This window comes from Clostridium manihotivorum (assembly GCF_004015185.1).
In the GTDB taxonomy this organism is placed as follows: Bacteria; Bacillota; Clostridia; order Clostridiales; family Clostridiaceae; genus Clostridium_AR; species Clostridium_AR manihotivorum.
The window spans coordinates 6285779-6343449 of sequence record NZ_CP025746.1 but is presented as its reverse complement, the minus strand read 5'-3'; the positions used below and the strand labels follow the sequence as shown (position 1 = coordinate 6343449).

Below are 57671 nucleotides of genomic sequence, written 5' to 3'. Positions count from 1 at the left end.
CCCTAAATGTGGACAAGCTGGGATGACGATTAAAATATTAGGACGAGTAAAAGGTGCTGAAGCAAAAGGCTGTGGGGCTACATTAGATGTAAAGGAGAAAGAGGTAGTATGAAAATAGAATACTCATGCGGAAGTGAAGTTTACTTAGAAAAGCAAATCAATAATATGAAGGTTAATCTTCAAATATCAGAAAAAGAAGATGTTCAAAAAGAAATCTGTAGGTTAAAAGAAAATAAATTAAAAGTTCATGATATATCATCAGAAGAAACTATTGAGATATTAGATAGATGCGCAAGGCTGTGGCTTGATAGAGATTATAGTAAGCAGCATATTGAAGTAATAGCTAACTTAACAAATCAAAGCCCTCAGCTTGTGACTTACGAATTAGAAGGTTGTATGCAGGCTTTATTAAAGGAAAATATATATACTACTATAAAGGAAGAATTGGGACATTTAGATATATTGGATAATTGGGTAAAAACAAGCTATGGTTACGTACATAGGCAACCGAGAGGCTTGGCTTTCCATAATATATCGGGAAATGCATTTGTGGTAATACCAGTAAGTATATCTATGGGGCTTTTATCTAAGAATTGTAACTTGATAAAGGTTTCTGGAGATGAGCCGTATTTTGCTAATGCATTCTATAAAAGTCTTTGTGAAATTGATGAGAATATAAAAGAAAGACTATCCATAGTATACTTCGACAGTAGTAAGTCAGATATATATGAGGAAGTAGTTAAAGAAAGTGATTGTGTCATACATTGGGGAGGAGAATATTCCGGCAGGATAATGAAAGAGTTGTGTGCAAGATACGATACTCATATAGTGATGCATGGAGCAAAAATAAGCTTTGAAGTTATAGAAAGTATACTTGATATGGAGTATAATGCTAACCTTGTTGCAAGAGATATAATAGCCTGGGAACAAAAAGCCTGTCTTTCACCAAGAATAGTATTTATAAATAGGGATGTAGACTATGAAAAGTTTTCCAAAAGTTTAGCTGACTCTCTTAATACTCTAAGTAAAGAGTTTCCCAAATCATATTTAAATACTTGGAATTCAGTTAAAGCTATACAAGATAGGCAATTTTGCACTTTAAAGTACGGATTAAATAAAGGTATAAAGGTATATTGCTCTGAAAATGCAGATTACACTGTCCTACTAAATGAAGATATGCCAGACAAAGTAGATCTTGATAGATGTTTTTATAGATTTATATTTGTATGTCCGTATAGTGATAAAATGCAGGTATATAGTTATGTAGAAAAAAACCTAAAAGACTATCTGCAAACTATGGGATATCTAGGGGATGATCAGGCTTTCATAGAAAAGATGACTTTGCTAGGAGTAAGCATAGTTACGAAGCCTGGTGAAATGTCTCTTCATCAACCAGGCACATCCCATGATGGACTTCATAACCTTGATGAAATGACCTTTATAGTGAGCAGGCAGCTTTAATATTAAGAAGTCCTATAGTACAACTATAGGGCTTCTGCATTTACTGTCAGGAAAGTATAAAGTTTTTGAATATATAAACCTAGTAATATAAAGGATTTGGAGTAGCTATTTAGGGTAAACAGTAAAAAGAAATCTGTTCCTCTTGTAAGGTTTTCCTAATATACATTGGGAAAGGCAGATATGCAAAAAATTGCTGAAAAATTGGTCGTCAGCAATTTTTTGTAATATTATACAAATTGTAATTAATTGAAGTTGCTTGGATATTCTTATATTTGGACTAGCCCTTGTATGTCAACATCGGGATTAATATCCGTATCATAATCTATCTGTTGATGACCAAAGCCAAATAGTTTAAAGAATTCTTTTCTAAAGCCTTCTATATCAGTTAACTGTCTTATGTTATCTGAATTTATTTCATCCCATTGAAGAATTACTTCTCTTTGGATATCATCTCTTAATTCTAAGTCATCTAATCTAATTATTTGGCTCTCGTCAAGAGGTTCTTCGGAATATAGTTTTGTACTCATAAGCCTATAGATCTGCTCTATACAAGACTCATCCAAATTCTTATCCTTCATAAGTTTAAGCAGCAATGCTATATAAAGTGGTACTACAGGTATAGCGGCGCTTGATTGTGTCACTAAAGCTTTATTTGAGGATATATAGGCTTTTCCATTTATAGGCTTTAGCTTGTCGTTTAGTATTTTAGCGGTTTGTTCTAAATGCTTCTTTGCTTCTCCTATTGTTCCGTTTCTATATATAGGATAAGTAAGCTCAGAACCTATATATGTATAAGCTACAGTTTTAACATTAGGCGATAGTACTTTGGCATTTGACAAAGCTTCAATCCAAAGCTGCCAATCTTCTCCCCCCATTACCTTTCTTGTACTTTCAACTTCTTCTTCTGATGCTGGAGATATTGTTACTTCTTGGATTATATCAGTGTGGAAGTTTACAGCCTTGTTAGTATAGGCTTCTCCTATTGGTTTAAGGGATGATTGATAGGTTTCTCCAGTAATAGGGTCAGTTCTTCTTGGAGAAGCAATGCTATAAATTATAAGATCTATTTGCCCTAGATCATTTTTTATCAATTCAACAACCTTTTCTTTAACTTCATTTGAGAAAGCATCTCCATTTATTGTTTTTGAGTAAAGGCCTTCTTCTTTTGCTAATCTTTCAAACTCAGCTGTGTTATACCAGCCTGCACTTGCAGTTCTAGATTTTGCTGCAGGTCTTTCAAAAGCAACGCCTATTGTATTTGCCCCTGCTCCAAAAGCCATAGCTATTCTTGAAGCTAAGCCGTATCCAGTAGATGATCCGATAACGAGAACATTTTTAGGACTATCTATATGTTTCTGTTTTTTTATAAATTCTACCTGCTCACGAACATTTATAGCGCAACCTTCAGGATGAGCTGTTAAACATATATAATCTCTAAATTTAGGTTTAATTATCATACTTAACTCCTTACGCGATATTTTATTATAAAAATAATAATCTTTAGTTAAGTTTATCATAAATTAATTTGATATTCAAAGTAATTTATTCTACAAAATATGTGAATAGGTGTATACTTAAATAAAAAAATGTATTTATGGATTTATAGTTTAGAAATAAAATATTTGATTAAAGAATAGTGACTAATTTAAAAGAAACTGGAAAAAGGCTAACACTACAGAATGTTAGAAATTGTACGAAAATACAAATAAGACTAGTATAATATAAATACAGGAGGATATAATGCTGAAAAATTGTATGGAAGATATAGTTGATGACATCTTACCTCTAGTTTTAGAAGACTATAAGGGAGCTTGCACTTGTTATAAATGCATAAATGATGTTAAAGCTATTGCTCTTAATAATCTTCCCCCACTTTATGCTGTTACAGAAAGTGGACGATTATATCTAAAAATGAATGAGATGAAAGCTCAAGTGAAGATTGATGTTATTAATGAACTGACTAAAGCACTTCAAAAAGTAACACAAAATCCACTTCATGAAATATCAGCAGATGTATAATATTAAAAGAACTACTATCTTTAAGGTGGTAGTTTTTTTACTGTCTAGGAATCAGAAAAAGTGCTAGGTAAACCTAGTAATGTTAAGGTTTTAGAACATTTGTTTAGGGAAAATAGTTAAAAAGAAATCTTATTCGACTGCCAGATTTTCCTCATGTACATTCTGAAAGGCAGATTTACAAAATAGCTCAGTAAATAAGGGTGCTTTAGCGAATTTTTTATTCTTTAGGAAATTATGTTTTAGAGAAGTCTTTTGATAAGGTTGTTTAGAGATTTTTGAGCCTAGATAAGTTTCAATTAATGGATGGTAGAAAATTAATTGATATTAATCATAAGTAAAATTATAATTTAAGGTATGTAAATAAAGTTAAATTAGTAAGATGTAAAGCTATATATAGGATGGTTCTAATAAGTATAGCATTAGGATACTAACATAAAAGTATATGTATGTTTAGATTTTATTAAGATAGTTAAATAAATTATATTATTGTAGAACATGAGGAAATACTTGCTATTATATGAGTATAAAGTTTTTGTGCTTTATTTAAGGAATTATTCAGAATTCATTAAGAAATTTTTAATTTAATACAGTTATAGTAATAAGTGAGTTATTACTGAGGACGTATGGCTTGAAATATTAAAGATATTTTAAAACATAAGTTTTATAAATAAGAGAATTTTAAGATTTATTATTTTAATATAATAGCTAATATATATGGTTTGACTTTAATATATTCAACCCTAAGTTGAATATTAAAAGGAGTGGTATTTATGAACGGAAAGATATTAATTATAACTGCATCTACTGGTCAGGGGCATAACTCTGTTGCAGATTCACTAAAGAATGAATTGAAGAATAAGGGGTATGAGGTTAAGTGTATTGAACCTATAAGAGAGAGTGCTAGGATGCTGGATAAAGTAGTATCTGGAGGTTACGAAATCTTAGCCACAAAAACTCCAGCTTTGTTTGGGATGTTATATAGGGTTAGTGATCATAGAGTAACCAGCGTTGGGATAAATAAATTAGTTGGTGGGTCCATAAAGGAAGCAACCTATAAGATAATAAGTCAATATAACCCGAGTCTAATAATATCAACTCATCCCCTACTGGTAAGTGTTATTTCAAGTTTAAAAATTGAAGAAAAAATAAATATACCATTTATATCTGTGGTAACGGATTATAAAGCACACAGTTCTTATGTTAATTCAAAAGTGGATGGTTATATAGTAGGAAGCAATTATACAAAGAATAGTCTTATAGAAAAAGGAGTAGATGAAGATAAGGTACATACATACGGGATACCTATTAAGAGGGATTTCTTAAATGTGAATAACTCTTTGAAACAGGATGAGGTTTTCACTATACTTCTAATGGGAGGAAGTATGGGTGTTAAGGCTATGAAAAAGGCTCTAATGAAAATAATGAATTTAGATATTCCCATTAGGATTATAGTGGTTTGTGGAAACAATATGGAGTTAAAGGAACATTTAGAGAGTGTTTATGAAAGGGTTCCTTTGGATAAGCAATTAATAATATTGGGCTTTACTCAGAAGGTATCAGAGCTTATGGATGTATCAGATTTAATAATAACCAAGGCAGGTGGGCTTACTATAACCGAAGCTTTGAATAAAAAACTTCCAATAGTAGTACCTTATTATATTCCAGGTCAAGAAGCTGAAAATGTTAGGTTTTTGGTTGGAGAAGAGGTTGCTATGTCCACTAGCGTAGACGAACTTGATGGTGTTATAAAGGATCTCTTTTATAACCAAGCTAAACTACAAGAGATGAGGGTAAATATAGAGAATTTAATTAAGGGTACATCTTTAGATAGTACTGTTGATTTGTTAGCTTCATTAGTAGCTATATAAATATTTTGTTAAAGCGAGAATCATAGGTTAATGAATCTCGCTTTATTATTTAAAAGTTATTTTATTCCATACTAATAATTAACTATGTAACCAAAACAATTCTATTACATTAGAAGTATATTCGCGATAATATATAGAAGTGATGAGATTTCAAATGACTTCATGAGTGAAGTGTATATCTTTTAAAAGTTACTACTTTAAATTTTAAGTTTTTAAAATTTAATTGGGTGGTTAATCTTTTTAGTTAATATTTTTAAGGGGTGCTTGGATGAAGATAAAATTAACTATTTCATTAGATGGAAAACTTATATTACCTTTGAATTACAATCATGTACTAAAGGATGCTATCGATAAATGGTTTGACGATCCTAGTTATGGATTGTTAATGGGAAAGGTAATAGGACAAGATAAAACAGATGCTAAGAAGAGATTTTCTTTTTCTGAAATTAAAGGAATTAGAAAAATTAATGAATCAGAGAACTATACTACATTTTATAATGAATTTGAGCTAGAATTAGAGAGCTATGATGAGTGGTTTATGATGTACTTGGCAAACAATTTAGCAATGGGACATTGGTTCCTATTAGCTGGACAACCTGTTTTTGTTAGTGATGTTCAGTTGCTTAGTATGGATGCAGCATTTAATCACTAATTACATAAGAAGAGCCTATATCTTGCAGCTAAGATATAGGCTTATAGTATAGTTATATGTTTTATTTTTTTATTAGATTTTACGGCAGATTCAAATCTAATAAGGAGTGCGCAATTTTAGTTTTTTATTTAATATTTTCTTAGAACTTCAGAGGCAGATTGAGATTCTAATTAATTAAATAACTGAGGTGTAAAATTATTTTTTAGTGATATAACATTCTCTCCCTGTATGATGCAATCTGCTACTAAGTTTTTGGATTTATCATATAGGTCAAAAAGTCTCTTTGCATAATCTGTATCTGAGTAGACCTTCCAGTAGCCAGATAGCAGGCATGGTTTATTGCAGCTAATAAACCCTTCTACATCATGAATGGGTATTCCAAGAAAGATTCCCGCTTCGTGAGGAAATCTATTCTCTTTTAACCTGTTATATAAATGATTTAGAACAGCATTTGTGTCATCTAAATCAGTATAACCATAATTGGTTAATAATGATCTTACCTTTGGACAACTTAATACATCAGTAATAGAGTTTTTGTTATATATAAGTATTGTTTCTTTATTATTTATGTGATCAATAGATATATAATCTAGTTTTAAATTGGACAGGAAATCATCACCTAGGGTGTTCCATAAACTTAAAAGATTTCTATTAGTATTAAGTATATTGATTATAGAAGAAGGTTTAACCCCTGTTATCACAGGTGAAATTAGATAAGAAATAAAACATCTAAAATACTCCTCATCCTTCATATTATCTAACTGTTTAAAAAACACTAGATTATCCAAATTAAACCCTCCTAAGTATAATTTATATTATTGATTTACCAAATTCTATGCAGCGGTTTTCTTCCTCGTCTTCAGGATAGCCATTAACTATAAGTCCGTCTCCTATTAAGACAGCTCCGTATTCAGACATTCTATCTTGCCAGTTTCTCATCCATTCTCCATCGCCCCAGCCATATGAACCGAAGAGGGCAACTTTTTTGCCTGAAATAATATCTTTCAGTGATTCAACAAAAGGTTCCATTTCAGATTCTTCTATTACTTCATTTCCCATAGATGGTGATCCTAAGACTACTATATCTGAATCAGCTATATCATCTAATGTTGCAGAGGATACTTGTAATAGTTTAACCTGCGATTCTTTTTGAGATACGCCAGAACTTATAAGTTCTGCCATTTTTTCTGTATTGCCTGTACCACTATAGTATATAATACTTACCTTTGACATTATTCTAACCACCTTTTTATAAAATATTAGCAATGAAAATCATTATCAATTACATGATAATGTTTTATCAATAACTTGTCAATACATGGATTGAAAAATGTTTATAATTTAACAATTGTTTTTATATAATGGCCATATGAAGTAAAATCATACACATGTAAGTATCGTTACGCAGTTAATAAAAATCCCAGTAGGAAAATAGATTTAATAATCTGTTTTCCTACTGGGATTATTGATTGGCAGTGTCATGAATGTTTTCTGAGTTTAATTATTGGATATTCTCAATAATATTGTTGAAATTAAGTGGTTATGAATGCAATGCTATATGAGAGAGCAATAATTATATTTCTTTTGTAAAAGAGCCTATCATATGAACTACAAGTTTACGTGGCAAAAATTTTGAGGTGTATGCCATAGCTTTATTAAGGATGCCTGGAATAACAACTCTTGATCCTTTGTGCATTGCTCTGTATCCTATTTTCACAACAGAACTTGCCGACATTGGATTTTTGAACATTCTAGTATTTTCAACACTTGCAACTTTACCAAAGTTAGTCTTAGATGCTCCTGGACATAAAGTTGTAACTGTTATACCACTACCTTTAAGTTCTTTTGCTAAAGCTTCAGAAAATGATAATACATATGCCTTGGTTGCACAGTATACTGCCATCATTGGAGCTGGCTGAAAAGATCCTAAGGAAGCAATATTTATAATTTTTCCGCGATTTTTTAGCTTCATTTCTTGTATAGCATGGTGGCTTAGCTCTGTCAACACTGAGATATTAAGTGTTATCATGTTAGATTGTGCCTCAGCTGATAGCTTATCGAATTGTCCGAATAGTCCAAAGCCAGCGTTATTTACTAGGATATCTACAGATAAGTTCTTATTCTTTATTTCTGAGAATAGTTCTTTTACAGCATTTGGTTTAGTTAAATCTTTTTGTATAACTGTGATGTTAACATTTTTAAACTCATTTTTTATCTCTATTAATCTATCAATGTTTCTTGCAACTAGGATCATATCATACTGATCTTGAGCAAATAATTTTACGAATTCGTATCCAAAACCGCTAGAAGCACCTGTTATTAATGCTATTTCTCTCATAAACTCTCCTTTATTATATAAATTAATTGAATTATATTTTGTGTTAATTATAATAAATAGTCTGTTTTTCATCAAGAAAATCAAAATTAATTTTTCATATAGTATATGTTATTAATATATCATTTAATTAATGTAGTATATTATAAATTTGTTAAATTATTAAACAATAAGTGTTTATTATAGTTTATATAAGTGATATAATATAAAACGTATTTTTGCATAAAGAAGGGATAAAATGGATAGGATTCTTAATAAATTTACCCCGTTTATAATTTCTCTAAATGTAATAATATTGCACATTCTAGGATATGTATTAGATTTATATGCTCCTAGAAAGTATATATTTATTATATGGACAAGCATAGCATTTATAGACGCTGTATTTGCTTTTAGATGTGGAATGATGATGAAGGATCTACGCATTCTTGCGTATACAGATAAACTTACTGAATTGTACAATAGAAGGTTTTTTGTAGGTAAAATGGTAGATGAGATGAAAAAGTTAAAGGACAACGACCTAGGTATATCCTTATTGATGATTGATGTGGATAATTTTAAGATAATTAATGATACCTATGGACATAGTTCAGGAGATTTAGTTCTTAAGGAATTAGCTAATATAATAAAGCCCAATATAAGAGCCAGAGATACTATAACTAGATTCGGTGGTGAAGAGTTTGCAATAATTCTTCCGGAAACAAATAAAGAAAAGGCTATAATAGTAGCCGAAAAGATTAGAAATCTAGTAGCAAGTCATGTGTTTAGGTTTAAAGAAGATGAAAGAAACGTGACTATAAGTATAGGGGTAGTTTCAGTTAGAGACCAAGTAGATACTCAGTTACTTATTGACTTGGCTGATAGAGCGCTTTATAAGGCTAAGGAAAGAAGAAATACAGTTGTTTTTTCCGAATTAGGAGATTTAGTTGTATAAAGTATCAATTTTAATTATGTGAAATTTTATAATCACCATTACCAGTTGTTATACCTAGAAAGAGATTTTTAATTAAGTAAAATATATGTATGTAAAAGTATAATGTTTCTGTTAACCCTTTTTTTTAATAGGTTTATTCGCTCGTCTTGATATAAATATATTTATAAAGAAATATATAAATGTATATCCTAAACCTAGTGTTATTATAAATACCCCTTTTGCGTTTTGCATTAGAGATATATCTGATGGATGATTTAAATAACTTTTATAGTAATCATATGTATAAAAAAGTGAGTATAATGAAGAAAAAAAGAATAGTATAGTAAGTTTAATTAAGTCTTTAGTATCATTGCTGGAGAATTTCTCGATATCATTTAATCCCAAAAAAGCATTTAATTTTTTCATAAAAAACACCACCTAACTTCATAATCTTTAAGATTATTGACATTAAGGTGGTAGAGTATACCAGAGTAGGGGTGTTAATTTTTATTTAACATAAGAAACATGGTGATATGACTAGCACCAATAAAGATAATTTATCACCTAATTATAATCTTTCGACTATAAAAAAGCACATCACTACCAATATTAATGGTTCGTTCGACCTTATAAGATATTTACATAACTATATATAACCTTTCGGCTACATATAACCATTACAACACCATACAACATCTTATCTCGACCCAATATGATAAGTTGGGACCTCAGTATAATCAAAATCTATGACTACAATAAAGCCTTTCCTAACCATATAGAATCTTATTTACATAACAACAGCTATTGCTATCACTATATAAATTCCTCTTATAAAGATAGTATAAACTATATTATAAGGATTGACTTATCACCATGTTCCTTATGATATTAATATAACCTCTATCTCTTTAATAATACGTGGAATATTTTGTTATAAGGTTATTGATTATAAAGTAGTTTTACTAAAAAACTATATTCTTTTTTTCGCCATTTATCCAAGAGTACACGTTATCGAAAACTATATCTGCTCTCTTTACCATAGATTCATCAGTTGCAAAAGCTATATGAGGTGTAACAAGGGTATTTTTTGAATTAAATAAAGGATGACAAGCTTTAACAGGTGGTTCAACCTCAAAGACATCTATTCCAGCGCCAGCGATAGTTCCATTGTTCAAGGCTTCTGCTAAGGCATCACTATCAACAACAGGACCTCTTGCCATGTTTATTAGTATTGCATTTCTTTTCATTAAATGTAGGTTGTCTTTATTTATAAGCTTATTTGTACTATCTGTAAGAGGTACATGAAGCGATACTATATCACTATTTTTTAATAAATCTTCTAGGCTCACATAATTAATTCCTAAGTCTTTACCTTCAATTCTTTCAGTTCTGCTGTAGCCTAATAGTTTGCAATTAAAGGCTTTAAGAATTTCAGCAGTTCTTATGCCTATATCCCCAGTTCCAACTATACCTACAGTTTTTCCATTTAGCTCTGTTCCTACTAGGCCTAATTTAGTTCCTTCTTTTCGAGCAACGTCATCACATTGTTTTACATTTCTAAGCAAAGATATTATCATTCCTATAGTTAGCTCTGCTACAGCTTCTGTGGCATAACCTTTAGCATTTGATACTGTTATTCCTCTTTCTTCACAGGCTGCCTTATCTACATGGTCTACCCCTGTAAAGGCAACGGCTATATATTTTAAATTTTCTACACTTCTTATAACCTCGCCGCATAAAGGGCTATTTGCAATCATAAGAATATCTGCACCGCTAGCTCTATTTTTTAACATTTCAGTATCTTTTTCCACTGTATCATAAGCTATGAACTCATGACCTTTATCAATAAGATCTGAAGCTAATTTAGTTAAGGTGTCTTTACTTATACCTAATGGTTCCAATAATACTATTTTCATAATGATTCCCCCTAAATAAATAAAAATATAAGTATTTACTAATATTATAACTGTTTTATTCATAACTAGGATAAAAAATATACGGTAGCCAGTGATTTCTTTATATGCCACTGATTAATCGTTGAATGAACTGACTGTAAAGTATAATATTTAATTAAGTTAAATATTTTATTTAATTAGATTAAAAATATTATTATAAATATTAGGGGGAATAGAATATGTTTAAATTTTTTAAAAAGGCTAGGATATCTACTATGGTCGTTTTGATAGCTTTTTTATCCATTATTTTCACAGTCACGATAGGAGGACTAGCTATAAGGAATATGGATAAGCTAAATGACAACTTAGGCAATATGTATAAAGGTGATTTGCAGACCACTTATTATGTATCTCAAATAAGAGCTAACTTTCTTAATGTAAGATTAACAGCTACCTCGGTAAGTTCTAAGTTTAATGAACAAGACAATAGTGCAATAAAGACTTATGACAAAATAGTTCAAGATAATCTAGCTCTATATGAAAAGAATGCAACTAACGGACAAGAGGTAAATAATGCAGCAGCATTTAAGAAGGACTATACAGAATACATAAGTTTGTGGAATAAAAATGAAGATAACTTAAGAGCAGGGGGTAAACTTTCGAGTTCTGATGCTTCAAGATTTGGACAGCTAGGAGATGAGATTGCATCAATTCTTGAAAATACAATGGAATTACACCAAAAAGTAGCTTCCAATGTATATGATCAAAGCAATTTATTATATTCAGGCAGTTATACAACATTTTGTATTATTTTAATTATCATATTTATCATATTAAGCTCAATTTCATTGTTGATAATTCACAATATAAGAACAGCATCAAAGGATATGATTGAAAAAATAGAAAAGGTAGCTCTAGGAGATTTTACTGTAGATATAACCTACGACGGGGATAATGAGTTTGATATAATAAAGAGATCTCTAAATAAGATGCTTACGGATATATCTGAAACTCTTAAAGGCTTCGTTGATCATTCCAAGACCATTAATGTTCAGACTGAGAGTTTGTCTGCTGTAGCAGAGGAAATGTCTGCAACAACTAGTGATATAACAACAAGTATAACTGAAATAGCTTCAAGTACAAATGATCAAGCAAGCGGTTTATCAGATATAGATAGGAGCATAAATAAATTTAATGAAGATTTAAATAGTATATTAGCGTCTATAGGTGAAGTGGACAATAATTCTAGAGAAGTCGTGGTTCTAGCAAACGAAAGTAACGATAGTATGAATGGAATGGTGAGCTCCATTAATAAGGTATCCACATCTTTAGCTAACTTTATATCAAAGTTATCTAGCTTAGGCGATAATATCGAGCATATCAATGAGATTACAGGATTGATAAATGCAATTGCTGATCAGACCAATCTGTTGGCGCTTAATGCTGCCATTGAGGCTGCAAGAGCTGGAGAAGCAGGTAAAGGCTTTGCAGTAGTGGCAGAAGAAATAAGGAAGCTTGCTGAGCAGTCTAAGAAGTCTTCAGGAGAGATAAACTTGATAGTGAATAGTGTTTCAAGTGACACTAAGAACCTTATTTCTAGTTCAGATGTGATGAGCAGTGAGTTGTCTAATCAGTTAACAGGAATAAATGCGTCTGCGGATTCTTTTAAGAAGATATTAGAAGAAATAAATAATGTTATACCTCAAATAGAATCTATAGCTAAATCGGCTGAAAATGTTAAAGCAGAGAAGAATGCTATAGTAAGCAGCATAGGGGAGTCTACTTCAGCGGCTGAAGAGATAGCGTCATCATCTGAGGTTATAGCAGCGTCATCAGAAGAAATAAATGCATCATCAGAAGAAATTGCAGCAGCAGCTCAAACTCTATCTTCCATGACAAAAGGGATGGTTGAAGCTGTAAATAAATTCAGACTTAAGTAAGATCACTCCAGAAGATGTATATGATTTAGAAGGTTTTTCTTTAATATTAATAAAAGCATGTTCAAATAGGATATATAATCTTATTTGAACATGCTTTTTGTTTTAGTTTCGTAGATATCTTAAAGGACTTACTCCATCTTGAGCATTTAAAAGATCACCTTTTACAGCCATGATGTAATAACCTAGAATAAACAATATTACAAATGGTCCCATTAGATTACCTATGAAGATAGCTATTAGTAGTGTATGGGTAGCATAGTTATATATTGAACCAAAGTTTATAGTGTTAATACGTTTAAATTTATTGTAGCCAAGAAATAGGAAACTTAAGAATAGTGCAGTTATAGCAGTTCCTATAGTTGAATAAAGTATAATTCCGAGGACTGTAGCTACATCAAAAGTGATATAGTAGTTAATTACAGAGGTAAAGTTACCATAGATTACTCCCTTTATAGCCTTCATAAACATAAAAAATATAAATCCTGTTATAGCCACTAAAAAATCAAATTTTAATAACTTACCAAAGGGTTGATCTTTAAACCTATGATATAGATGTGGCTTAAACATGCTTATTTTTAGTTCATATAAAAGATTCAAAATAAAGTCTCCCTTCCCATTAGGTTGTGATTATTGCTTCGATATTCTAAATATAGAGATATAGATGGTTACAACTTGTAACCATCTATATTCTTTATATAATATACTATTTTCTATACAGTTAAGTTTGCATCAGCAGATTCATAAGCTTTTTCTTCAGCAAGATATTGCTTGTCAACCATCCTTATGAATGGGAAATAGATTATGAAGGAAACAGCAATTTCTACTACTTGAAGTAATGCTCCTTTAACTCCTGACACTAGGAAGCCACCAAATATTGCTGGAGTAGTCCAAGGAATAAGAACTCCTGAAGGACGAGGAACCAATCCTGTAGATACTGCAAAGTAACATACAACTGCTAGTGCTATTGGAGTTATTATAAATGGTATCATCATTATTGGGTTAAGAACTATTGGAAGACCAAAAGTTATTGGTTCATTTATATTGAATAAACCAGGAAGGAAAGCTAGTCTACCAAGTTTTTTACAGATTTGAGATCTACATAGGAACATCATTGTTATACATAATGCAAGTGTACAACCAGAACCACCTAATTGTAAGAAAATTTCTTGGAATTGTTGAGTGATAACATGTGGAAGTGCTGAGCCAGTCACACCAGTTTTAAATGCAGCTAAGTTTTCAGCTGACAATGAAAGCCAGATTGGTGACATAACAGAACCAACTATATTAGCACCATGAATACCAAATACCCAGAATAAACCAATGAATAAGTTTGCAATTACTGTTGCACCTAAACTATCACCTAAGTGAGTTAATGGAGCTTGAAGTACTTTGTAAATGAAGCCATGTACTGTTCCATATGAAGTCCAAGTGAATAGAAGTCTAATAACGTCAAAGCTTAATATTACTAAAGCTGCTGGAATAAGTGCTGAGAATGCTTTTGATACTGTTGGAGGAACTCCTTCAGGCATCTTAATAACCCAGCCTCTTTTTACTACCATTCTTATAATTTCTGTAGTTAGTATAGCAGTAAGCATACCAACGAATAATCCCTTTGATCCAAGCCAGTCCATAGGAATAACATTTGTTATGTCATAAACTGTCTTTGAATTTGCTGGAGTAAAAGTTGTTGCAAATGGAGTAAGCATAAAGAATGCTACTAAAGATATAGCACCTGTGCTTATGCCTTCTAATTCGTAGTGAAGTGCTAAGCTGTTTGATATACCATATACTACGAAGATTGTCATTATAGACATTGTTATGTCATTAGGTCTTGAGAAAAATACTGTCCAGTTCTTTCCAAATACACTAGCCATAAAGTCTAAGAAGCCTTGAATTGGGAAGTTTGCCACAAGAAGTGACATAGCACCGATTATAAGTAATGGCATAGCTAGCATAAAGCCATCACGAATTGCTAACAAGTATCTGTTTGCAGATATTTTGGCAGCTACGGGCATTAGTTTACTTTCTAATAAGTCCATAGGTTTTGACATGATTTTTATCTCCTTTCATTTTAAGAAATATATAATAAAAAATTTCTAACAATGAATATAGGTGTTATTTGTTTATTGGTAGGTTCTATTTTTTTATTAAGGTTAATGCTTTTTCAAGAACCTTTTGGCCATTCATCATACCGTAATCTTGAGGAGCTATAACATCTATTGGTACATTATGTTCATCACATATCTGTTTAGCTCTTGCAAGTGCAAATCTTATTTGAGGCCCAAGCAATACTAAATCAGCTTCAGGAATATATTTTTTCATTTGAGCTTCTGGGTAAGCATTTATATTTACTTCTAACCCTTTTGCTTTTGCGGCTGCTTCCATCTTAGTTACCAATAAACTAGTAGACATACCTGCTGAACAGAATAAAACGATATTAATCATAATAAGTTCCTCCTATAAATATAATTTTATTAATGGAATTCTAATGCTAAATACTTATTGCAGAGTTTTATGATGTTTTAGACAAACCCTTATTTATGTTTTTATGAATTTGGTAATTTATCTAACAAAGGCTGAAGCTGTTTTCTAAGTTCAATAATCTGAACTATTAAGTTTTTTTCTGATATAGCAGTCATCAAGTGATCTTGGCTGTGAACGAATAAAGCTGTTATTTCCAGTTTTTCACCTGAAGCTTCTCTGTGTAATAGTGAAGTTTGAGAGTCGTGAGCGCGGCCTATTGCTTCGTCTGCAAGTTCCATAGAGGTAGAGGCTCCTTGGAAATCTCCACTATTGGCTTTAGTGAGTGCTTCGTGAGCATAAGCCCTAGCATCACCTGCGTTGATGATAATACCCATTATTACTTCTTCCATGTTCATTGTCCTGTCCCCCTTTAGGTGAGTATTTTAGTTTAAATTATTTCTTATGCCATATCTTATAGCAAGTATCGTGCCAAAACTCTAATAGGCTTACAATTAAAAGCATTACAGTAAATGTTTACAGTGTGTTTTTATACAAAACTGTAGTGTTTTAATAAAAAGTGGCTAGTGTTTTGATATGAGAAATAGTGTTTTTTTTACTTTAAACAGTGTTTCTGTTAATTAAAATTACAGAGATAATTTTTTGGAAAGTTTATAGTATTGGGTATATTTACTTTTATAATGAAAATGTTTTAATATATAGTTAATTACTGCAATGTATTTTTTTGAGAGTATTTGTGGAAAGGAGATGAATTATGAAAAGAATTGATTTAGTTTATAATAAGTTGCTAGAACTTTCGTGCCCAGATGGAATAAGTGCTTCTGAGCTTGCTGAAATAACAAATATATCAAGAGCAAATATTAGTTTTGATTTAAATAGGCTGTGGGAAGAAGGAAAGGTTAAAAAATCTTCTGGAAGACCAGTAAAGTATTCAGTTTCTATAAAGGGACATAATAGCTCCGATGGAAAAACATCCTTAGATGATTTATTGAGAAAAAATGAAAGTTTACTAGAGGCTATTGAGGGGGCTAAGGCCGCTATACTTTATCCTCCTAGAGGAATGCATTGTTTGATACTAGGAGAAACTGGTGTTGGAAAATCAATGTTTGCTGACTATATGCATGAATATGCTGTTGAAATGGGGGTGAAGAAAAAGGATTCTCCATTCATAATATTTAACTGTGCTGACTATTCCAATAATCCTCAGCTTTTAAATGCTCAATTATTTGGAGTTAAAAAGGGAGCATATACTGGAGCTGAGTTTGATAAAGAGGGGTTAATAGAGAAAGCAGATGGGGGAATTTTATTTTTAGATGAAGTTCATAGATTGCCACCAGAAGGGCAAGAGGCCTTTTTTACATTTATGGATAAGGGATGTTTTAGAAGAATAGGTGAATCTGATATGAGAAGGGCAGATGTACTTATAATATCTGCAACCACAGAAGAACCGGCTTCTGTTCTTTTAAAAACTTTTACTAGAAGAATTCCTATGACTATACATTTACCTTCTCTTAGAGAAAGGTCTGCTAAAGAGAGACTTGGACTTATCAAAGGTTTTTTTGATGCTGAAAGGGTAAGACTTGATAGGGAGATTGCAGCGTCTCTAAATACCATGAGAGCATTGTTATCTTATGATTGTCCTAACAATGTTGGACAACTAAAAGCAGATATACAGCTTTTATGTGCAAAAGCCTATTCAGATTTTCTAACTGGAAAGAAGAATGAGGTTAAAATAACTAGTACAGACCTTCCTCCGCACATAAAAGAAGGGCTTTATAATGAGAAAGGAAATAGAATACTTTGGAACGAAACCTTGGGGGAGAAAATAAATTTCTTTAAGTTCTCAAAGGGAGAAGACGACATTGTAAAGCAGCATAAAGAAGGAAGCATATACGACATTATAGATAATAAAGTAAAAGAACTTAGATTAAAGGGTGTATCCAGTCTTGATATTGAAACAATACTGGAGAATGATATAACAAAATATTTCAAACTGTATATAAAGGGAGCAGAAAACGCTATAAGCAGAAAAAATTTAATAAACATATTGGGTGAAGATACACTGCTTTTAATTGATAAGATGTTCTATTATGCCACAACGTCCTTAGGAAGAAATTTTGATTCTAATACTTTTTCTGCCCTTTCACTACATGTGAATACATTGATAGAGCGACTAAATAATAATAAGACTATAATAAATCCTCAGTTGAATTATATAATAAAAAAATACCCTAAAGAATTTGAAGTGGCAAAAGAATGCGTAAAGATATTAGAAGAACATTTGAACATAAAGGTTCCTGAAGATGAGGCTGGCTTTATAACTTTATTTTGGATTTTAGACAAGGAAAATAAAGAAAAAGATAAGGTTAAGGTTATATTGATAGCACATGGTGAAAGTACAGCCAGCTCTATGGCTGATGTTGCCAATAAGCTTCTAGGAGAAGATGATGTTGTTGCAATTAATGCGCCAATTGAAGTTAGTCCTCTTGAAGTATTGGCAGCACTTAGAGCCTATGTTAAAAATCACTTGAACCCAGTTGGATATTTAATATTAGTAGATATGGGATCGCTAACAACCTTTGGAGAAACTATAGAAAAGGAGTATGGAATACCTGTTAGAGTAGTGCCTCTTGTTTCAACTCTACATGTATTAGAGGCTGCAAGAAAAGCAAGGTTAGGTAATGGAATTGAAGAAATATATAGGGATGTTATTGCCGTCAATTCATATATGTTTGAACATAGCTACAATAATAAAACTCTAGATAAATCTAAGAAGATGGCAATTGTAACAGTTTGCTTAACTGGAGAAGGCACTGCTATAGCTATGAAGAGTTTCTTATCTCATAATTTGAGGTACGATAAAGATTTATTAGAGATTATTCCAATAAACTTTATTGAAAGAAATTTAATAAAATCTAAACTTCAGGAAATTGAGAGAGATAAAGAAATAATTTTTATTGTATCCTCATTTCCTTTAGATACAGAGATAAAGCAATACAATATCCACGATGTTATAAGTCTTAGAGTAATAAATGAAATACAAGAGATAGTTGATATAAAAACTACCCTTGCAAAGATGGAGGATGTCATTACTGAAAATATAGAGGGAGTAGACGGGAAAGAGCTATATAATGACATTGTAGATACTCTGGATAATGCAAAGTTTATACTTAGAATGGAACTACCGGATTCAACCATACCAGGGATAGTTCTTCATATAGCATTTATGGTGAAAAGAATAAGCAATGGTCAGAGTGCCAGTGCATATGAAGGGAGAGAGAGTTTCATAGAAGAAAATTTGAATATTTATGAAGCCGTGAAGAAGTCCTTAGTTAACTTAGAAGAAAAATATTCTATACAGGTTTCAGAGGATGAAATATGTTATATAATGAACTTCTTTCGTTAAGTGAATAACAGGTTTCTATTAATAGTTATATAGATACAACTATTATGGATAAAGTGAAGAATTATGAATATATTTATACTAAGGAGGTGTGAAAATGGAAAAGATTAACTCTAATGGGTTGTCGAAATCAGCCTTACTATTGGCTATAGCTATAGCTTTTCAACTTATAGGGAGAACTATACCAGAAATAAATCAGTTTTTAGTAGGACCTATTATTAATGCAGTATTGCTTCTGTCAGTTTATATTTGTGGAGTTAAATGGGGAGTTCTTACAGCTGCTCTTACTCCAATTTTGGCTTGGGTAGTTGGACAACTTGCTGCGCCTATGGCACCATTCATACCGTTTATAATTATAGGGAATATAATATATGTGATATTGTTTGGATCGGTTAGAGAAAAGATATATGGAATTTATATAGGAATAATATTAGGTTCATTTGTTAAGTTTTTATTTTTATCACTTTCTGCATCGCACTTAGTTAAGCTTCTTAAGCTTGGAATACCAACAAAGGTTTTAGATAAATTAGTACTATCCATGGGAGTACCTCAGCTTATAACTGCATTAGCAGGAGGAATAATTGCCATGGTGCTGATACAAATACTTTCTAAAAGAAAAGTTATATAAAAAATCCATAATTAAGACTAAGGCTTCCACAAATTATAATTAAAAAATTTATTAGCTTATGATTGTTATCTTTTATAGAGGTACTAAGGTTAAGAATTCGCTATACCAGATATTTACAAAAAAATATTAATCTGTATAAAGATAAATATAGATTAATATTGATATTAATGGTAAAATATAGATAAATTTATAATGAAAGCTTAATTATAAATAATATTTTTCTTAAAATTGAATCTCGAATTATGTGGAGGACACAAGATGTTAAGTGAGCAACTCTCTCATAGTATAGAATATGGTGCATATTTCACAACTATTAATTCTATGGTGGTTAATGCAAATAATGAATTTTTTTATTTATCTGGTTATTCAAGAGATGAGACTGTAGGTAAAAGTGTCTCTGAATTATACAGAATGATAAGGCTTGATATAGATTCCTTAGAGCTAAATGAAAACAGAAGTTATTATATATTTGATTCTAAATTAGATCCAATAGAAGTAGATATCTTGATTGAAAATAATAATTATAGCAATGAGATAACTTATTTCCTTATCAGAAAAGAAACTCAAAGCTTGGGAGAAAAGCTTCCGGTATTTGAAAGGCTATACTTAGACAACAGATTTGGGGTGGCTGTTTTTGCTATGCCAGATAGGATCTTATTGAAGGCTAACCAAACTTATTTGGATTTTTTTGATAAGCCCTTCAATTCGAGAGAGACTACTTATGGCAAAAAGGTTAATGAGTTTGTAACAGGTTGGGATATTAGCCCTTCTAAGGAGTTTTGGGATCAAGTAACAAAGACAAAGCAATCTTTATATATAGATGAATATTCTTTTCCTCATTTTGAAAGGGGAATAACTTATTGGGATGGATCTCTTATTCCTATTGTATATAATAAACAGTTAAAATATGTTGTTGAAATTACCAATGATATTACTGATAAAGTAACATATAGAAACCTAATAGAACAGCAGAGTAAAATAATAAAAGAGGAAAAGCAGAAAGCGGAAAAAGCATTAAAAATGCAGGAAGAGTTTTTTTCGTTTATATCACATGAGTTCAAAACTCCTCTAACCGTAGCTATGTCGGCTACTCAATTTTTAGAATTAACATGTAAGGATAGCTTATCTGACATAGGTAGGAAATATTTGAGGAAGATTCATCAGAGTTCATTGCAACAGCTTAGACTAGTAAATAACCTATTAGATATTACTAGAGCCGATACTGGATATCTAAAGTTCCATAATAGAAATGTAGATATAGTAACTGTGACAAAAGCAATAGTTGACTCCATAGCGCTTCTTGCAAAAGAAAAGAAGATTGATGTTAAGTTTTCTTCAAGTATTTCAAAGTTAACCATGGCTATTGATGATGAAAAGTATGAAAGGATAATATTGAATCTTCTTTCCAATGCTATAAAGTTCACTGATGTTAAAGGCAACATTTATGTTAAGTTATCAAAGAGAAAAGGTAAGTTTTGCATAAGGGTAATAGATGAAGGTGTAGGTATACCTAAGGATAAACAAAATATAATATTTGAGAGATTTGGACAAGTGAATAATAGTCTTACTAGATCTTCTGAAGGAACAGGTATAGGGTTATGTTTAGTTAAGCTTTTAGTAAATTCTTTAGGTGGTAGTATAGAATTGAACAGCCAGGTTGGAAAAGGGAGTGTGTTTACTATTCTTCTGCCAATAACTATTGCTGACGATGTTGAAGAAAGTAATAATGATTTGATGAATGATAGATTGGCTAGAGCTGTTAATATTGAATTTTCTAATGTATATCTAAATTATCAATAAGTTTGATGTATATATAGTTGTTATAAAGATATATTTGCCTAGGATATTATTAAAAATAAACTTTGAAGGATATTTATGAGTAAGATTATTGATACTAAGATAGATGAGTTTAAACTAAGGTTTGCATAAGAAGAAAAAACTTAGCTGATAAATTTTAAACTTGATTTTATATAAGTTATTAAAGCTATAGAAGTTAAATTATTATTGATTTAGCATCTATAGCTTTAATAATTTATACCACATGTGTATTATAATGTAAGTTTATGATTAAGTATGGATAATGGCAGTTCCATACCATACCACTTAGTATTAAATATATATATAATATGGATATTTAATTCCTACCACTTAATTGCTACAATGAATATATAAGTTATTTAGGAGATGATTGATTTGAAAATGCTGCATCCAGTTTGGGTAGAGATAAATCTTGATAATTTGGAGTTTAATATAAATCATATAAAAAGTAGGATAGGAAATAGCGAGATAATAAGTGTTATAAAGGCTAATGCATATGGGCATGGTGCTTTAGAATGTGCAAAGCTTTTATCAAGTATAGGTATAAATAGATTTGGTGTTGCAAATATAATGGAAGCCATTGAGTTAAGAAAAGGTGGAATAGAAGATTCTATAATGGTACTTGGGATTTCCGGTGAAGATATTATAGAAGAACTGATAAAATATGATATAGAAGCAACTGTATCAAATTATGAGTTTGCTAAGAAGTTATCGGAAGCTTCCAAGGAGTTTAGAAAGATAAGTAGCATTCATATAAAACTAGACACTGGTATGGGGAGAATAGGCTTTTTGCCCAAAGATGAGGAATTAAAGATAGTAGAAGATATTTGTATGTTAGAAAACATAAAAGTTGAAAGTATATTTTCTCACTTTGCATCTGCAGATAAAAAAGATAAGAGTTATACCTTAGAGCAATTAAATACTTATAATAATGAGATTAAAGAAATTTCTTGTATTTATAAAGATAAAATAAGAAGAAATATTGCAAATAGCGCAGGGATAATAGACATACCTGAAAGTTGTTATGACTATGTGAGGCCAGGAATTGTTCAGTACGGCTACTATCCATCAGAGGATGTTATAAAAGATAATTTAGAACTTAAGCCTGTATTAACTTGGAAGAGTAGAGTAGTTTATTTGAAATCTTTAGACGAAAATAAATTTATAGGATATGGGCAAAACTTTAAGACTGCCAGAAAGAGCAAGATAGCAACTATACCAGTTGGATATGCGGATGGATATTCAAGGATATTGTCAGGAAAAGCTAAGGTTATAATAAATGGAAAGTTAGCGCCTGTAGTTGGAAATATATGCATGGATCAGATTATGGTAGATGTAACTGAAATTCCTGAAGTCAAGGTTAATGATGAGGTTATACTTTTAGGGAGTGACGGAGATATAAAGTTTGATGCAGACGATATGGCTAGTATAATGGGTACTATTAATTATGAAATACTGTGTAATATAGGTAGAAGAGTTACTAGAGTATATAAGAGATGTGGACAAGATACAGATGTGGTTAATTATGTATTCTAGCCCATTAAAACACCAATAAGATATGATGATAACACGCTTCAGAATGAAACTGATACCAACGATATTAATATTAAAATTGTATAACTAGCTTATACTTTTTTAGTCAAAAGATAAAGGGGGAGGTTCTTCTGAAGCTTAATAAAAAAGTGGGTATTTTCTTTCTTATTATGCTGATAACGCTTGCATTTCAAAATGTAAAAGCTTATGCTATCAGCATTGGTGTAACAAGTCTTACTACGGATAGACAGTCAGCAAAAGTTGGGGAAATTGTAAAGATAAATGCTAGTGCAACAGGAACAAAAAATTTGCTCTATAAGTTTTCTATTTATGATGGTGCAAGATGGTACACTTTACAAGATTATTCCTCAAAGACCAGTACGCAATGGCAGCCTTACAGGCCTGCAACACAAAAGATAAAGGTTGAAGTAAAGGATAGGTATAGTAAAACTATTTCTACTGCTTATAAACAAATAAACTTTGAAGTATACAGCACAGTAAAAGCTGAAAGTATATCTAGTAGTATCAGTTCTCCGGTTACTGTAAACACTTCTGTGAAGTTTACTGCTAATATTAACTTACCTAATGGAGTACTTTATAGATATTATATCTATGATGGACAAAATTGGAGTATGGTTAGAGACTATACTTACGATAAGACATATACCTGGATACCATCAAAGGAAGGTAAGTATAGGGTAAAGGTAGATATAAAACAAGCCAATTCCTTAAGGAATCCAGATACTTCAATTGAGACATCTTACGAAGTTAAGAGTTCCACTGCAACAATAAGTAATATAGCTTTTGATAAAGCAACGCCAGCTCTTGTAAATACACCGATTACAATTACAGCGATGGGTGGCGGGACAAGCAGTATCTTGTATAAGTTTATGGTGAACAATGGAACTGGATGGGTTACATTAAGAGATTATTCTGCTGATAATAAATTTATTTGGAATCCTACAGAAGGTTCTAGCTATACTGTAAGGGTTCAAGTAAAAGCACAAGGGTCTACAAGTGAATTTGAAAACTTTTTAGAGAAGACCTTTGTAATAGCGAGGCTTCCACAAGTTCAGCAGATCTCAACAAACTTAGCATCTCCAAGAAGACTTGGTAATACAATAATAATAAGTTCTAAGGCTGTTGATGGAATTTCAAGCTTATATAGATACTTGATTAATGATGGTAGTCAGTGGGTTTTAGTTAACGACTACTCAGCTAATTCTACATATACTTGGATACCTTCAAAAGAGGGTAAGTATAAGATTAAAGTTGATGTTAAGGATATTTCATCTAAGAATATTTATGATGGATCAAAAGAAATAGATTTTGAAATTTTGAGATACGGTAGTATTAGCTATACTAACACTAATATTACACTAGATAGTTTTGTTAACAGTCAAATGGGACTAGCATCTAAGGCTCAGACCTGGAGCAGCGGTAACTGGATTGATGCAACAAGGGATCAAGTTAAGTATTATGCTGACCCTAATAACTTTATAACAGATTATGGGGTATATCAATTCTTAAAGCTTAACTACGTAGATGGAATAACTGTTGAGGATTTAAATAATGTACTTTTAGGAAAAGGTGTTCTAGAAGGAAAAGGTGCTTCTTTTATACAGGCAGGGAAAACCTATAATGTTAACCCAGTATATTTAGTAGCACACTCTTTATTAGAGACAGGCAACGGAACATCAGCTTTAGCTACAGGAATAACAGTTAGTCAGGTTCATGAGATTTTTGGGAATATCGGTTCTAAGTTAATTCCGGTTAGTACTCCTATGAAGGTATATAATGTTTATGGTGTAGGAGCTTATGATTCTAATCCAGATCTTTGGGGATCAGAAAATGCGTATGAACAGGGATGGTTCACAGTTGATCAAGCAATTGTAGGTGGTGCAAAGTTTATATCTCAAAGCTACATAAATAGTACAACTTACAATCAAAATACTCTTTATAAGATGAGATGGGATATTGGTACCATATACAGATCACCTAATACATTGTATGCTCACCAATATGCTACAGATGTGGGTTGGGCTTATAAACAATCTCAAATTATGAAAAACATAATATTAAAAATGAAAAATTCTATGTTTTACTACGAGATTCCTAAGTTCAATTAGTTAAATTCAATTATAAATATTGAGCTTAAGCTCTGTTTAATAGCTATAGGTATTAAGAAATTAGAAAAGACTTAGATTAATTTTAATATAATTAGTCTAAGTCTTTTAGTTTTTTACTGTATAGGAATCCTACATGGAGGCTAAAGACCTCACAAAGGTATAATGAAAAACGCTTTCTTTTTCGTAGGAAAGTATAAAAACGTTTCCTAGCTAAATCTACTAGTATCCAGGGGTTGTAATAGCTGTTTAAGGTAAGCCATAAAAAAGAAAGTCTTATTTGTCTGCCAGATTTTCCTCATATACATTACTATTGAGTTGACTCAAAGGTTCTTAGAAGCTTTAAATAGTAATTTGCTTCTCTTAGAACGTGGTCGCTTAATAGTGGAGGTATTATAGAACGTATTTTACAAGAAAGTATTCCTTCTACGGATTGTGTTTTAAAGTCTCTTAAGCTGGTAACTTGAGTTATAGTTTCTCTTGTAACTCTTGCAAGTTCTTCTGGACTATCTTCAAGTGCTAAGGTTGAAGCAAGTAGCTTATCAAATTCATTAGAGAATCCGTTAGCTGTATCAAAAAGTGCTGGTTGAGATGGATCTAGATACCCTCTTATAAATTTTGAATGCTCATCCATAAGCCTAGTCCAATTAATTTCAAAGTTTATTATTTCATTTATTGTATCTATAGTATCTTTCATTTGCAACTTCCTTAAAGTCATTACAGCAAACTGAGCCTCTCTAGTGACATGTTCTAGCATTAAAGGATAAGTATAAGAAAAGGCTCTGCAGTTTAAAACATCATTTAATAATTTTGTTTGAAAGTCTATGACTATATTTGTAAGACGAATAGCTTCTTCATTTAATCCTGATATTTGAGCTATTAGGTTGTCTTGTCTGGAGCTTGGGAAACTAGACTTAAACATCTTTATTTCTTGACTTGTAATATTTGTTTCTATGGGAATTCCAGTTAATTGAGATGTTATTGTTTCAGCAGCTAAGGTGTATTCTGTTACAAATTCTCCTGAGTTTGTTATAGAGCCGCTAACTTGCTCGTTTGTACTAAGCAATATGACTCTGGAAAGAAGATCTTCATATGCTCTCTTAAAGATGTTAGCCTGTTTTATAATGTTTAAGTTCTTTATTGGTAGCGAAGCTGCCGCAAAAATTGTATGTTCCTTTGCAATTCTTAAAAAGAATAGGTTAAACTCTAATGAGTGAATGATATAGTCTCTATCACTGAGCATAATGTATCCTTCCTTAATATTATTTATGTAGCTTTGTAAACCTTACAATGACTATTATATGAGCCTATGATATAAAAGGTTACTTTTACTTATTAAAATTATTATTTATACTTAGTAGCTTTCTATAACTGGTTTACAAGGCTGTTTTAAGTATTATAATTATTTTATTAATAAAATTTTGACTATTATAAGTTGAAACAATTTAGTATAATAAAGTAAATATAAAGAGTAGAAGGTGATATGATGAAGGATATAGGATTAGTACTTGAAGGTGGAGGTCTAAGGGGAGTTTATACTGCTGGTGTGCTTGACTTCTTTCTTGAAAAATCTTTACACTTCCCATATGTAATAGGAGTTTCAGCAGGTGCATGTAATGCAGCATCATATATTTCTAAACAGTTCGAGAGAAACAAAAGAATTAACATAGGGTATATAGGAGATCATAGGTACTTAAGTTATAGGAACTTTTTAAAGGAAAAGAGTTTGTTTGGAATAGATTTTGTATATAACAAAATACCGAATGAATTAGATCCTTTTGATTATGATACGTTTTTTGATTCTGATCAAAGATTTGTCATCGGAACTACAGATTGTATAACAGGGGAACCTTTTTATGTAGAAAAAAATCAGTGCTTTAAAGATAATGACAAGATAATAACTGTTATACGAGCATCTAGTAGTCTTCCTTTTGCAGCGCCTATAGTTGATTATGATAAGTATCATCTGCTTGATGGAGGGATATCAGCTCCTATACCATTAAATAAGTCAATAAGTGATGGTAATAAAAAACACGTAGTTATACTAACAAGGCCAGAAGGCTATAGAAAAGAAGCGTTTAAGAGAAGATGGATTGTAGATAGAGTTTACTCTAAATATAAAGGTCTAGCTGAGGCTATGGTAAACAGACATTCCGTTTATAATAAAACTTTAGATTTAATAGAGCAGATGAATAGAGACGGAGATATATTTGTTTTAAGGCCAAGCGAAGATTTACAGGTTGATAGATTGGAAAAGAAGCCTGAGAAGCTTTATAAACTATATGACTTAGGCTATGAAGATGCAAAGAAGAATTATGAAAAGTTAAAGGCTTGGTTATAAAAAGCCTTTAGCTTTTTTCCTGTTTACTATAATTAAAAAAGTAGTTTAGTATAGTTAGCGGACTATATACTAACCGAGGAGATTGTATATGAGAGTAAGTGAAACAAAAATTAAAGTGAGATATGTGGAAACTGACCAGATGGGTATCGTGCATCATTCAAATTATTATGCATGGTTTGAAGTGGGAAGAACTGAATTCATAAAAGAATCAGGAATGACTTATAAGCAGATGGAAGAGGAAAACATTATGATTCCTTTGGTTGAGAGCAGATGTAAGTATATTGTAGGAGCAAAATATGAGGACGAACTTACAGTGAAAACTAAAATAGAAGAATTAAATGGAGCTAAAGTCATATTTTCTTATGAGGTTGTAAGAGATGAAGATAATGTTGTTTTAGCTAAGGGAAATACAGTTCATGCTTTTGTTAATAAGAGCTTCAAGATAATAAATATAAAAAAGAGTAATCCTGATGTATGGCAAAGGATTCAACAGCTTTTATAATATAACAGAATTAGGCGTATAAATTATCTATATACATAAACCTCATATCATAAGTAAAAGCTATATGGAGATAAGAAACCTTTTTGATATAAAGGTGCATATCAACTGACCTTAAAGTAGGAGGAGAAAATATGATTATTGATTTTTATACTGCTATTAAAAGTAGGAGATCAATTTATGCTATTAGTAATGAATCAACTATACCTGATGAAAGGATAGTGGATATAGTTAAAGAGGCTGTAAAGTATTCTCCGACCTCATTTAATTCGCAGAGTGGAAGAGTTTTATTGCTACTAGGCAAGCACCACACGAAGCTTTGGGAGATAACTAAGGAAGCCTTAAGAAAAGTAGTACCTGAATCTAGCTTTTCTCAAACCGAAGAGAAAATAGATGCCTTTGCTAGGGGACATGGTACAATACTTTATTTCGAAGATCAGAATGTAATAAAGAGTCTTCAAGAGGGATTTGCGCTGTATAAAGATAATTTTCCAGTTTGGTCTCAACAGTCTTCTGGTATGCTTCAATATATAGTATGGACTGCTTTAGAGATAGAAGGTCTTGGAGCATCGCTTCAGCACTATAATCCATTAATTGATGAGGAAGTTAAAAGTAATTGGCATATACCAGAACAGTGGAAGCTTATTGCACAAATGCCATTTGGAAAGCCACTCCAATTGGCTGGAGAAAAAGATTATCAGTCTATAGATGAGAAATTTAGATTATTTCAATAGAAACGTATTTCAAACACCTGGAAGTAAGTACAGTTTAAAAATTAGTTTATGCTAACTAATTGATGGAAGTGCTTAAATTATGGGTGTTTTTTTGTTTTATAGAAAAATATAAGATTTTTTGTTGGTTAAGTTAAGTGATTCCGGAGGTCTATAGTTTTGGGAATATACTTAAAAAGAAGGTTTATTCGACTTGTGGATTTTATTTATATGAATTTGTAATGATAGAGGTACAAAAAGAGTTGCTAAGATAAAACTTTACTTATTGTAATGAAGAGGAGATGTTGCTTATACATAAATAGAGGAACTCATTCAAATAATAAAACATAAGCCATATATGAAAGGAGTCTTTATATGATCAAAGAGCTTTTTATAAATCTCTCTATTCTAATAAGTTCTATCAGTTTATTCACTCAGTGGAAAAAAGAATATGATCATATAAAAATAAATCCTTATACTAAGAAATTGATTATAGGAGTTCTCAATGGGATTTTAGGTGTTGGTCTTATCTACTTTGGATGCCCTGTTTATACAAATTCAATAATAGACTTTAGAAATATGGCGATAATAATAGCTGCAATTTATGGTGGTGGTCTATCGATATACGTATGTAGCATCATGATAGTATTTTTTAGAATAGCTTATTTTGGAGTGAATATTTCATCTGTTTATGGAGTTATTTTAATTATAGTTTCTGGCTCAGCCAATTGGGTAATTTGTAATAAAAAACTTAGGCTTTGGCAAAAGTGGGCGTACTGCACTTCATTTAACACAGTTGCAGCTAGTATTGCGCTTATAATAAATTATTACAATGCTGCTGAGTTTAAATCCATACTAGCTATGTATATAATGTCATCGATAATTGTATCTTCAATTACCTATAAGTATCTTGAATATTGTTTTTCTTCAAATAGACTTTATGTAAAGCTTGTTAAAGAGTCATCTCAAGACTTTTTAACAGGGTTAAACAACTTAAGACAATTTAATATAATGATGAAAAGGTTAGCTTCTAATGCTCTAGATAAAGAGGAGAGACTTTCGCTTTTAGTTATAGATGTAGACCATTTTAAACATATAAATGATACATATGGTCATGCTAATGGTGATATAGTATTGAAGGAAATGGCAAATATATTCGTTAACAGTAGCAGGTCTTTTGATGTAATATCAAGGAATGGAGGAGAAGAGTTTACTGTTATCTTACTTGACTGCGATAGGGAAAGTGCTATTAGGATAGGAGAAAAAATAAGAAAAAATGTAGAACAATATAGGTTCATATTATCTGATGAAAATGAAGTGTGCTTAACTGTGTCAATTGGAGTAGCAAGCTTTCCAGAGAGTACAAAAGATATAAAAAGGCTTTATGAATTAGCAGATAATGCTCTTTATAAATCTAAAAGAGATGGAAGGAATAAGGTGTCTTATATTTAATTCTAATAGTTTCTCTTAAATAGCCTGTTAATTAGTTGGTTAATTTTGATAGTATTGTTAAACATAATATTGCTATAAAAATGTCTAAAGATGGAGGTTTCTTTATGGAACATAGAGATAAAAAGGATAGAAAAAGTTATTCTAATACAATTAAAAACCCTGTAGAAGCATTTAAGGGGCATCTGAAAGGTATTAAAACTATGGATGAACCTTTTGCAGAAGCTATAATTATGGCTAAGAAATTTTAAATTTGGCTCTGTTAAAATACTATGTTGAAATTCAGCAACCAGTGATCCGATGTTTTAATTTTTAATATTATGAAAAGAAGTCATTAATAAAGTTTTATTGGTGGCTTCTTTTTTATTCATTAAGGATGAAACTTTTTGTTATATGGATTCGTTCCTATTATGTAATGATATAGCAATAATTTGAGGAGGGTATTTTGAGGTATATGTATAAATAAGTATTTAGAATCTTAAATTCGAAAAAGCGAATAGTTAAGATAAACTGCTTTTTATTGTGTATGGACGCCCTATGGATGGTAAAGCTTCCACAGGGTACAATGAAAAGTTTGTTTTATTAGTAGGAGACCACAAAGATATATAAAGAATGACTATAAATTTGGGTAGTTTGATAATTTAAGGGGAGAGGAAGATTATGTCGGATGAACAGTTAATAAACGCTGTTATTGATGGAGATAGAAGTTCAGTTGATTTATTAGTTAGTAGATATTATAAGACAGTGTATGCCTACATATATAAGCTTACTGAAGACTACCATATGTCTTATGATTTAACGCAGGAAGTATTTATTAAAGGCATAAGGGCCATAAAAAAATACAAGCATGAGGATAAGCTGAAAAGCTGGTTGTTAACTATAGCATCAAATTTAGTTAAAGACTATTTTAGAAGAGTAAAAAGACAAAAACTAGACTGGTGTAATAACTATATAGATATAAAAGAGGAAAACAGTATTGATACTTCAATGGAGGCTCTATTACAACAAGAGGATAGCAAATATATAAGATCACTTATAGATACCTTGAGTTTTGAAATGAAAGAAGTTATCATTTTAAGATATTTTTATGATATGAAGATTAGTGAAATAGCAAAGATAACTTCTACTAAGGAAGCGACGGTAAAGACTAGATTGAGACGCGCTTTAAAGAACTTGAATAAAAAGCTTTTAGGAGGAAATATCAATGAAAAAGAAGTTAGTACACTCAAATAAGGACTTTGATGAAGAATATAAAAATGTTGTAGATGATATTAAGAATTTAGATTATTTTGAAGATATTCAGTTTCCAACTTTGGATATGATTGAAGAGACGAAAAAGATTTTGATTAGTGAGGTTGAAAAGGTAGAACCTCAGAAAAATAGAAAAGATAAAAGAAATTTAACCAACTTATTGGTTGCAAGTGTCCTCTTTGTTGCTATTTTAGGAGAATTAGCGGTATTAAGGCCGTCTTTATTTAACTTGTTTAATAGAGAAAGCAATGTCTCAGCAAAGAATAGTAATAATGCTGATGATACCTATGCTAAGATAGATGATGGATATAGTAAAGTTTCTAAAGCTGAGATGGCCAATGAAAGTATATTGTCTGTATACGGTAAAAACGTAGAAGAATTTGCAATGAGAAAAGGCTATGTAATAGTAAAGAACAGCGTTATAAATATGCATATTAGAATACCTAATTTTGAGGAGCGTGCTGGAGATATACCAATAGGAGATATATTCAAACAAAGAAATGAACTATCTAAAAAAAATGGATACAACTTTGAAGCTTATAAAGGAAAAAGGGTAGTTTTGTATGCTGCAAATGTTAAGAAGAATAATAAACTTGAAGGGCTACTTATAACTTTGATATATTCTAATAAGATAATTGGCGCCTGGATCAGTGAGAACGGTGATTTGGAAAACATATTAAAGACTCAGAGCGCAGACGATGAAGCGGGCTACTTACCAATAAGTACTGACACTGCTACAGAAAAAGCTAAAAACTTTATTAAGAAGTATTATTCCTCTGATGAACAGGTTAAGAGCTTTGGAATTAACAGTAGAACTCAAGATTATAATAGACCATATTATACTGTAACATTTGATAGTTATATAATAAGAATAGATGCCCTAAGTGGTCAAGTTATAGAGCTGGCATTAACTAAAGGTTTAAAAAGCGATGATAGTTTAAAGGACTTAACTGAAGAGCAGCTAAAGGAAAGGGCAATTGGTTACTACAAAGAGTTAGGTTTTCAATACAATATTGAAGATGTTTCTTATCCTGGAACGCCCAATAAAGAGTTTGTCGCACAGTTCTGCCAATCTATAGCTATAAATAATAAAGTTATTTATAGCAGAGATAATTCCGTACAAGTAGTAGTTAGTTCCAAGGGGCAACTAGAGAGGATTACTAGCTTTTATAGACCTCTGATATATAATGGAAAGTCTAATACTAATATAGACGAAAGACACGCCTATACTATTGCTGAGGGATATTTTAGGGCTCTAGGGATATATGGCTGTAAGGATATTAGTTTAGAATCAATTGTTCCAAATAATAATTATGATATTCTTTCTAAAACAAAAAAAGGGGATACTGCAAAAGGAGATTCTATCTATCCTAGGAGTGAGGCGTACTCCAAACTAGTTTGGAGTGTAACCAGTTCTGATAAAGATCAAGTGACAATATATCTGGATGCAGAGACTGGAGAGATTCTAGGAGCTAACTAAGTTGAATAAACATTACTACATTTACGGTAATGAGCAATACTTAATAACTTTGTGATAAGTATAATTAAGGTTATTAGTAATAATAATAGTTTAAATAAAAATACATTTAACCATAAGTTAGATGTATTTTTATTTATATGAACTAAGTACTTTTTATAAAAAATATGAATTGATACTACTGATACAGTTAATATTTATACATATATATCAATAAGAAATTAAAATTGTAGAGATAAATTTAATTATTTTTAAAAAGATGTAGTAAATACGGTATAAAATAATGAAAAATGGCGATATATCATAAAATATGTTGTTAAATATATAGCTATTAGTTTGAAGTTTTTTTAATTTATTATATAATATTGTATCGTGATGATAATTTTTCATTTAGTTTTATGATTTTTTAATAATTTATTTGTTTTGGGGCCTTTTTAAGGAGGATTTTAATGAACATTTTTAAGAAAAAAACAGCCGAGCAGATGCTTGAGGGAGTAGCTAAAACTGGGTTGAAGAAAAATTTAAAAGCGAAGGATATAGCTGCACTTGGTGTAGGTGCAGTTGTGGGTGTAGGAATATTTGTTGCTACTGGTGAAGGGGCTCACCTTGCAGGTCCTGCTGTAATAATATCCTTCCTTATAGCTGCTGTTATAGCTTGCCTTTGTGGACTAAGTTATTCTGAGCTTGCAACTATGTTTCCTGTTGCAGGAAGCACATATTCTTATGCATATATAACATTTGGTGAAATAGTGGCGATGATCATTGGTTGGTGTCTTACTGCGGAATATCTAGTAGCTTGTAGTGCAGTTGCATCAGGTTGGTCAGGTACGTTTCAAGGCATACTTGCCAATATTGGCTTAAGTATACCTAAAGCCTTTGCGGCATCACCAAGTAAAGGTGGGATTATTGATCTTCCTGCTGTACTTATAATCGTAATAATAACATCACTTTTATGCTATGGAATGCAAGAAAGCGCTCGTGTTAATAATATTATGGTTGGTATTAAGATATGCATAATACTATTATTCGTAGTGTTGGGATTCTCTCATATAAATGTAGCTAACTATAAGCCTTTTAATCCATACGGAATAAAAGGAATATTTGCGGGAACAGCCACTATATTCTTCTCATATATTGGCTTTGATGCAATATCTACTGCAGCAGAAGAAGCGGATAATCCAAAGAGGGATATACCATTAGGCTTAATAATGTGTCTTGCTATAGTGAGTGTACTTTATATATCTGTAGCCTTTGTACTTACAGGAATGGTTCCTTTTAAAGAGATAATTTCTGAAAATGCAGTACCTGGAGCTTTAGCAAGAGTAGGTATAAACTGGGGCTCTGCTTTAGTTGGAACTGGTGCCATAATAGGTATGATTTCAACAATTTTGGCAGTACTATATGGCCAAGTTAGAGTGTTTATGGTTATGTCTAGAGATGGACTTTTACCTAAGCTTTTCTCTAAGGTGCATCCAGTTCATAAGACACCATATGTATCTACTATAATAACCGGAACTGTAGCAGCAATAATAGCAGGGTTACTTCCGCTTGATATAATAGTTCAATTTCTAAGTATAGGGACTTTGTTAGGCTTCATAGTGGTTTCTTTAAGTGTAATTGTTCTTAGAAAGAGAATGCCTAATTTCAACAGAATATTTAAATGTCCTGGTGTTCCATTTACACCAATTATAGCAGTTATATGTTGCACATATCTCCTTTCAAGACTACAAGCTAAGACTTGGTTAGGATTTTCAGTGTGGATAATAATTGGTCTTATTGTGTATTTTACTTATGGTAGAAAGCATAGTTTAATACAAAATGAAGAAACTAATTAGGAATTTGATGTTTATATTCTTCTTAATATCAGGTCAAAAAATGGATTTTAAAAGGTGTTATTTTAATTAAGGAATTTTTTTAGAGTTCCTTTTGGGGCTTAAAGGGACTCTATAGGAAATGAAATGAATTGAATTAATTGATACGTTATAAGAAACTGCTAAGCTATTAGCAGTTTTTTTACTTTTCTAGAAAGTAATAAAATTGTAATTAATATATAATAATGCTGTAATGCACATATAATAATATATAATCTAATGGTACGAAGTATTATATGGAGGAGTATTGATGGAAGGTTACGAGTATATTTTAATTGCAGTAGGTTTTGTGTTACTTTTACTAAGTTATTTGGTGGGAGTAGGAAACAAGACTATATTAAGGATAAATGATAAGATTACTCCAGAGGATATAGAAGAAAAGAATAAGTTTATAAGTGATATTGCATTGCCTCCAGCACTTATAGGAATAGCAATAATAGTAGCCACCTTTATATTTAGAATCTCAAAGTTCATGGGGGTTCTAATAATTGGAGTAGTATCGATTTATTCTCTGGCAAGAGAATTTAGATTGTTGTATAACATAAGAAAAAAGTGAAAGTTAATGAGTGATTTAAATACTATTAACTAAAATCACTCATTTAATATTATAAATAACTGTAGTATGGCTTGTTATGAATAACTACATTTTACCTAGTGAATCTTCTTCTATAGTCACACTTCCTACAAAGTTCTTCTTTTATCTGTCTATTAGAAAAGCTGTTAAAAATGCTGGAAGCTCTCTCTCCTTCTACGATTTCATTAAGACAAGATGAACTATATATATTACCTAAGTTTATCACGCCTTCGCCATCTAGGCAGCATGGAACCACAGTTCCATCAACTAATATAGCAACTTGATTTCTTAGACCATGGCAAAAACCGAAGTTATCTTCAATATCTAGTTTAGTGTCTGGCCACTTAAATTCAGAGCCTTGATTTAGATAAATTCTATCCTTTAACTTTACTCCTCTAGCAGGGATGACCTTTTCTTCTATCTTATAATCTAGAGAAAAGAACTCTTCTATCATCTCTATAATTGAATTGTTTCTCTTATTTTCAATGTTTATTATGTTGTTTTCAGATAGATTCCAAAGCCTTAAGGATACTGTTAGCTCAGAAGTATCAACAGCTTCCTTAGTAAATGATAAAATGCTATTTATGTATGAGTTCTTATCCTTAGAGGTTTCGTTTCCATCAAAGCTGTGAAGAGAAAAGTTGATTTGTCTAAGTGATGGCTTGCCTATTAAATTTTCCTTAACCCTATTAATTAGCGTACCATTTGTTGTTATATTAACCTTAAAACCTTTAGAATGACTTACTTCTAATAATTGTCCTAGTTCAGGATGCAAGAGAGGCTCGCCTTTTACATGAAGGTAGATGTGATCTCCGTGTCCTTTTATTTTATCCAGGACCTCGCTAAACTTATCCACAGTAATAAACTCTGGTTTTCTTTTTGTTTGTGGACAAAATTCGCAGGATAGGTTACATACATTAGTTATTTCTATATATATTTTTTTAAACTTCTTCATTTGAAATCTCCTATGCTTAGTGTGGCATTCCATAAAATTAATAAATCTATTTTTAATATTGTTCAAATTGAAAGTTACAACTTCACATATCTAAATATATAATTTTAAATTTTTATAATCAACATTTTTATGGAGTAAGCCAATTATAATAAATATTTATGCGGCAGTTTATATTAAGTGGATTAATTGCAGGTAGGAAGGGGTTCTGATTTATTTAAGAATTAACACAATTTTTAGTTGTAGCTTCTATAAAATAAAAAAACTAGAGAACATAAATCTCTAGTAATTGACAATATTTTACAAATTATTTTTGACATAAAATCACTAATATAATATGATTTTCTAATTTATACTTATACTATAAGGCAAAAATAGTGTGTTGTCAAGATAAATTGAGAAATATTTAGATTTACTATGGTTCTACATATATTAGATAAAGTCACAGTATCGGAATATTAAATATGATGATGAGTAACATTTTGAAATTTCCATTATTTGATATAAAATATTATCTATCTCAGTATTCAAACTTGGCTACCACTTTATGCTTAGTACAATGTGGCACAAAATTAAAATTAAGGAGTGATTTGAATGGCGGGAACAGAGCATCCTGATTATGAAGAAGAATTGAAAAGGTTAGATATAACTTTGAAATATCTTAAAAGCTATAATGATAGGATATTAGCAGATAAAAATAAGATTGATTCAGAAGTTGAATATGGTTTATCTCATTACAACTCAGACAATGCGGAGCAGTTCAATGATCTATCTATAAATTATGTGCTTCAGAAGAATTTAGAGTATAAGGTTAAGGGGCTTGAAAGCAGTATGGAAAAACCATACTTTGCTAGGGTTGATTTTAAGGAACAGTATAAAGATAAACTTCAACAGCTTTATATCGGAAAGGTCTCGTTGATGGATGACAATACTAACGAGATGATTATAGTGGATTGGAGATCACCTGTGGCAACCCTTTATTATGAAGGTAGACTTGGGGAAGCTCAATATCAATGTGAAGATGGGGTTATAAGTGGCAATATAAGTATTAAGAGACAATACAGTATTGAAAAATCACAAATAAAAGAAATATATGATATAGATATAACTACAAATGATGAGTTCCTTCAGGCAAGTCTTAATTCACTTAAGGATAATAGGCTAAAAGACATTGTATCAACCATTCAAGAGGAGCAGAACAGGGTGATTAGAGCTAACATGTGGAGGCCATTGCTAGTTCAAGGTGCTGCTGGAGGAGGAAAAACAACCATAGCACTCCATAGAATAGCATATCTTTTGTACAATTATGAAAAGACTGTACCCTCAGATGGGTTTATGATAATCGCTCCAAATAGATTTTTCCTAAGTTATATATCTGATGTACTACCGGAACTAGGTGTTCATAGCGTTAGGCAAAATACCTTTGAGGATTTTGCATTGGAACTTATTGAAGAAAAATTTGATATAAAAGATCCTTCGGAAAAACTGAGAAGTATAATTGAAGGAGACATGAGATCGAATAAAATAAGTAGTTTTAAATCTTCAATAGAATACAAATTGATGCTAGATAAGTTTTTAAAGTTTATAGAAGCAAAATACATTCCTAAATTAGATTTCAAAATTCATGATACTGTAATATATTCTTATAAAGAAATAAAGAGTTTGTTTACTAACAGCTACAACCATCTCCCTTTTGAAAAGCGAATAATAGAAATTAAGAAGCATCTAACAAATAAACTAAAAGCAAATAAAAAAGAGATTCTTCAGTCTATAGAAGATGATTATGACTGGAGGATAAATAAACTGAGAAGAGATATGGATGATTGTCCTGAAAGAAGAGCCAAGATAATAGAGATTGCAGATGAAAGAGACATAACTGTTAAAAGGGCAAGGATTAAGATGGGCAGTTTGATTAGAGAATACTTTGACAAGATAGTACCCCTTAGAGTAAGTGATTATTATAAAGATTTCATGTATATGCTTAAGTATTGGAAGTCGGAAGGTCTTGTAGCAAAGCTTGCAGAGCAAACGGTAACTAATATAGACAGTAAGAGCATAGACATTGAAGACTTGGCACCACTTATGTATATAAAATTAAAGATATATGGATTGGAAGAAAAACTAAACTTAAGGCATATTGTAATAGATGAGGCGCAGGATTTCAGCGTGTTTCAATTTTTAGTATTAAAAGAGGTTCTTGGATCAAGCTCCATGACTATACTAGGGGATATATGTCAGGGGATCTACAGCTATAGAGGAACAAGCGATTGGGATTATATAAACAAGGCTATATTCGATGGAGAGGCTGAAATGCTTACTCTTGAGCAAAGTTATAGAACAACTGTAGAAATAATGAGTGGTGCTACAAAGATACTTGAGAATATTAAAGAACGCCAGCTTCCACTTGCTAAACCAGTTATAAGACATGGTGAGGTAATAAAAATAGAAGGATTAAGTGATATTGAAGAGCTAGCCTTAAAGATAAACGCTGATGTAGATTTGTGGAAAGAAAAAGGATATAAATCACTAGCACTTATTTGTAAAAATATAGAGGAATGTAGGAAGCTTAAAAGTATAATAGATAACTTTAACATAGAAACTACCATGGTTACTGGCGGTGAGAGTGATTTTAGTGGAGGAATAGTAATAATACCTACTTATTTAGTTAAGGGGCTTGAGTTTGATATGGTAATAATCTGCAATGCATCTGAACAGATGTATACTGATAGTGAGTTAGATATAAAGTTGCTATATGTAGCTATGACAAGGCCATTACATTACCTTAAAATATACCATGTAGGACAGATAAGTAAGCTTTTGCATCAGCTAGTGTAATGATTGTTATAAAATAAGTATCTATAATTTTTATGAATAAAAGCCATGCATATAAGGTGATTTTTGTTCCTTAGTATGCATGGCTTCTATTTTGAAAATACCAGCTATTTGCGGATGATGCAGACTTAATAGTTTTTATAAATAATTTTTTCCCCAATTATATAACTCTGTTATTATTGGCTTTATTGTTAGACCTAATTCCGTTAGTTCGTACTCTACCCTTGGAGGTACCTCGGCATATATAGTTCTCTTAACTAAGCCATCACCTTCGAGATCTCTTAATTGCAAAGTAAGCATTCTATGTGTTATCTTTGGCATTTCTCTTCTAAGTTCATTAAACCGTTTCTTACCGGATAGTAACCTATATAATATAACGCCTTTCCATTTACCACCAATTACATTTAATGTAGCCTCTACAGGACAAGGAGAATTAACACAATTGGATTTCTCTAATTCTATATTATCTATATTCATAAAAACACCTCTGAAGTGAAAAATTATATTAAGTATACTTTTTATACTGAGGTATATTACAGTATATTATATATAAGAAATGTGCATTCTTCAATATATGCAAATAATACAATATAATTTATTTATATATAGACATACTACTTCATAATGAAATCTATCGAAATAAAGATTCCTAGATTCATAGAAAGCTTCATTTTGAGTCTAAGGGTTGAAGTAGTACGTCTGTTTAGAGGAATAGATATTCCAGGTGTATAATCTTAAAAATACTAGAAATAACTTTACCTGTTAATGGTGCTTTATTGATTTATATATTTTACTTTAAACTGGTATATCTATAAATTATAAATCGAGAGGTGGATTAGAAATGCAAGAGTTAAAGCAAAGAATATTGGCAGCACATAATTTTAGACATGCATGTAAGGAGTTTGATAAAGATAAGAAGATCTCTAAAGAAGATTTTGATTTTATTTTGGAAGTAGGAAGACTATCGCCAAGTTCTCTAGGGTTTGAACCTTGGAAGTTTGTTGTGGTTCAAGACATGAGTTTTAGAGAGGAAATAAGAAAAGTTTCATGGGGTGCTCAAGGTCAGTTGCCTACAGCTAGTCATTTTCTTTTAGTGCTTTCGAGAACAGAAAAGGACTTAAGATATGATTCTGAGTATATAGAAGACTTTATGAGAGCGATTCAAAAACTTCCTAGTGACGTTGCCGAAGGAAAAAGAAGTAGATACAAGGATTTTCAAGAGAATGATTTTAAGATGCTTGAAAGCTCTAGAGCATTAAATGATTGGGCTTCTAAGCAGACTTATATAGCTATGGCAAATATGATGACGGCTGCAGCTGAAATAGGTATTGATTCTTGTCCTATAGAAGGGTTTAATAAAGAGAAACTTGAGGAAGTGTTAAATAACAAAGGAGTATTAGAAGATGGAAGATTCACTATATCTTACATGCTTGCCTTTGGATATAGAAAAGTAGAGCCAAGAGCTAAAACAAGACAGTCAATGGAACAAATTGTTACTTGGATATAATAATTTTATAGGTATAATAGAAAGTGCATTTAGTTAATGAATTATAGAATGTTATTTCATAATTTTAGAGATTAAAGTATTGTTCTAAAATTAATAGATATAGCATCTCCTTCATGACCACTTAATTTGAACAATATTTTTAAACATAGCATAAAAATTAAATATATTATTAAGGTTATTCATATATGGATAGTAAGGATTTAAATAAGATTAGCATATTGAGACTATAGATTTAATCAATACACTAGTCTTATTTAACCTCTATGATATTACATAGACTGTAGGTTTATTTACGAATTATGTTTTGAATAACAGCAGTGATTTTTAGTTTTTGAAAGCGCTTTAATAAAAAAACAACTATATGAGGAGGATAACTTTATCATATAGTTGTTTTTATTTAGAGTAATTGCTAATTTTTTCGCGACTTAACATGATAAAGTCCCTTTATTAGTTAAAAAAAATATGATAAAATAAGTTTCGCGAGAATATTTTGTCGATAGATGTAGAATTGTTAGTGTGAAATGATGAAAATGTTTACAAAACCCATGAGAATATGATTGACGGTAATATTTTTGTGTATTAATATAAGTATGTAAGCGATAACATATTCGATAATACTTACTTATGCAATTAAATAGATATGCTTTGAAGCTCCTGAGGAGTAGAGTGGTCTATCAAATAAAAGTATAAACATTAAAAAGTTTTGAGTAGGAGGTATTAGTTATGACAAAAGTGGTAGAAATGAAGGGCATAACAAAAATATTCCCAGGGACTGTAGCCAACGATAATGTTAATTTTGATCTTAATAAAAGTGAAACTCATGTTTTGCTTGGAGAAAATGGCGCTGGAAAGACCACTTTAATGAACATACTATATGGTTTGTACCAACAAGAAAAGGGTGAAATATACGTAAATGGACAGCTTGCTAAGATAACTAACCCTAATGATGCTATAAAGCTAGGAATTGGTATGGTACATCAACATTTTATGCTTGTTCACAATTTTACAGTTGCAGAAAACATAGTTTTAGGTATAGAGCCTAAAAAAGGCTTAAAGGTAGATATGAAGAAGGCAATAGAAAATGTTAAAGCTATTGCAAGTAAGTATGGTTTCAATATAGATCCTAATGAAGTAATAGAAGATATAACCGTTGGTAAGCAGCAAAAGGTAGAGATACTAAAAGCTCTATACAGAGGAGCAGACATATTAATACTTGATGAACCAACAGCAGTTTTAACACCTCAAGAAATTGATGAACTTGGAGTTATTATAGACAATCTAAAGGCACAAGGTAAGTCAGTAATTCTTATCACTCATAAGCTTAAAGAAGTTATGAAGATGAGTGACAGAGTAACTATAATAAGAAGAGGTAAAGTGACAGGTACTGTTAATACAAAGGACACTAATATCGACCAATTAGCGGAGCTAATGGTAGGAAGAAAAGTAAATCTTGTAGTAGACAAGGATGAAGCGAAGGTTGGTCGTGAGATCCTTAAGATAGAAAACTTAAATGCCAATGACAATAGAAAAATTGCTGTAGTTAAGAACCTTAACCTTACAGTGCATGTTGGTGAAGTAGTTGGTATAGCAGGGGTAGATGGTAATGGTCAGTCAGAGTTTATAGAAGCTTTAACTGGTCTTAGAAAAGCGACTAGTGGAAAAATAACTATAAATGGTAAGGATATATTTAATAAGTCACCAAGAATGGTTATGGAATCTGGAGTAGGACATGTTCCAGAAGATAGACATAAAAGAGGACTAATACTTAAATATTCATTATTTGAAAATTCCATTTTAGGAATTCATAGAACTAAACCTTTTAGCAAAGGGGTAGTATTAAACTACAATGAAGTTAGAAAACATTGCAACAAGCTTATAGAAGAGTTTGACGTAAGAACACCAAATGATGAGGTTATGGCTTCTGCCCTATCAGGAGGAAATCAACAAAAGCTTATAGTAGCTAGAGAGATCTCAAAAGATCCAGAACTTCTAATAGTATGTCAGCCAACAAGAGGTCTTGACGTTGGAGCTATAGAGTATATTCATAAGAGAATAATAAAAGAAAGAGATAATGGAAAAGCAGTGCTTCTAGTTTCCTTAGAGCTTGATGAAGTTATGTCTTTATCTGATAGAATAGCAGTAATGTATGATGGACAAATATTAGATATAGTAGATAGAAAAGATGCTACAGAGCTAAAGCTTGGAATACTTATGGCTGGTGGTAGTCTTAAGGATGATAAGAAAGAGGTGAAGGGTCTTGAGTAAAACGGCATCAACGAATAAAGAAAATAAATTATTTGCAATAGTAAAACCTATTTTATTCCCACTAGCAGCTATAGTTTTTTCTATATTCATTTCAGGATTTTTCGTAATATGGGCAAAGGGATACTCAATATTAGATTACTTTACGGCGTTAGGCGACCTTTTTAGAACCATATGGAAGGGATCCTTCGGTAGTGAGATGAATGTATTCAATACTATCTTCTACTTAACACCACTTTTATTTACCGGTGTAGCTAACGCAGTAGCTTTCAAAACAGGTTTGTTTAACATAGGAGGAGAAGGTCAATTCGTAATTGGTACACTTGCAGCAGCTCTAGTAGGTGTTATACCAGGACTACCAGCCTTTATCCATATTCCTCTAATCTTGATATCTGGTATATTGGCAGGAGGCCTTTGGGCGGCAGTACCAGGATATCTTAAGGCAAAGATGGGAACCAATGAAGTTATTAACTCGATCATGATGAACTATATATCAATGTATGTTGCAAACTTTGTAATCCTTAGAACTTCCTTTGGTGTTAAAGGAAAGTCTGCATCACCACTAATACAAGAAAGTGCAAGACTTGCTAGATTCATGCCAGACTATCAAGCAAACATAGGTGTGTTTATAGGAATAGCAGTGGCGATACTTATAACTTGGCTTTTATGGAAGACTACTATAGGTTATGAGCTTAGAGCAGTAGGCTTGAATCCACAGGGAGCTGAATATGGCGGAATAAACATCTCAAAGAACATAGTTCTTGCAATGGTTATATCAGGAGCTATAGCAGGGCTTGGTGGAGCAGTTCACTTAGCTGGTGGTAAGTACTACACAGATGATTTTAGTACTCTTCCTGGTTATGGATTTACAGGTATGGCAGTAGCTCTTCTTGCGAAAAGCCATCCGATAGGATGTATCTTTGCAGCAGTACTTTTCGGAGCTTTAAACAGCAGTTCAAAGGTGCTACAGCTAAATGGTATACCAAAGGAAATAGTTTATCTTATACAATCAATAATAATAATCTTTGTAGCAACAGACTATATTGTTAAGTACTTTGCAGAAAAGAAGAAGAAGGGGGCGATGATCAATGGCTAGTATAAATATAATAATGGAACTGTTATCCTCAACTCTAGCTCTTGCTACTCCTTTAATATTTGCAGGTCTTGGTGGAGTTTTTTCAGAAAGATCAGGAGTTGTAAATATAGGACTTGAAGGTATGATGATCATGGGAGCCTTCTTTGGAGTATACGGGTCCTTCCTTACAGGAAGCGCTCTAGTAGGGGTGCTATTTGCCCTGATTGCAGGAGGAGCTATAGCTCTAATCCATGCTTTCTTAAGTATAAATCTAAAAGCAGACCAAGTAATATCAGGTACAGCTATAAATCTTTTCGCTCAAGCCTTAGCGGCTTTCCTTATCTTTAAGCTTTTTGGAAAGGGCGGACAAACAGATGGAGTTACTGGTTTAGCTTATAATATACCAAAAGCATTAAGAAATATGCCTATATTAGGTAAGCTTGTAGGAGATTTAAACTGGTTTGTCTACGCAGCGGTCATAGCTGTATTTATTGCTCACTTTGTACTTTATAAGACTCCATGGGGCTTGAGAATAAGAGCTGTTGGAGAGCATCCAAAGGCAGCAGATACTCTAGGAATAAACGTATATAAGGTAAGATATATATGTGTTATAATATCAGGAATGCTTGCAGGTCTTGGTGGAGCAGCCTTATCACTTGGAACTACACCACTATATAGAGATGGTATGGTATCTGGTAAGGGATTTATAGCACTAGCAGCAGTAATATTCGGCAACTGGAAGCCAAAGGGAACTTTATTTGCATGTTTACTATTCAGCTTTGCAGATGCGTTCCAGTTAAAGTCACAGCTTTTAGGACTAAACCTACCAACAGAAATATACTCAGTATTCCCATATATAATAACAATGATAGCATTAGCAGGGTTTGTTGGTAAGACTCAAGCACCAGCAGCAGATGGTGTTCCTTACGAAAAAGGGCAAAGATAATTTTAAAAATGTACGGGTTTTTTGTAAAATTTACGTAATAAACTGCTTAAACTCATATAAAATCATGTCGCTTTGTAGTATAATAACCATGCAGTCTTTTCAGTTAGAAGTGAGGGGGATATTATATGGGCACTACAATTAGTGATATTGCAAAAAAATCAGGAGTTTCTCTAGCTACTGTTTCTAGAGTGTTAAATAATTCCGGGTATGTTAAGGATGAAACTAGGAATAAGGTTTTAGAGACGATTAAAGAGATGAATTATACTCCAAGTGCAATAGCAAGAAGTTTATCTAAAAATGAAACTAACACTATTGGAGTTATAGTGCCGGATATAACTAATTCTTACTTTGGAGAGCTTATAAAGGGCATAAGTGAAGTGGCAGAAGCCTCGGATTTAAATATAGTGCTTTTTAATACAGATGACAATTTAGAAAAAGAGCTTAAGGCTTTAACTGTAATAAAGGAGCATAGACTTAAAGGGGTAATCATGTCTCCAATGTTTGGAGAAAATGAGTTTAACAGTAATTACGTAAATACACTGGAGAACTTAGATATACCAATAATATTTGTAGTAGCAGATGTTAAGTATACTAGTTTTAGTGGAGTATTCGTTGATAATATAAAGGGTGGTTTTGACGCCACCAATCTTCTTATAAAAGAAGGGCATAAAAAGATTGGAATAATAACAGGATTATTAAGCTCTGAGCCTGCAATGGATAGACTTATGGGATATAAGAAAGCATTGGCTATGAGCAATATTCCTATTAGAGAAGAATATATATTTAAAGGTGATTTTAAGCTTAGTACTGGTTATGACATAACAAAGGGTGTACTAAGCATGGACGATGGGCCTACTGCTCTTGTTGTATGCAGTAATATGATGACCATGGGTGCTGTTAAAGCAATCTTTGATGAAAATAAAAAAATACCAGATGATTTAGCAATAGTAGGCTTCGATAAACTTGAGTTTTTAGATATGGTTGGCATAAAAATAACTTATATGGAAGATTGTCCAGAGGAATTGGGCAAGTCCTCTATGAATATGCTTAAAGAGGTAATAGAAAATAGGGACGTAACTGAGAAGAAAAGAGTTACTATTTCTCCTACAATTATAATAAAAGGATCAGAGAAGAAGCTTTAGATCGGTTATGCGCATTTAAGTTTCGGCCTTATATTTAGGCGATATTGTATATTAAGATTAATTTTGCTGGAGGAGGGTTTTTATATGAGAATGTATGATTTGATAATAAAGAAAAGAAATGGTGAAGAGCTTACAACAGAAGAAATAAATTACTTTGTAGATGGATATACAAAAGGTACAATTCCTGATTATCAGGTTTCATCACTTCTAATGGCTATATATTTTCAAAAGATGAATATGAGAGAAACTACAGATCTTACTATGGCAATGGTTCATTCTGGAGATATACTTGATTTGTCTAAGATTGAAGGAGTTAAGGTAGATAAGCACAGTACTGGAGGAGTTGGTGATACAACAACTTTAGTTCTTACTCCTATGGTGGCTGCACTAGGTATTCCAGTAGCAAAGATGTCTGGAAGAGGTCTTGGACATACTGGAGGAACTATAGATAAACTAGAATCTTTTGAAGGCTTTTCAGTTGAAATAACAGAAGAACAGTTTATAGAGAATGTAAACACTAAGAAGATTGCTATAATGGGACAAACTGCAGACTTAGCTCCAGCAGACAAGAAGTTATATGCACTTAGAGACGTTACTGGTACTGTTGATAATATATCCCTAATATCTTCTAGTATAATGAGTAAGAAGATTGCTGCAGGGGCCGATGCTATAGTATTAGATGTTAAGGTAGGCGACGGTGCCTTCATGAAGTCTTATGAAGATGCGAAGAGATTAGCAGAGGCAATGGTTAGCATAGGTAAGAATGTTGGAAGAAACACAGTAGCTGTAATTTCTGATATGGATCAACCTTTAGGTTTAGGTATAGGTAATGCTTTAGAGGTAAAAGAAGCTCTAGATACTTTAAGAGGAAAAGGGCCAAAGGATTTACTTGAACTTTGCTTAACTTTAGGAAGCAATATGGTTGTATTAGCTGGCAAGGCTTCTACAGCTGAAGAGGCTAAGGTTATGCTTTTAAAGACAATAGAAGACGGTTCAGCTATAATGAAGCTTAAAGAATTTGTTGCAGCGCAAGGTGGTAATGCTGAACAAGTTATAAATTCTGATTTGCTTCCAAAGGCTAAATATGTTTATGAAGTTAAGAGTGATAAAGATGGATATATATCAAAAATAAATTCAGAAAATATAGGTCTAGTAGCTATGGAATTAGGAGCTGGAAGAGCAACTAAAGAAGATAATATTGACCTAGCTGTAGGAATAGTATTAAACAAAAAAAGAGGAGAAAAGGTAGAAAAAGGAGATGTTCTAGCTTATATTCATGCTAATGATGAAGCTAAGATAGAAAAAGCTGCTAATGGTATATTAGGCAATTACAAGATATCAGATAGTTATGAAGATAATATTCCTCTTATATATGATGTAATAAGATAATAAGATATCAACTACTAAAATTTCGTAACATAAGTTAAAAACATAGATTAATGTAAAAATCACTAATGAAACAAGCATTAGTGATTTTTATGAGAAAGATGTGTAAGCGCTTCCTTAAGTTTATTCAAGCATCTACTTAGAGGGGTAAGAGTGAATTGAATTATTTATTATATGGAAGTAAAAGTGCAGTAGAGTTATTACAACAATAAGCCTAAGGAGAAAATGATGAGTTTAAATAGTAGAAAAAGCTTCTTCGTAATAGATTTTTTTGTTTCTTTTATAGTTGTTTTTGGGGTGGTTATGTTTCTCCCTATGTTTCAAAGTTTTCAACAAATATTCGGCGTAGGAGTGTCAAAGATCTCATGGCTTCCTAATATAGGGTACCTTGCTATGATACTATTTCCTTCTTTTGCTGCAAGTGTAATGAATAAAACTGGAGCAAAAAAATCACTTTTGATATTTATTATAGTATGGGTAGTAGGTATATCTGTTGAAATCTTAGCCTTGACCACTGTAAATTACTTTTTATTTTGTGTTGGAAGATTAATAGAGGGATTGGCAGAAGCATCATTTTTTCCTATACTACTTTCTATGAATAAAATGGTTATGAAAGACGAGAAGGATGGAAAGGTAGGTTCTAGTCTTCTTGAAATAGGTTCTGCTATAGGTGGACTTATAGCGGCAATTGTAGCTGGATACTTTATAAATTCTCCGAGGTTGTTTTTAGTTATTCCTATGATTATAGGCGCGCTAACTTGGGTATTTATAGCTTTATCTATAAATGAGATTAAAAGCGGCATTAATATAGAGCAAGATACAATTACTAAAGTTAAAGAGGGTAAGTGGGATTATATAAGTTTATTATTCATGATTTTTATGACTCAGATAACCTTTGCGGCTTCACAGGTTTATTTATCTTACTATTTGGAGGCGTATAATGCTTCTGGTTATACTGGACTTATAATATCTTTAGAGCAGATACTTATAGCAATAGGAGCCATGTCTCCAATGATATTATTGAAAAGACTTTCCTTTAAGTTTATAAGAAATTTTATGATTGTTATATTTATGATAGGGTCATTGCTACTATCTCAGCATATGGCACTACCAGTAGCTATACTGGCTTTAGCTATAATTGCTTTAGTAGTTGGTATAGGGTTCTCAACTCTAAGTATTTTTGTATCTAAAGTAGTAGTAACTAATGTTTCACAAAAGATGTCTATTTACACTGCGGTAAGATATTTAGGAGGATTCCTTTTATCTTTCCTGTGGGGAATATATATAGATGGTTCAAAGGCTTCAGGACATAGCTATGTACAAATCTTTGATAAGTTATATATATGGATAGTTGTTTTAGTGGTTATACTATCAATAGTAATAATCATGTTACAGAGAAATAATAAGATATGGAGTGCTAAAAACTAAAGATTTAACATTAATACACAAGAGTAATATAGAACATAATATCAATTTAGGCTATAATTTTTAATGTAAGAGTTTACACATAAATAAGCTTAAATCAAGTTTCATTTTTAATGACAATAAATTTAATATAATAAATAAGTGCATAAGGCACTTTAATGGAGGTAAGGAAATGAGCATTCATATAAATGCACAAGAAGGACAAATAGCAGAAAGTATATTATTACCAGGAGATCCGCTAAGAGCAAAATTTATTGCTGAAAACTTTCTTCAGGATGTTATATGCTATAACGAAGTAAGAGGAATGTATGGATTTACAGGAACTTATAAGGGGAAGAGAGTATCTGTTCAAGGAACCGGTATGGGGATACCATCCATATCAATTTATGCAAGTGAACTTATACAAAGCTATGGTGTAAAAAACCTTATAAGAGTTGGCACTTGTGGTGGTTATCAAGAATCAGTTAAGGTAAGAGATCTTATAATTGCTATGTCAGCATCAACAGATTCAAATATAAACAAAATAAGATTTAATGGAAGAGATTTTGCTCCAACTGCAAGTTTTAAACTGTTAAGGAAAGCTTATGACTTTGCTGTAGAAAAAGGCTTTGATCCAAAGGTTGGTAATGTATTTAGTTCAGATACTTTCTATGGAGATACTTCTGATGAGTGGAAGATATGGGCTAAGTTTGGCTGTTTAGGAGTAGAGATGGAGGCAGCTGCACTTTATACTTTAGCAGCTAAGCATAATGTGGATGCATTAGCATTACTTACTGTAAGTGACCATTTTATTTATGATGAAATAACTTCCGCAGAAGAAAGACAAACAACCTTCACAAATATGATAGAAGTTGCCCTTGATACCGTACATTCATTGTAGGATAAAGAGTTTCTAAAATAATTGGTTAAAGGTTGGAGATTACGCCTGACTATTCTTCTAATATCATAATAGGTGTACGAAAAATCACTAATGCATAGCAGCATTAGTGATTTTTTATTCTTTAGTAGATTATATTTTAGATAAGGTTTTTGATAAGTATGCTTAGATGGCTTAAATGCATATATAGGAAAAAGAATAAAAAAGAGAGATTATGTCGCCTGCCAGAATTTCTTCACATACGTTTAGAAAAGGCAGATGCGCAAAAAAATTAGCTAAAGAAGGTCGCTTTAGCTAATTTTTATTCTTTAATAAATTACGGTTCAGATAAAGTTTTTGATAAGTATGCTTACAACAATATCATATAAAATGGTATAAATATTATACTGAGCAAAGTTGTTGTGACAGTCATAAGGCTAGCGTATTTGTGATTGGCTCCAAAACTTTTTGCTACAATAGCTGTATTTGTCATCACTGGCATTGCCGCTTGTATTATAAAGACTTTTTTCATTAGAGTAGGTATAGGGAAGTATAAACACAACAAAAATACCAATAATGGAGATATTAAAAACCTTCCAATGAACAAAGCTATCATATCTTTATTTATTTTAATATCTTTAAAGTCTACGGAATGCATTGTTATACCTATAAAGAGCATGGATAGTGGAGTGGTAAGTCCACCTACATATTTGCAAGTATCCATAACAAACCTTGGTGGTGTAACATTTATCATAATCAATATTAGAGCTAATATAAATCCCATCAATGGAGGAGAAACTATCCTTTTTAGTGTTGCTAGTGAAAAAATACTGCTTTTTTTACTGCTTATTCCGTCTTTGCTTATATCATAAACACCTAAGGTCCAGAAGAAGGTTGTGTTAGCTATGTAATAAAGCAATACATAAGGTACACTAGATTCTCCGAATAGTGCTAGGTTTACAGGTAGTCCAACAAAGATAGAACTTGAAACAAAGAACATGGAACGGAAAGTTCCGGCACTTTTTTCATCTATCTTTAAGGTCTTAGAAGTTAATATTGCTATAAAATACCCTGCAGCCATAGAAACAAAAGGTATAATAAGTCCACTTCCTAAATGGATAAGTTTATCTTTAGTAAAGTTATTCATAAGATCAACTAACATAAGGCAAGGTAGAGCTATGTTACAAACAAGCTTAGAAAAGATTTTAGAAGCTTCTTCGTTTAGCCAGCCTTTAGAGGTTAATAGATAACCAATAAAAATCATTATAACGATGCTTAGAATACTTTGTAATGCATTAAAAAAAACCATGATGCGCCCCCGAAAGTAAATAATTAAATTCCTTCGGTTATTATAACAAAATAAAATGTATAAGAAAAATACTTAATAATTAATAAGTTCATACATAAATGAGTATAAATTTAACTGAATAGCAAACAATCGATGCTATTATATAATTTTAAATATATCCTAGTTTAAAGATATCTAAGAATCTTTTTGCAGGAGCAGATAAATATCTATCCTTAATCCAAATGATACCGGTTTTTGTAACTAAAGAAGGCTCATTTATATCTTTAAACATTAGATTCGCATTTGGCACTAAACCGATCCAGTCCTTTGGAACAATAGCTACTCCCATGCCTTTATTTGCCCAAGTTAAAATAGATCTAGTGTCTTCTATCTTGCAGAATATGTTTGGCTCAAAACCAGCATTTTCACAGGCTTCAACTATGTTTTGTTCAAATCTTCTAGTTACTAGCAGAGGCTTGTTCTCTAATTCACTTATAGATATTTCTTTTACATTTTCATCCCAATATATCTTTTCACGAGTGGCTGCTACCATTGGTGCGCTTTCTAAGTATATAGATTCAAAGCCTTCAGAGTCTACAGGGGTACGGATTATTCCTATTTCTATAACACCATCTGTTAGAAGCTTTAATATGTCCTTCGTATCCCCTTCTCTTATATCAAAGGTTATGCCTGGATATTTATCATAAAAGTTCATTACCCTGTTAAGTAATAAGGTATCACCTTCGGAGGATATGGTTCCAATAGATAAGGTTCCGTTAAGTCCATCCTTTATATCCTTTAGTTCTTTAAGGGTAGTATCCATAAGCTCAATCATTTGCTCGCAACGATTTTTTAGTATTTGTCCTGCACTAGTAATTTGAAACTTTCTAGTGTTTCTTTCTATTAGCTTGACACCAAGCTCATCCTCAAGCATCTTCAGCTGCTGGCTTAAGTGAGGTTGGGCAATATGTAGTTTCTTTGAGGCTTTCGTTATATTTCCCTGCTTAACTATTTCAAGAAAATATGTCAGTTGCTTAAAGTCCATTTATATGTATTCCTTTCTGCTTAGCAATAGGTGTTTTATTTTCATATAACCTATTTACTCATAAATAAATTATTCATACAAGTCTCCTGCAAGGTCTTCTAATTTTTCATAGTCTAATATAATTAAGGAATTACCATCCTTAGCGATAATCTTTTGTTCGCATAGTTTGTTTATAACTCTAAGTAGATGTCTATAGCTTGTTCCTAAGAGCTCTGCAACCTCAGTAAATTTCTCAGCTACAATTCCCTTAAGGCTAGTAGATATATCTTCTTCACTAGATAAGGCTAGTATATAACTTGCAAGTCTATTTTCTAAGGGGTAAAGAAGGTTTATAGAGTTTGATACTGCAGAGGTTGCTAGTTTTTCTGCTAAGGTCTTACAGATATGACCTAAGAAGACAGCATCATCTTTAGCTTTATTTCTTATTATGTCTATTGGTATAGCTATAAAAGTACAGCTGTGTACAGCCTCTACGTTGCAATTGGCGGTACACCCGCTTATAAACTCAAGGTCGCCCATTACCATAAGCGGATTATAGAACCGTAAAAGAAGAGATTTACCGTTTTTCAGCAAGGTATAAACCTTGCACTTACCCTTTACTAAAAAGTAAAAGTAGTCAATTTCTTCATTTGATTTATAAATAAGCTCACCCTTATCAAATAATCGCAGCTCCATATATGGAGTCATATCATTATTAAAGTATGAGTCTATATCATGTAGGGTTTTAAATCTTTCTAACAGTAATTTATCGTTTATTTTATTTATAAAAAGCACCGTTACATAAAATCTACTATTTAGAGATTTATTCCTTATTCAACGCAACCTGTTTTGTCATAAGACTACTCCAGTTTGATATGTTGCTCCAAAGGCTTAAAATCCTGCGTAACGCACAGTACATATCAGCACTATCTTGTTAGTGATATTATGCTGATTTTTTATACCTTGAAAGATTTATTGACGCATTTTTGTCCCTATCCATCCGAGCATTACATGATGGACAAACAAAAACTCTGTCTTTAAGTTTTAAATCTTTCTTTATTACTCCACAACAAGAACAAGTTTTGCTTGAAGGATAAAACCTATCTGCTTTTACAAATTCAATGCCATTAAATTTACTTTTATATTCTAAGATACTAATAAACTTATGGAAACATTGTTCTTGTATAGCCTTTGATAAGTGTTTATTTTTAAGCATACCCTTTACATTTAAATCTTCAACAACTATTCTGCTTGGCTTGGTTTTCACTATTGTAGTTGTTGTTTGATGAATATGATTTAAACGTATATTTGAAAGCCTTCTTTGAATAAGTTTTAATTCTCTTTCGAGTTTTTTAATATTATTAGTTTTAGTAAATTTATAACGGTTTTCACCTTCCTTTCCTATTGGAATTTTTCCATCTTCATATTTTCTTGAAACTTGTTTCTGCTTTCTTTTTAAAATCCTCAACTAATTCCTGTTCTTCTGTTTTTTCAGTGTTATCTATGATTTCGATATCAGTCCCATACTTATTACATAGATTTTCTATTATTTCAAACCCAAATCTCAGCAACCTATCTTTATATAGAATCACTATCTTTTCAACTTCTGAATTGGTTATCATATCCACCAATTGATTTAATCCTTTTTTATCGTAATTTATTCCACTTCCTATATCAGTAATAACATTAAATGAGTACCCTTTAGCAATCATGTATGTTTTAACATTTTCAACTTGTCTTGATAAATCATCTTTTTGTTTATTACTTGATACTCTACAATATCCAATTACTTTTCTAGTTCTCTTAACAAGTGGCACTTGCAAAACTTGATTAATTTGTTGTTCAGAATAATAACGGTGTCCACCTTCTGTTATATGATGTGGTTTTAACTTTCCTTCATTATCCCACAATCTTAAAGTTTGAATACTTTTTTCCACTAATTTTGAGAATTGACCAATTGTATAATACTTCATGCTATCACCTCTTTACACATATTATGACAACATAAAACTAACAATATTCCAATATATTTTAGTGGGTTTTAGTAGGTGTTTTAAAACTGTTGTATGCCTCCATAAGGAATGGATAACGTGATATAACTCTATTTTTTAGTTAAGTATATTAACAAAAGCTATTTATAACTGACTTACATTTATAGTATCCATATATATTATAGACAATTAGTATAAAGAAAAAAATCGTTAATGAGAATTTAGTTGTTATTTTTTCAATTGTTATCGAATTAATATATACAACCCAGTTATGAGATACATTTTTCAAGCATAATTGCTGCTTGATGAGGTGATAATTTTTTATTATTAATTTTTATAGAGTTATAACTTCAGTTCTAAATTTATATCTTTAAATTATCCTCTCAAGAGCCAGAGAGACTTTAAAAATACTTTCCGAGTTTAATTGGTGCATATTTATATCTATAGTTAATGAGATCTAAGATTGAAAAAATCCATAAAGGTGACATATGTCATATAAGATATTAGCTTATTTTGATATCTTATCTATAGAGGTACAAATAATAATATTTTGGAGGGACATATGTATAAAATTTTTACAGTCATTATAGGCTTCATAATAACCATAATGGTTAGTTTTAATAGTGAACTTCAATCACATGTAGGAAATAATCTTTCATTGGTAATCATTCATATGGTCGGACTTATAAGTGTAATAGTAGTTATGTTAGTGAAAAAAGAAAGTTTTTCTATGAAGCTTAAGGGCATACCTATCTATATTCTATCTGCAGGTATAATAGGGGTTTTTGTGGTACTAATAAATAACATGACCTTTTCTACTGTAGGAGCATCTTTATCTATATCTTTAGGGATGTTAGGACAGCTTACTGCTGCCACCATCATAGACCAGTTTGGATTGTTTGGAATGAAAAGATATGGCTTCGAAAAGAAAAAGATAATAGGATTTGCATTTATTATTCTTGGAATAGTTGTTATGACTTTATATTAAAGGGGGATTAAGATGTTTTATATTTTGCTTTCAGTAATAGGCGGCGCCTTCGTTACCTTATCTATGATAATCAATGGTAACCTAGGAGAAAGGATAGGAGGACTTAAAGGAACTCTTATAAATTATATAACAGGGCTATCTTTTGCGGTAGTATTATTCCTAGTAGCAAAGTTAACAGGAAATACCTTGAGTATAGATAGAAGTAATATTGCTGGGATACCAGCGTATGCATTCTTTGGAGGGATGTTAGGGGTTTGCGTAATAGTACTATCCAATAAAGTTATTCCAAAGATACCAGCTATATATTCCATGGTTTTAATGTTTGTTGGACAACTTATAATGGGGATGGTTATAGATTATTTCAGCTTTAATAAATTTTCTGTAGGAAAGCTTATAGGTTCTGTATTTATAATATTAGGGTTACTCTACAACTTTAATGTTGATAAGAAAACTTCAAAAAAGGTTGTAGAAAATTAGTTTTAATTAAAGTCTGGCATCAGCTGTAGTAGAGTGAGGTGCTAGACTTTTTATTATATAGGGAACCTTACATGAAATAAAAAGATTTTAGTAAAGTATAACTAAGTAGAAATTATTTTTTTGGTGCTAAGGTATAAAGACTCTAAAATACAAACTTATAACTTTATTTAAATATATATTTATAAAAACATATAATTATATAAATATATAGTATTCATGCGCCTTTCAAGGTAATACCATTTGAAAAGCTAGAGCACATAGGCTATAATCAGAGGGTATGAATAATGCAGGCTTAAATGCTTAAAAGCTTAGTGTAATTAAAGTATAGAGTAACGTAGCTTTTTAAGTGTATGGTCATAAGGTTATTCAAGAAGAAAGGAATTTATAGATGAATCTTTTAACCATAGAGAACGTATCAAAAAGTTATAGTGAAAAGAAACTTTTTAATAATATAAGCTTTGGAATAAATGAAGGAGATAAGATTGGTATCATTGGAGTAAATGGTACTGGTAAGACTACCTTCTTAAAAGTAGTATCTGGTGTAGAGGTGCCTGATGAAGGAAAAATAGTTAAGGGAAATTCGGTAAGGGTTGAATACCTTTCACAAAGTCCTGATTTTGATCCTGAATCAACAGTACTTGAGCAGATATTTAGAGGTGATACTCCTCTTATGAAGCTTATAAGACAGTATGAAAAAACGATGGAAAGCCACAGTGCAGCTCCTGAAGAAATAATGAAGCTTACAAGTCAAATGGATAGTATGAATGCTTGGAGCATAGAGAGTGATGCGAAGGCTATACTTAATAAGCTTGGAGTTTCTGATTTCAATGCAAAGGTAGGTAACCTTTCAGGAGGACAAAGAAAGAGAATAGCATTGGCTGCAGTACTTATAAGCCCTTGTGATCTACTTATACTTGATGAGCCCACAAACCACTTAGATAATGACACTATAGACTGGTTGGAACAATATTTAAATAAAAGAAAAGGCGCTCTTCTTATGATAACTCATGATAGATACTTCTTAGACAGAGTTGTTAATGAGATCATAGAATTAGATAAGGGAAATTTATATACTTATAAGGGTAACTATAGTGATTTCCTTGAGAAAAAGGTAGAACGTGAGGAAATGGAGCTTGCCAGTGAGAAGAAAAGACAAAATCTTTTAAGAAAAGAACTGGCTTGGATTAGAAGAGGGGCTAAAGCAAGAAGTACTAAGCAAAAGGCTAGAATAGATAGATTTGAAGAATTAAGTGAGCAAAAGTTAGATATAGACAACTCAAAGGTGGAAATATCAGTAGCAAGCACTCGTTTAGGTAAAAAGGTAATAGAGATAAATAATATAAGTAAATCCTTCGGAGAAAGAAAGCTTATAGATGACTTTAGCTATATTGTGCTTAGAGATGACAGAGTTGGTATAATAGGACCTAATGGTATGGGAAAGTCAACGCTTATAAACATGATAAGTGGTAAGTTAAAGCCAGACAGTGGTGATATTGAGGTAGGAGAAACTGTTAAGATAGGAGTATTCTCTCAAGAGACTTATCATATGGATAATAGTTTAAGAGTTATTGACTATATAAAAGAGGGCTCTGAGTTTATATCAAACGAAGAAGGGTATAAACTGAGTGCATCGCAAATGCTTGAAAGATTTAAGTTCCCACCAGCAGAGCAGTGGACACCAATTGCAAAGCTATCTGGAGGAGAAAAGAGAAGACTATATCTTCTAAGAGTGCTTATGGAAGCTCCCAATATACTTATATTAGATGAGCCTACCAATGACTTAGATATAGAGACTCTAACAATCCTTGAAGATTACCTAGATGAGTTTCCAGGAGCAGTTATATCAGTGTCCCATGATAGGTATTTCTTAGATAGAATGGCAACTAAGATTTTTTCTTTTGAAGGAGACGGAAAGGTAGTTCAGTATACAGGTAACTATACAGACTATAAGGAAGATAACAGACAAAAAGATATCAACAGTGCTGAAGAAAAAACTAAGAAGACTGTTGATAAAAAAGCTGAAGCTGTGGATAACAATCAGGCTAAGAAGAAGGAAAGACCATTAAAGTTCTCTTTTAAAGAACAAAGAGAGTACGATGAAATTGATGATGTTATAGCTGGCATAGAAGAAAAGATTAGTGATTTAGAAGCTAAGATTAATGAAGCAAGCACTAATTACTCTCTGCTTCAAGAGCTTATAGCTGAGAAGGAAGAAACCGAAAAGCTTTTGGAAGAGAAAATGGATAGATGGGTTTATCTTAACGATCTTGCTGATA

49 protein-coding genes and 2 pseudogenes (2 of these 51 running past the window's edge) are annotated in these 57671 nt (G+C 31.7%); 33 read left to right on the top strand and 18 right to left on the bottom strand.

The features are described from left to right. Both C1I91_RS27850 and C1I91_RS27845 read left to right on the top strand, forming a co-directional pair. A protein-coding gene (locus C1I91_RS27850) for a LuxE/PaaK family acyltransferase (RefSeq protein ID WP_128215849.1) crosses the window boundary here: on the top strand, nucleotides 1-112 show its 3' end. Its footprint begins 1034 nt before the window's first position; only the last 112 of its 1146 coding nucleotides appear in the window; its start codon lies off the left edge, out of view; it ends in the stop codon at nucleotides 110-112. Beyond that, nucleotides 109-1461 carry an acyl-CoA reductase gene (locus tag C1I91_RS27845; protein ID WP_128215848.1) on the top strand — a complete coding sequence of 451 codons (1353 nt, stop codon included), beginning with the start codon at nucleotides 109-111 and terminating at the stop codon, nucleotides 1459-1461. The genes C1I91_RS27850 and C1I91_RS27845 overlap by 4 nt, the downstream gene beginning before the upstream one ends. A 266-nt stretch (nucleotides 1462-1727) precedes the next feature. Here C1I91_RS27845 and fabV read toward each other — a convergent pair whose 3' ends face one another. Beyond that, nucleotides 1728-2918, bottom strand: a complete 1191-nt coding sequence (fabV, locus tag C1I91_RS27840) for an enoyl-ACP reductase FabV (protein ID WP_128215847.1) — start codon at nucleotides 2916-2918, stop codon at nucleotides 1728-1730. A 283-nt stretch (nucleotides 2919-3201) separates the two neighbouring features. On the opposite strand from fabV, the gene C1I91_RS27835 reads away from it, so the two are divergent. The 3 genes from C1I91_RS27835 (at nucleotide 3202) to C1I91_RS27825 (ending at nucleotide 6000) form a co-directional block, all read left to right on the top strand. Continuing rightward, nucleotides 3202-3480, top strand: coding sequence for a late competence development ComFB family protein (locus C1I91_RS27835; protein ID WP_128215846.1), 279 nt, complete (start codon nucleotides 3202-3204; stop codon nucleotides 3478-3480). Nucleotides 3481-4250: 770 nt separating this feature from the next. Beyond that, a complete protein-coding gene (locus tag C1I91_RS27830; protein WP_128215845.1) occupies nucleotides 4251-5348 on the top strand; it encodes an MGDG synthase family glycosyltransferase in 1098 nt (365 codons plus the stop codon). 268 nt (nucleotides 5349-5616) lie between these two features. Next, a complete protein-coding gene (locus C1I91_RS27825; protein WP_128215844.1) occupies nucleotides 5617-6000 on the top strand; it encodes a hypothetical protein in 384 nt (127 codons plus the stop codon). A gap of 170 nt (nucleotides 6001-6170) precedes the next feature. On the opposite strand, the gene C1I91_RS27820 is transcribed toward C1I91_RS27825, so the two are convergent. From C1I91_RS27820 to C1I91_RS27810, 3 genes are all read right to left on the bottom strand, one after another. Beyond that, nucleotides 6171-6788, bottom strand: coding sequence for a DUF3793 family protein (locus tag C1I91_RS27820; protein WP_128215843.1), 618 nt, complete (start codon nucleotides 6786-6788; stop codon nucleotides 6171-6173). Nucleotides 6789-6810: 22 nt separating this feature from the next. Continuing rightward, nucleotides 6811-7233 carry a flavodoxin gene (locus C1I91_RS27815; RefSeq protein WP_128215842.1) on the bottom strand — a complete coding sequence of 141 codons (423 nt, stop codon included), beginning with the start codon at nucleotides 7231-7233 and terminating at the stop codon, nucleotides 6811-6813. 340 nt (nucleotides 7234-7573) lie between these two features. After that, the gene (locus tag C1I91_RS27810; protein ID WP_128215841.1) at nucleotides 7574-8338 is read right to left on the bottom strand and encodes an SDR family NAD(P)-dependent oxidoreductase; all 765 of its coding nucleotides are present in this window, start codon (nucleotides 8336-8338) and stop codon (nucleotides 7574-7576) included. A gap of 235 nt (nucleotides 8339-8573) precedes the next feature. Here C1I91_RS27810 and C1I91_RS27805 point away from each other — a divergent pair, with 235 nt between their 5' ends. Then, nucleotides 8574-9269, top strand: coding sequence for a GGDEF domain-containing protein (locus tag C1I91_RS27805; protein WP_128215840.1), 696 nt, complete (start codon nucleotides 8574-8576; stop codon nucleotides 9267-9269). Between the two features lie 111 nt (nucleotides 9270-9380). On the opposite strand, the gene C1I91_RS27800 is transcribed toward C1I91_RS27805, so the two are convergent. Then, nucleotides 9381-9674 (bottom strand): hypothetical protein, encoded by a 294-nt coding sequence (locus C1I91_RS27800; RefSeq protein ID WP_128215839.1) that lies wholly within the window; start codon nucleotides 9672-9674, stop codon nucleotides 9381-9383. Between the two features lie 536 nt (nucleotides 9675-10210). Next, nucleotides 10211-11164 (bottom strand): 2-hydroxyacid dehydrogenase, encoded by a 954-nt coding sequence (locus C1I91_RS27795; RefSeq protein ID WP_128215838.1) that lies wholly within the window; start codon nucleotides 11162-11164, stop codon nucleotides 10211-10213. A 218-nt stretch (nucleotides 11165-11382) separates the two neighbouring features. Here C1I91_RS27795 and C1I91_RS27790 point away from each other — a divergent pair, with 218 nt between their 5' ends. Next, nucleotides 11383-13083: a methyl-accepting chemotaxis protein gene (locus tag C1I91_RS27790; RefSeq protein ID WP_128215837.1), complete on the top strand. Its 1701-nt coding sequence runs from the start codon at nucleotides 11383-11385 to the stop codon at nucleotides 13081-13083. A gap of 102 nt (nucleotides 13084-13185) precedes the next feature. Here C1I91_RS27790 and C1I91_RS27785 read toward each other — a convergent pair whose 3' ends face one another. The 4 genes from C1I91_RS27785 to C1I91_RS27770 form a co-directional block, all read right to left on the bottom strand. Next, nucleotides 13186-13680 (bottom strand): hypothetical protein, encoded by a 495-nt coding sequence (locus C1I91_RS27785; protein ID WP_128215836.1) that lies wholly within the window; start codon nucleotides 13678-13680, stop codon nucleotides 13186-13188. A 113-nt stretch (nucleotides 13681-13793) separates the two neighbouring features. Further along, nucleotides 13794-15134, bottom strand: coding sequence for a PTS cellobiose transporter subunit IIC (gene celB, locus C1I91_RS27780; RefSeq protein WP_128215835.1), 1341 nt, complete (start codon nucleotides 15132-15134; stop codon nucleotides 13794-13796). 85 nt (nucleotides 15135-15219) lie between these two features. Then, a complete protein-coding gene (locus tag C1I91_RS27775) occupies nucleotides 15220-15528 on the bottom strand; it encodes a PTS sugar transporter subunit IIB (RefSeq protein ID WP_128215834.1) in 309 nt (102 codons plus the stop codon). Between the two features lie 101 nt (nucleotides 15529-15629). Then, nucleotides 15630-15962: a PTS lactose/cellobiose transporter subunit IIA gene (locus tag C1I91_RS27770; protein ID WP_128215833.1), complete on the bottom strand. Its 333-nt coding sequence runs from the start codon at nucleotides 15960-15962 to the stop codon at nucleotides 15630-15632. Nucleotides 15963-16318: 356 nt separating this feature from the next. Here C1I91_RS27770 and C1I91_RS27765 point away from each other — a divergent pair, with 356 nt between their 5' ends. From C1I91_RS27765 to C1I91_RS27745, 5 genes are all read left to right on the top strand, one after another. Next, a complete protein-coding gene (locus C1I91_RS27765) occupies nucleotides 16319-18970 on the top strand; it encodes a sigma-54-dependent transcriptional regulator (protein ID WP_128215832.1) in 2652 nt (883 codons plus the stop codon). Between the two features lie 94 nt (nucleotides 18971-19064). Further along, nucleotides 19065-19595, top strand: coding sequence for an ECF transporter S component (locus C1I91_RS27760; protein WP_128215831.1), 531 nt, complete (start codon nucleotides 19065-19067; stop codon nucleotides 19593-19595). 258 nt (nucleotides 19596-19853) lie between these two features. Next, nucleotides 19854-21395 (top strand): sensor histidine kinase, encoded by a 1542-nt coding sequence (locus tag C1I91_RS27755; RefSeq protein ID WP_128215830.1) that lies wholly within the window; start codon nucleotides 19854-19856, stop codon nucleotides 21393-21395. 384 nt (nucleotides 21396-21779) lie between these two features. Continuing rightward, nucleotides 21780-22949 carry an alanine racemase gene (gene alr, locus C1I91_RS27750; protein ID WP_128215829.1) on the top strand — a complete coding sequence of 390 codons (1170 nt, stop codon included), beginning with the start codon at nucleotides 21780-21782 and terminating at the stop codon, nucleotides 22947-22949. 167 nt (nucleotides 22950-23116) lie between these two features. After that, nucleotides 23117-25075, top strand: a complete 1959-nt coding sequence (locus tag C1I91_RS27745; RefSeq protein WP_128215828.1) for a triple tyrosine motif-containing protein — start codon at nucleotides 23117-23119, stop codon at nucleotides 25073-25075. 307 nt (nucleotides 25076-25382) lie between these two features. Here C1I91_RS27745 and C1I91_RS27740 read toward each other — a convergent pair whose 3' ends face one another. After that, the gene (locus tag C1I91_RS27740; RefSeq protein WP_128215827.1) at nucleotides 25383-26315 is read right to left on the bottom strand and encodes a DUF2935 domain-containing protein; all 933 of its coding nucleotides are present in this window, start codon (nucleotides 26313-26315) and stop codon (nucleotides 25383-25385) included. A gap of 243 nt (nucleotides 26316-26558) precedes the next feature. On the opposite strand from C1I91_RS27740, the gene C1I91_RS27735 reads away from it, so the two are divergent. The 9 genes from C1I91_RS27735 (at nucleotide 26559) to C1I91_RS27700 (ending at nucleotide 35226) form a co-directional block, all read left to right on the top strand. Beyond that, nucleotides 26559-27413: a patatin-like phospholipase family protein gene (locus C1I91_RS27735; RefSeq protein ID WP_128216125.1), complete on the top strand. Its 855-nt coding sequence runs from the start codon at nucleotides 26559-26561 to the stop codon at nucleotides 27411-27413. An 88-nt stretch (nucleotides 27414-27501) separates the two neighbouring features. Beyond that, nucleotides 27502-27915 carry an acyl-CoA thioesterase gene (locus C1I91_RS27730; RefSeq protein WP_128215826.1) on the top strand — a complete coding sequence of 138 codons (414 nt, stop codon included), beginning with the start codon at nucleotides 27502-27504 and terminating at the stop codon, nucleotides 27913-27915. Between the two features lie 131 nt (nucleotides 27916-28046). Continuing rightward, complete coding sequence (locus C1I91_RS27725) at nucleotides 28047-28646, top strand: nitroreductase family protein (protein ID WP_128215825.1); 600 nt, start codon at nucleotides 28047-28049, stop codon at nucleotides 28644-28646. Nucleotides 28647-28997: 351 nt separating this feature from the next. Further along, nucleotides 28998-30074, top strand: a complete 1077-nt coding sequence (locus C1I91_RS27720) for a diguanylate cyclase (RefSeq protein ID WP_128215824.1) — start codon at nucleotides 28998-29000, stop codon at nucleotides 30072-30074. 104 nt (nucleotides 30075-30178) lie between these two features. Continuing rightward, on the top strand, nucleotides 30179-30322 hold the full coding sequence (locus C1I91_RS28485) for a hypothetical protein (protein ID WP_164880691.1): 144 nt from the start codon (nucleotides 30179-30181) through the stop codon (nucleotides 30320-30322). Between the two features lie 409 nt (nucleotides 30323-30731). After that, nucleotides 30732-31304: an RNA polymerase sigma factor gene (locus tag C1I91_RS27715; RefSeq protein ID WP_128215823.1), complete on the top strand. Its 573-nt coding sequence runs from the start codon at nucleotides 30732-30734 to the stop codon at nucleotides 31302-31304. Further along, entirely contained in the window at nucleotides 31276-32802 is a 1527-nt protein-coding gene (locus C1I91_RS27710; protein WP_128216124.1) for a PepSY domain-containing protein, read from the top strand. The genes C1I91_RS27715 and C1I91_RS27710 overlap by 29 nt, the downstream gene beginning before the upstream one ends. 446 nt (nucleotides 32803-33248) lie before the next feature. Beyond that, nucleotides 33249-34634 (top strand): amino acid permease, encoded by a 1386-nt coding sequence (locus tag C1I91_RS27705; protein ID WP_128215822.1) that lies wholly within the window; start codon nucleotides 33249-33251, stop codon nucleotides 34632-34634. A gap of 286 nt (nucleotides 34635-34920) precedes the next feature. Continuing rightward, complete coding sequence (locus C1I91_RS27700; RefSeq protein WP_128215821.1) at nucleotides 34921-35226, top strand: hypothetical protein; 306 nt, start codon at nucleotides 34921-34923, stop codon at nucleotides 35224-35226. Between the two features lie 91 nt (nucleotides 35227-35317). On the opposite strand, the gene C1I91_RS27695 is transcribed toward C1I91_RS27700, so the two are convergent. Continuing rightward, nucleotides 35318-36199: a radical SAM/SPASM domain-containing protein gene (locus C1I91_RS27695; protein WP_128215820.1), complete on the bottom strand. Its 882-nt coding sequence runs from the start codon at nucleotides 36197-36199 to the stop codon at nucleotides 35318-35320. A gap of 591 nt (nucleotides 36200-36790) precedes the next feature. Between C1I91_RS27695 and helD the strand changes: the two genes are divergently transcribed. Next, nucleotides 36791-39031 (top strand): RNA polymerase recycling motor HelD, encoded by a 2241-nt coding sequence (helD, locus tag C1I91_RS27690; protein ID WP_128215819.1) that lies wholly within the window; start codon nucleotides 36791-36793, stop codon nucleotides 39029-39031. Nucleotides 39032-39166: 135 nt separating this feature from the next. Here the strand turns inward: helD and C1I91_RS27685 are convergent, their stop codons facing one another. Then, nucleotides 39167-39505 carry a winged helix-turn-helix transcriptional regulator gene (locus tag C1I91_RS27685; protein ID WP_128215818.1) on the bottom strand — a complete coding sequence of 113 codons (339 nt, stop codon included), beginning with the start codon at nucleotides 39503-39505 and terminating at the stop codon, nucleotides 39167-39169. A 364-nt stretch (nucleotides 39506-39869) separates the two neighbouring features. Here C1I91_RS27685 and C1I91_RS27680 point away from each other — a divergent pair, with 364 nt between their 5' ends. The 8 genes from C1I91_RS27680 (at nucleotide 39870) to deoD (ending at nucleotide 49651) form a co-directional block, all read left to right on the top strand. Beyond that, the gene (locus tag C1I91_RS27680) at nucleotides 39870-40535 is read left to right on the top strand and encodes an NAD(P)H-dependent oxidoreductase (protein ID WP_128215817.1); all 666 of its coding nucleotides are present in this window, start codon (nucleotides 39870-39872) and stop codon (nucleotides 40533-40535) included. A gap of 723 nt (nucleotides 40536-41258) precedes the next feature. Next, a complete protein-coding gene (locus tag C1I91_RS27675) occupies nucleotides 41259-42800 on the top strand; it encodes an ABC transporter ATP-binding protein (protein WP_128215816.1) in 1542 nt (513 codons plus the stop codon). Next, nucleotides 42793-43893 carry an ABC transporter permease gene (locus C1I91_RS27670; RefSeq protein ID WP_128215815.1) on the top strand — a complete coding sequence of 367 codons (1101 nt, stop codon included), beginning with the start codon at nucleotides 42793-42795 and terminating at the stop codon, nucleotides 43891-43893. The genes C1I91_RS27675 and C1I91_RS27670 overlap by 8 nt, the downstream gene beginning before the upstream one ends. Then, the gene (locus C1I91_RS27665; protein WP_128215814.1) at nucleotides 43886-44818 is read left to right on the top strand and encodes an ABC transporter permease; all 933 of its coding nucleotides are present in this window, start codon (nucleotides 43886-43888) and stop codon (nucleotides 44816-44818) included. The genes C1I91_RS27670 and C1I91_RS27665 overlap by 8 nt, the downstream gene beginning before the upstream one ends. Before the next feature lie 125 nt (nucleotides 44819-44943). Next, a complete protein-coding gene (locus C1I91_RS27660) occupies nucleotides 44944-45960 on the top strand; it encodes a LacI family DNA-binding transcriptional regulator (RefSeq protein ID WP_128215813.1) in 1017 nt (338 codons plus the stop codon). Between the two features lie 84 nt (nucleotides 45961-46044). Continuing rightward, nucleotides 46045-47349 (top strand): pyrimidine-nucleoside phosphorylase, encoded by a 1305-nt coding sequence (locus C1I91_RS27655; protein WP_128215812.1) that lies wholly within the window; start codon nucleotides 46045-46047, stop codon nucleotides 47347-47349. A gap of 225 nt (nucleotides 47350-47574) precedes the next feature. Beyond that, on the top strand, nucleotides 47575-48774 hold the full coding sequence (locus C1I91_RS27650; RefSeq protein WP_164880690.1) for an MFS transporter: 1200 nt from the start codon (nucleotides 47575-47577) through the stop codon (nucleotides 48772-48774). A 169-nt stretch (nucleotides 48775-48943) separates the two neighbouring features. Then, nucleotides 48944-49651, top strand: a complete 708-nt coding sequence (gene deoD, locus C1I91_RS27645; RefSeq protein ID WP_128215810.1) for a purine-nucleoside phosphorylase — start codon at nucleotides 48944-48946, stop codon at nucleotides 49649-49651. 346 nt (nucleotides 49652-49997) lie between these two features. Here the strand turns inward: deoD and C1I91_RS27640 are convergent, their stop codons facing one another. The 5 genes and pseudogenes from C1I91_RS27640 to C1I91_RS27620 all read right to left on the bottom strand — a co-directional run. Beyond that, nucleotides 49998-50936 (bottom strand): AEC family transporter, encoded by a 939-nt coding sequence (locus C1I91_RS27640; protein ID WP_128215809.1) that lies wholly within the window; start codon nucleotides 50934-50936, stop codon nucleotides 49998-50000. A gap of 148 nt (nucleotides 50937-51084) precedes the next feature. Continuing rightward, complete coding sequence (locus C1I91_RS27635; protein ID WP_128215808.1) at nucleotides 51085-51960, bottom strand: LysR family transcriptional regulator; 876 nt, start codon at nucleotides 51958-51960, stop codon at nucleotides 51085-51087. Between the two features lie 69 nt (nucleotides 51961-52029). Next, nucleotides 52030-52734 (bottom strand): cyclic nucleotide-binding domain-containing protein, encoded by a 705-nt coding sequence (locus C1I91_RS27630; RefSeq protein ID WP_128215807.1) that lies wholly within the window; start codon nucleotides 52732-52734, stop codon nucleotides 52030-52032. A 148-nt stretch (nucleotides 52735-52882) separates the two neighbouring features. Beyond that, a pseudogene (locus tag C1I91_RS27625) lies at nucleotides 52883-53398 on the bottom strand (RNA-guided endonuclease InsQ/TnpB family protein); the annotation flags it as partial. Between the two features lies 1 nt (nucleotide 53399). Next, nucleotides 53400-53912 (bottom strand): annotated as a pseudogene (locus tag C1I91_RS27620) (IS607 family transposase); the annotation flags it as partial. Between the two features lie 580 nt (nucleotides 53913-54492). Here C1I91_RS27620 and C1I91_RS27615 point away from each other — a divergent pair. The 3 genes from C1I91_RS27615 to C1I91_RS27605 form a co-directional block, all read left to right on the top strand. Beyond that, on the top strand, nucleotides 54493-54918 hold the full coding sequence (locus C1I91_RS27615; protein WP_128215805.1) for a DMT family transporter: 426 nt from the start codon (nucleotides 54493-54495) through the stop codon (nucleotides 54916-54918). Between the two features lie 12 nt (nucleotides 54919-54930). After that, nucleotides 54931-55395, top strand: a complete 465-nt coding sequence (locus tag C1I91_RS27610) for a DMT family transporter (RefSeq protein ID WP_128215804.1) — start codon at nucleotides 54931-54933, stop codon at nucleotides 55393-55395. A 388-nt stretch (nucleotides 55396-55783) separates the two neighbouring features. Then, nucleotides 55784-57671 carry the 5' portion of an ABC-F family ATP-binding cassette domain-containing protein gene (locus C1I91_RS27605; protein WP_128215803.1) on the top strand. The gene runs 20 nt beyond the window's last position, so only the first 1888 of its 1908 coding nucleotides appear in the window; its start codon is at nucleotides 55784-55786; its stop codon lies beyond the right edge, outside the window.

Coding starts and splice junctions, on each gene's coding strand:
- C1I91_RS27800 (WP_128215839.1), bottom strand. CDS start 9,674: ATGAAAAAATTAAATGCTTTTTTGGGATTAAATGATATCGAGAAATTC.
- C1I91_RS27795 (WP_128215838.1), bottom strand. CDS start 11,164: ATGAAAATAGTATTATTGGAACCATTAGGTATAAGTAAAGACACCTTA.
- C1I91_RS27835 (WP_128215846.1), top strand. CDS start 3,202: ATGCTGAAAAATTGTATGGAAGATATAGTTGATGACATCTTACCTCTA.
- C1I91_RS27675 (WP_128215816.1), top strand. CDS start 41,259: ATGACAAAAGTGGTAGAAATGAAGGGCATAACAAAAATATTCCCAGGG.
- C1I91_RS28485 (WP_164880691.1), top strand. CDS start 30,179: ATGGAACATAGAGATAAAAAGGATAGAAAAAGTTATTCTAATACAATT.
- C1I91_RS27755 (WP_128215830.1), top strand. CDS start 19,854: ATGTTAAGTGAGCAACTCTCTCATAGTATAGAATATGGTGCATATTTC.
- C1I91_RS27695 (WP_128215820.1), bottom strand. CDS start 36,199: ATGAAGAAGTTTAAAAAAATATATATAGAAATAACTAATGTATGTAAC.
- C1I91_RS27740 (WP_128215827.1), bottom strand. CDS start 26,315: ATGCTCAGTGATAGAGACTATATCATTCACTCATTAGAGTTTAACCTA.
- C1I91_RS27635 (WP_128215808.1), bottom strand. CDS start 51,960: ATGGACTTTAAGCAACTGACATATTTTCTTGAAATAGTTAAGCAGGGA.
- C1I91_RS27720 (WP_128215824.1), top strand. CDS start 28,998: ATGATCAAAGAGCTTTTTATAAATCTCTCTATTCTAATAAGTTCTATC.
- C1I91_RS27775 (WP_128215834.1), bottom strand. CDS start 15,528: ATGATTAATATCGTTTTATTCTGTTCAGCAGGTATGTCTACTAGTTTA.
- C1I91_RS27770 (WP_128215833.1), bottom strand. CDS start 15,962: ATGAACATGGAAGAAGTAATAATGGGTATTATCATCAACGCAGGTGAT.
- C1I91_RS27650 (WP_164880690.1), top strand. CDS start 47,575: ATGAGTTTAAATAGTAGAAAAAGCTTCTTCGTAATAGATTTTTTTGTT.
- helD (WP_128215819.1), top strand. CDS start 36,791: ATGGCGGGAACAGAGCATCCTGATTATGAAGAAGAATTGAAAAGGTTA.
- C1I91_RS27845 (WP_128215848.1), top strand. CDS start 109: ATGAAAATAGAATACTCATGCGGAAGTGAAGTTTACTTAGAAAAGCAA.
- C1I91_RS27730 (WP_128215826.1), top strand. CDS start 27,502: ATGAGAGTAAGTGAAACAAAAATTAAAGTGAGATATGTGGAAACTGAC.
- C1I91_RS27810 (WP_128215841.1), bottom strand. CDS start 8,338: ATGAGAGAAATAGCATTAATAACAGGTGCTTCTAGCGGTTTTGGATAC.
- C1I91_RS27760 (WP_128215831.1), top strand. CDS start 19,065: ATGGAAAAGATTAACTCTAATGGGTTGTCGAAATCAGCCTTACTATTG.
- C1I91_RS27660 (WP_128215813.1), top strand. CDS start 44,944: ATGGGCACTACAATTAGTGATATTGCAAAAAAATCAGGAGTTTCTCTA.
- alr (WP_128215829.1), top strand. CDS start 21,780: ATGATTGATTTGAAAATGCTGCATCCAGTTTGGGTAGAGATAAATCTT.
- C1I91_RS27710 (WP_128216124.1), top strand. CDS start 31,276: ATGAAAAAGAAGTTAGTACACTCAAATAAGGACTTTGATGAAGAATAT.
- C1I91_RS27735 (WP_128216125.1), top strand. CDS start 26,559: ATGAAGGATATAGGATTAGTACTTGAAGGTGGAGGTCTAAGGGGAGTT.
- deoD (WP_128215810.1), top strand. CDS start 48,944: ATGAGCATTCATATAAATGCACAAGAAGGACAAATAGCAGAAAGTATA.
- C1I91_RS27680 (WP_128215817.1), top strand. CDS start 39,870: ATGCAAGAGTTAAAGCAAAGAATATTGGCAGCACATAATTTTAGACAT.
- C1I91_RS27815 (WP_128215842.1), bottom strand. CDS start 7,233: ATGTCAAAGGTAAGTATTATATACTATAGTGGTACAGGCAATACAGAA.
- C1I91_RS27805 (WP_128215840.1), top strand. CDS start 8,574: ATGGATAGGATTCTTAATAAATTTACCCCGTTTATAATTTCTCTAAAT.
- C1I91_RS27685 (WP_128215818.1), bottom strand. CDS start 39,505: ATGAATATAGATAATATAGAATTAGAGAAATCCAATTGTGTTAATTCT.
- C1I91_RS27715 (WP_128215823.1), top strand. CDS start 30,732: ATGTCGGATGAACAGTTAATAAACGCTGTTATTGATGGAGATAGAAGT.
- C1I91_RS27825 (WP_128215844.1), top strand. CDS start 5,617: ATGAAGATAAAATTAACTATTTCATTAGATGGAAAACTTATATTACCT.
- C1I91_RS27790 (WP_128215837.1), top strand. CDS start 11,383: ATGTTTAAATTTTTTAAAAAGGCTAGGATATCTACTATGGTCGTTTTG.
- C1I91_RS27655 (WP_128215812.1), top strand. CDS start 46,045: ATGAGAATGTATGATTTGATAATAAAGAAAAGAAATGGTGAAGAGCTT.
- C1I91_RS27705 (WP_128215822.1), top strand. CDS start 33,249: ATGAACATTTTTAAGAAAAAAACAGCCGAGCAGATGCTTGAGGGAGTA.
- C1I91_RS27665 (WP_128215814.1), top strand. CDS start 43,886: ATGGCTAGTATAAATATAATAATGGAACTGTTATCCTCAACTCTAGCT.
- C1I91_RS27745 (WP_128215828.1), top strand. CDS start 23,117: ATGCTGATAACGCTTGCATTTCAAAATGTAAAAGCTTATGCTATCAGC.
- C1I91_RS27830 (WP_128215845.1), top strand. CDS start 4,251: ATGAACGGAAAGATATTAATTATAACTGCATCTACTGGTCAGGGGCAT.
- C1I91_RS27700 (WP_128215821.1), top strand. CDS start 34,921: ATGGAAGGTTACGAGTATATTTTAATTGCAGTAGGTTTTGTGTTACTT.
- celB (WP_128215835.1), bottom strand. CDS start 15,134: ATGTCAAAACCTATGGACTTATTAGAAAGTAAACTAATGCCCGTAGCT.
- C1I91_RS27640 (WP_128215809.1), bottom strand. CDS start 50,936: ATGGTTTTTTTTAATGCATTACAAAGTATTCTAAGCATCGTTATAATG.
- fabV (WP_128215847.1), bottom strand. CDS start 2,918: ATGATAATTAAACCTAAATTTAGAGATTATATATGTTTAACAGCTCAT.
- C1I91_RS27765 (WP_128215832.1), top strand. CDS start 16,319: ATGAAAAGAATTGATTTAGTTTATAATAAGTTGCTAGAACTTTCGTGC.
- C1I91_RS27725 (WP_128215825.1), top strand. CDS start 28,047: ATGATTATTGATTTTTATACTGCTATTAAAAGTAGGAGATCAATTTAT.
- C1I91_RS27610 (WP_128215804.1), top strand. CDS start 54,931: ATGTTTTATATTTTGCTTTCAGTAATAGGCGGCGCCTTCGTTACCTTA.
- C1I91_RS27615 (WP_128215805.1), top strand. CDS start 54,493: ATGTATAAAATTTTTACAGTCATTATAGGCTTCATAATAACCATAATG.